Annotated in this window: 53 protein-coding genes (2 of these 53 cut by a window edge); 23 read left to right on the top strand and 30 right to left on the bottom strand. The window is 71.8% G+C overall.

Annotated features, from left to right (window positions below):
• The 3 genes from ACQ0O7_RS22435 to ACQ0O7_RS22425 all read left to right on the top strand — a co-directional run.
• Positions 1-1,124: the 3' portion of a sporulation protein gene (locus ACQ0O7_RS22435; RefSeq protein ID WP_430784122.1), read on the top strand. Its footprint begins 13 nt before the window's first position; only the last 1,124 of its 1,137 coding nucleotides appear in the window; its start codon lies off the left edge, out of view; it ends in the stop codon at positions 1,122-1,124.
• A gap of 146 nt (positions 1,125-1,270) precedes the next feature.
• Complete coding sequence (locus ACQ0O7_RS22430) at positions 1,271-2,533, top strand: KAP family P-loop NTPase fold protein (RefSeq protein ID WP_430784121.1); 1,263 nt, start codon at positions 1,271-1,273, stop codon at positions 2,531-2,533.
• Positions 2,530-4,284 (top strand): Hsp70 family protein, encoded by a 1,755-nt coding sequence (locus tag ACQ0O7_RS22425; RefSeq protein WP_430784120.1) that lies wholly within the window; start codon positions 2,530-2,532, stop codon positions 4,282-4,284. Before ACQ0O7_RS22430 ends, ACQ0O7_RS22425 begins: the two co-directional genes overlap by 4 nt.
• 9 nt (positions 4,285-4,293) lie before the next feature.
• On the opposite strand, the gene ACQ0O7_RS22420 is transcribed toward ACQ0O7_RS22425, so the two are convergent.
• Positions 4,294-4,863, bottom strand: a complete 570-nt coding sequence (locus ACQ0O7_RS22420) for a hypothetical protein (RefSeq protein ID WP_430784118.1) — start codon at positions 4,861-4,863, stop codon at positions 4,294-4,296.
• A gap of 105 nt (positions 4,864-4,968) precedes the next feature.
• Between ACQ0O7_RS22420 and ACQ0O7_RS22415 the strand changes: the two genes are divergently transcribed.
• Positions 4,969-5,379: a pyridoxamine 5'-phosphate oxidase family protein gene (locus tag ACQ0O7_RS22415; protein WP_430784117.1), complete on the top strand. Its 411-nt coding sequence runs from the start codon at positions 4,969-4,971 to the stop codon at positions 5,377-5,379.
• 64 nt (positions 5,380-5,443) lie between these two features.
• Here ACQ0O7_RS22415 and ACQ0O7_RS22410 read toward each other — a convergent pair whose 3' ends face one another.
• The 5 genes from ACQ0O7_RS22410 to ACQ0O7_RS22390 form a co-directional block, all read right to left on the bottom strand.
• Entirely contained in the window at positions 5,444-5,977 is a 534-nt protein-coding gene (locus ACQ0O7_RS22410; RefSeq protein WP_430784116.1) for a snapalysin family zinc-dependent metalloprotease, read from the bottom strand.
• 83 nt (positions 5,978-6,060) lie between these two features.
• Positions 6,061-6,969 (bottom strand): FecCD family ABC transporter permease, encoded by a 909-nt coding sequence (locus ACQ0O7_RS22405; RefSeq protein ID WP_430784248.1) that lies wholly within the window; start codon positions 6,967-6,969, stop codon positions 6,061-6,063.
• Positions 6,970-6,983: 14 nt separating this feature from the next.
• The gene (locus ACQ0O7_RS22400; RefSeq protein ID WP_430784115.1) at positions 6,984-7,976 is read right to left on the bottom strand and encodes a FecCD family ABC transporter permease; all 993 of its coding nucleotides are present in this window, start codon (positions 7,974-7,976) and stop codon (positions 6,984-6,986) included.
• Entirely contained in the window at positions 7,954-8,757 is an 804-nt protein-coding gene (locus ACQ0O7_RS22395) for a siderophore-interacting protein (RefSeq protein ID WP_430784114.1), read from the bottom strand. Before ACQ0O7_RS22395 ends, ACQ0O7_RS22400 begins: the two co-directional genes overlap by 23 nt.
• Positions 8,754-9,725, bottom strand: coding sequence for an ABC transporter substrate-binding protein (locus ACQ0O7_RS22390; RefSeq protein WP_430784113.1), 972 nt, complete (start codon positions 9,723-9,725; stop codon positions 8,754-8,756). The genes ACQ0O7_RS22395 and ACQ0O7_RS22390 overlap by 4 nt, the downstream gene beginning before the upstream one ends.
• A gap of 91 nt (positions 9,726-9,816) precedes the next feature.
• On the opposite strand from ACQ0O7_RS22390, the gene ACQ0O7_RS22385 reads away from it, so the two are divergent.
• Positions 9,817-10,614 (top strand): helix-turn-helix transcriptional regulator, encoded by a 798-nt coding sequence (locus ACQ0O7_RS22385; protein WP_430784112.1) that lies wholly within the window; start codon positions 9,817-9,819, stop codon positions 10,612-10,614.
• 5 nt (positions 10,615-10,619) lie between these two features.
• Entirely contained in the window at positions 10,620-11,090 is a 471-nt protein-coding gene (locus ACQ0O7_RS22380; RefSeq protein ID WP_430784111.1) for a DUF6985 domain-containing protein, read from the top strand.
• Here the strand turns inward: ACQ0O7_RS22380 and ACQ0O7_RS22375 are convergent, their stop codons facing one another.
• Positions 11,091-11,453: a nuclear transport factor 2 family protein gene (locus ACQ0O7_RS22375; RefSeq protein ID WP_430784110.1), complete on the bottom strand. Its 363-nt coding sequence runs from the start codon at positions 11,451-11,453 to the stop codon at positions 11,091-11,093.
• Here ACQ0O7_RS22375 and ACQ0O7_RS22370 point away from each other — a divergent pair.
• Together ACQ0O7_RS22370 and ACQ0O7_RS22365 are read left to right on the top strand one after the other, a co-directional pair.
• Complete coding sequence (locus ACQ0O7_RS22370; protein WP_430784247.1) at positions 11,452-11,928, top strand: TetR/AcrR family transcriptional regulator C-terminal ligand-binding domain-containing protein; 477 nt, start codon at positions 11,452-11,454, stop codon at positions 11,926-11,928. The two genes, ACQ0O7_RS22375 and ACQ0O7_RS22370, sit on opposite strands and share 2 nt — an antisense overlap.
• 67 nt (positions 11,929-11,995) lie before the next feature.
• Complete coding sequence (locus ACQ0O7_RS22365; protein WP_430784109.1) at positions 11,996-12,610, top strand: maleylpyruvate isomerase family mycothiol-dependent enzyme; 615 nt, start codon at positions 11,996-11,998, stop codon at positions 12,608-12,610.
• Between the two features lie 228 nt (positions 12,611-12,838).
• Here the strand turns inward: ACQ0O7_RS22365 and ACQ0O7_RS22360 are convergent, their stop codons facing one another.
• The 6 genes from ACQ0O7_RS22360 to ACQ0O7_RS22335 form a co-directional block, all read right to left on the bottom strand.
• Positions 12,839-14,866: a cellulose binding domain-containing protein gene (locus ACQ0O7_RS22360; protein ID WP_430784108.1), complete on the bottom strand. Its 2,028-nt coding sequence runs from the start codon at positions 14,864-14,866 to the stop codon at positions 12,839-12,841.
• 72 nt (positions 14,867-14,938) lie between these two features.
• Positions 14,939-17,260 (bottom strand): Hsp70 family protein, encoded by a 2,322-nt coding sequence (locus ACQ0O7_RS22355; RefSeq protein WP_430784246.1) that lies wholly within the window; start codon positions 17,258-17,260, stop codon positions 14,939-14,941.
• A 5-nt stretch (positions 17,261-17,265) separates the two neighbouring features.
• The gene (locus ACQ0O7_RS22350; RefSeq protein WP_430784107.1) at positions 17,266-18,756 is read right to left on the bottom strand and encodes a dynamin family protein; all 1,491 of its coding nucleotides are present in this window, start codon (positions 18,754-18,756) and stop codon (positions 17,266-17,268) included.
• Entirely contained in the window at positions 18,753-20,531 is a 1,779-nt protein-coding gene (locus tag ACQ0O7_RS22345; protein ID WP_430784106.1) for a dynamin family protein, read from the bottom strand. The genes ACQ0O7_RS22350 and ACQ0O7_RS22345 overlap by 4 nt, the downstream gene beginning before the upstream one ends.
• A 2-nt stretch (positions 20,532-20,533) precedes the next feature.
• On the bottom strand, positions 20,534-21,178 hold the full coding sequence (locus ACQ0O7_RS22340; protein WP_430784105.1) for a hypothetical protein: 645 nt from the start codon (positions 21,176-21,178) through the stop codon (positions 20,534-20,536).
• A gap of 98 nt (positions 21,179-21,276) precedes the next feature.
• Entirely contained in the window at positions 21,277-23,337 is a 2,061-nt protein-coding gene (locus ACQ0O7_RS22335; protein WP_430784104.1) for a LuxR C-terminal-related transcriptional regulator, read from the bottom strand.
• 77 nt (positions 23,338-23,414) lie between these two features.
• Here ACQ0O7_RS22335 and ACQ0O7_RS22330 point away from each other — a divergent pair, with 77 nt between their 5' ends.
• On the top strand, positions 23,415-24,005 hold the full coding sequence (locus tag ACQ0O7_RS22330; RefSeq protein WP_430784103.1) for a SigE family RNA polymerase sigma factor: 591 nt from the start codon (positions 23,415-23,417) through the stop codon (positions 24,003-24,005).
• A complete protein-coding gene (locus ACQ0O7_RS22325) occupies positions 24,002-24,676 on the top strand; it encodes a hypothetical protein (protein WP_430784102.1) in 675 nt (224 codons plus the stop codon). The genes ACQ0O7_RS22330 and ACQ0O7_RS22325 overlap by 4 nt, the downstream gene beginning before the upstream one ends.
• A gap of 2 nt (positions 24,677-24,678) precedes the next feature.
• On the opposite strand, the gene ACQ0O7_RS22320 is transcribed toward ACQ0O7_RS22325, so the two are convergent.
• Positions 24,679-24,972, bottom strand: a complete 294-nt coding sequence (locus ACQ0O7_RS22320; RefSeq protein WP_430784101.1) for a DUF2834 domain-containing protein — start codon at positions 24,970-24,972, stop codon at positions 24,679-24,681.
• A 23-nt stretch (positions 24,973-24,995) separates the two neighbouring features.
• Between ACQ0O7_RS22320 and ACQ0O7_RS22315 the strand changes: the two genes are divergently transcribed.
• Positions 24,996-26,036, top strand: coding sequence for an FAD-dependent monooxygenase (locus ACQ0O7_RS22315; RefSeq protein WP_430784100.1), 1,041 nt, complete (start codon positions 24,996-24,998; stop codon positions 26,034-26,036).
• Positions 26,037-26,078: 42 nt separating this feature from the next.
• Here the strand turns inward: ACQ0O7_RS22315 and ACQ0O7_RS22310 are convergent, their stop codons facing one another.
• From ACQ0O7_RS22310 to ACQ0O7_RS22285, 6 genes are all read right to left on the bottom strand, one after another.
• Positions 26,079-26,549: a hypothetical protein gene (locus ACQ0O7_RS22310; RefSeq protein WP_430784099.1), complete on the bottom strand. Its 471-nt coding sequence runs from the start codon at positions 26,547-26,549 to the stop codon at positions 26,079-26,081.
• A gap of 22 nt (positions 26,550-26,571) precedes the next feature.
• Positions 26,572-27,075 (bottom strand): hypothetical protein, encoded by a 504-nt coding sequence (locus tag ACQ0O7_RS22305; protein WP_430784098.1) that lies wholly within the window; start codon positions 27,073-27,075, stop codon positions 26,572-26,574.
• Positions 27,076-27,089: 14 nt separating this feature from the next.
• Positions 27,090-30,656 carry a helix-turn-helix domain-containing protein gene (locus ACQ0O7_RS22300; protein ID WP_430784097.1) on the bottom strand — a complete coding sequence of 1,189 codons (3,567 nt, stop codon included), beginning with the start codon at positions 30,654-30,656 and terminating at the stop codon, positions 27,090-27,092.
• Between the two features lie 5 nt (positions 30,657-30,661).
• On the bottom strand, positions 30,662-31,126 hold the full coding sequence (locus tag ACQ0O7_RS22295) for a hypothetical protein (protein ID WP_430784096.1): 465 nt from the start codon (positions 31,124-31,126) through the stop codon (positions 30,662-30,664).
• Positions 31,123-31,950 (bottom strand): hypothetical protein, encoded by an 828-nt coding sequence (locus ACQ0O7_RS22290; RefSeq protein ID WP_430784095.1) that lies wholly within the window; start codon positions 31,948-31,950, stop codon positions 31,123-31,125. Before ACQ0O7_RS22290 ends, ACQ0O7_RS22295 begins: the two co-directional genes overlap by 4 nt.
• Before the next feature lie 82 nt (positions 31,951-32,032).
• Positions 32,033-33,376: an aromatic acid exporter family protein gene (locus tag ACQ0O7_RS22285; RefSeq protein WP_430784094.1), complete on the bottom strand. Its 1,344-nt coding sequence runs from the start codon at positions 33,374-33,376 to the stop codon at positions 32,033-32,035.
• 242 nt (positions 33,377-33,618) lie between these two features.
• Here ACQ0O7_RS22285 and ACQ0O7_RS22280 point away from each other — a divergent pair, with 242 nt between their 5' ends.
• The 3 genes from ACQ0O7_RS22280 to ACQ0O7_RS22270 are packed head-to-tail and all read left to right on the top strand — an operon-like array spanning position 33,619 to position 38,858.
• Positions 33,619-35,037 carry an MFS transporter gene (locus tag ACQ0O7_RS22280; RefSeq protein WP_430784093.1) on the top strand — a complete coding sequence of 473 codons (1,419 nt, stop codon included), beginning with the start codon at positions 33,619-33,621 and terminating at the stop codon, positions 35,035-35,037.
• Positions 35,038-35,056: 19 nt separating this feature from the next.
• Positions 35,057-37,240 (top strand): putative bifunctional diguanylate cyclase/phosphodiesterase, encoded by a 2,184-nt coding sequence (locus tag ACQ0O7_RS22275; RefSeq protein ID WP_430784092.1) that lies wholly within the window; start codon positions 35,057-35,059, stop codon positions 37,238-37,240.
• Between the two features lie 43 nt (positions 37,241-37,283).
• The gene (locus ACQ0O7_RS22270) at positions 37,284-38,858 is read left to right on the top strand and encodes a histidine kinase N-terminal 7TM domain-containing diguanylate cyclase (RefSeq protein ID WP_430784091.1); all 1,575 of its coding nucleotides are present in this window, start codon (positions 37,284-37,286) and stop codon (positions 38,856-38,858) included.
• Positions 38,859-40,152: 1,294 nt separating this feature from the next.
• Here the strand turns inward: ACQ0O7_RS22270 and ACQ0O7_RS22265 are convergent.
• Genes ACQ0O7_RS22265 through ACQ0O7_RS22245 form a run of 5 tightly spaced genes read right to left on the bottom strand, consistent with a single transcriptional unit; the run spans position 40,153 to position 42,876 of the window.
• Positions 40,153-40,509 carry an STAS domain-containing protein gene (locus ACQ0O7_RS22265; RefSeq protein ID WP_430784090.1) on the bottom strand — a complete coding sequence of 119 codons (357 nt, stop codon included), beginning with the start codon at positions 40,507-40,509 and terminating at the stop codon, positions 40,153-40,155.
• A 29-nt stretch (positions 40,510-40,538) separates the two neighbouring features.
• The gene (locus ACQ0O7_RS22260; protein WP_430784089.1) at positions 40,539-40,970 is read right to left on the bottom strand and encodes an ATP-binding protein; all 432 of its coding nucleotides are present in this window, start codon (positions 40,968-40,970) and stop codon (positions 40,539-40,541) included.
• 33 nt (positions 40,971-41,003) lie between these two features.
• Positions 41,004-41,168, bottom strand: a complete 165-nt coding sequence (locus ACQ0O7_RS22255) for a hypothetical protein (protein ID WP_430784088.1) — start codon at positions 41,166-41,168, stop codon at positions 41,004-41,006.
• Between the two features lie 48 nt (positions 41,169-41,216).
• Entirely contained in the window at positions 41,217-41,897 is a 681-nt protein-coding gene (locus ACQ0O7_RS22250; RefSeq protein WP_430784087.1) for a response regulator transcription factor, read from the bottom strand.
• Between the two features lie 7 nt (positions 41,898-41,904).
• Positions 41,905-42,876, bottom strand: a complete 972-nt coding sequence (locus ACQ0O7_RS22245) for a DUF58 domain-containing protein (RefSeq protein WP_430784086.1) — start codon at positions 42,874-42,876, stop codon at positions 41,905-41,907.
• A 166-nt stretch (positions 42,877-43,042) separates the two neighbouring features.
• Between ACQ0O7_RS22245 and ACQ0O7_RS22240 the strand changes: the two genes are divergently transcribed.
• The gene (locus ACQ0O7_RS22240) at positions 43,043-44,407 is read left to right on the top strand and encodes a hypothetical protein (RefSeq protein WP_430784085.1); all 1,365 of its coding nucleotides are present in this window, start codon (positions 43,043-43,045) and stop codon (positions 44,405-44,407) included.
• A gap of 1,304 nt (positions 44,408-45,711) precedes the next feature.
• On the opposite strand, the gene ACQ0O7_RS22235 is transcribed toward ACQ0O7_RS22240, so the two are convergent.
• Positions 45,712-46,569, bottom strand: coding sequence for a Clp protease N-terminal domain-containing protein (locus tag ACQ0O7_RS22235; RefSeq protein WP_430784084.1), 858 nt, complete (start codon positions 46,567-46,569; stop codon positions 45,712-45,714).
• A gap of 91 nt (positions 46,570-46,660) precedes the next feature.
• Here ACQ0O7_RS22235 and ACQ0O7_RS22230 point away from each other — a divergent pair, with 91 nt between their 5' ends.
• Both ACQ0O7_RS22230 and ACQ0O7_RS22225 read left to right on the top strand, forming a co-directional pair.
• Positions 46,661-47,428 carry a DUF4253 domain-containing protein gene (locus tag ACQ0O7_RS22230; protein WP_430784083.1) on the top strand — a complete coding sequence of 256 codons (768 nt, stop codon included), beginning with the start codon at positions 46,661-46,663 and terminating at the stop codon, positions 47,426-47,428.
• Between the two features lie 57 nt (positions 47,429-47,485).
• Positions 47,486-48,049: a GNAT family N-acetyltransferase gene (locus ACQ0O7_RS22225; RefSeq protein WP_430784082.1), complete on the top strand. Its 564-nt coding sequence runs from the start codon at positions 47,486-47,488 to the stop codon at positions 48,047-48,049.
• On the opposite strand, the gene ACQ0O7_RS22220 is transcribed toward ACQ0O7_RS22225, so the two are convergent.
• Positions 48,021-48,593 (bottom strand): chloramphenicol phosphotransferase CPT family protein, encoded by a 573-nt coding sequence (locus ACQ0O7_RS22220; RefSeq protein ID WP_430784081.1) that lies wholly within the window; start codon positions 48,591-48,593, stop codon positions 48,021-48,023. The genes ACQ0O7_RS22225 and ACQ0O7_RS22220 overlap by 29 nt on opposite strands.
• Before the next feature lie 107 nt (positions 48,594-48,700).
• On the opposite strand from ACQ0O7_RS22220, the gene ACQ0O7_RS22215 reads away from it, so the two are divergent.
• The 3 genes from ACQ0O7_RS22215 (at position 48,701) to ACQ0O7_RS22205 (ending at position 51,853) form a co-directional block, all read left to right on the top strand.
• Positions 48,701-50,269, top strand: coding sequence for a methyl-accepting chemotaxis protein (locus ACQ0O7_RS22215; RefSeq protein ID WP_430784080.1), 1,569 nt, complete (start codon positions 48,701-48,703; stop codon positions 50,267-50,269).
• Between the two features lie 81 nt (positions 50,270-50,350).
• Positions 50,351-50,944 carry a DedA family protein gene (locus tag ACQ0O7_RS22210; protein ID WP_430784079.1) on the top strand — a complete coding sequence of 198 codons (594 nt, stop codon included), beginning with the start codon at positions 50,351-50,353 and terminating at the stop codon, positions 50,942-50,944.
• A gap of 9 nt (positions 50,945-50,953) precedes the next feature.
• Positions 50,954-51,853, top strand: a complete 900-nt coding sequence (locus tag ACQ0O7_RS22205) for a DUF1295 domain-containing protein (RefSeq protein ID WP_430784078.1) — start codon at positions 50,954-50,956, stop codon at positions 51,851-51,853.
• A gap of 12 nt (positions 51,854-51,865) precedes the next feature.
• Here ACQ0O7_RS22205 and ACQ0O7_RS22200 read toward each other — a convergent pair whose 3' ends face one another.
• A complete protein-coding gene (locus ACQ0O7_RS22200) occupies positions 51,866-52,471 on the bottom strand; it encodes a hypothetical protein (RefSeq protein ID WP_430784077.1) in 606 nt (201 codons plus the stop codon).
• A 69-nt stretch (positions 52,472-52,540) separates the two neighbouring features.
• Here ACQ0O7_RS22200 and ACQ0O7_RS22195 point away from each other — a divergent pair, with 69 nt between their 5' ends.
• The 3 genes from ACQ0O7_RS22195 to ACQ0O7_RS22185 are packed head-to-tail and all read left to right on the top strand — an operon-like array spanning position 52,541 to position 54,575.
• A complete protein-coding gene (locus tag ACQ0O7_RS22195; RefSeq protein WP_430784076.1) occupies positions 52,541-53,269 on the top strand; it encodes a VOC family protein in 729 nt (242 codons plus the stop codon).
• 5 nt (positions 53,270-53,274) lie between these two features.
• On the top strand, positions 53,275-54,039 hold the full coding sequence (locus ACQ0O7_RS22190; protein WP_430784075.1) for a hypothetical protein: 765 nt from the start codon (positions 53,275-53,277) through the stop codon (positions 54,037-54,039).
• A gap of 11 nt (positions 54,040-54,050) precedes the next feature.
• On the top strand, positions 54,051-54,575 hold the full coding sequence (locus tag ACQ0O7_RS22185) for a hypothetical protein (protein ID WP_430784074.1): 525 nt from the start codon (positions 54,051-54,053) through the stop codon (positions 54,573-54,575).
• A gap of 3 nt (positions 54,576-54,578) precedes the next feature.
• Here ACQ0O7_RS22185 and ACQ0O7_RS22180 read toward each other — a convergent pair whose 3' ends face one another.
• Both ACQ0O7_RS22180 and ACQ0O7_RS22175 read right to left on the bottom strand, forming a co-directional pair.
• Positions 54,579-55,391 carry an ABC transporter ATP-binding protein gene (locus ACQ0O7_RS22180; RefSeq protein ID WP_430784072.1) on the bottom strand — a complete coding sequence of 271 codons (813 nt, stop codon included), beginning with the start codon at positions 55,389-55,391 and terminating at the stop codon, positions 54,579-54,581.
• A protein-coding gene (locus tag ACQ0O7_RS22175) for a FecCD family ABC transporter permease (RefSeq protein WP_430784071.1) crosses the window boundary here: on the bottom strand, positions 55,388-56,126 show its 3' portion. It continues 296 nt past the right edge of the window; only the last 739 of its 1,035 coding nucleotides appear in the window; its start codon lies off the right edge, out of view — the gene reads right to left on this strand; its stop codon occupies positions 55,388-55,390. The genes ACQ0O7_RS22180 and ACQ0O7_RS22175 overlap by 4 nt, the downstream gene beginning before the upstream one ends.

Raw genomic sequence — 56,126 nt, 5'->3', positions numbered from 1 at the left:
AGATGCTGGGCGCCTTCGGGGTGGGTGGTCCGAGTGTCGACACGGTGCTGTCCCAACCCGGCGCGCTTCCGGGCGCGCCCATCACCGGACAGGTCAATCTCGTCGGCGGCAGCAGCGACTCCGCCATCGAGCACATCACCCTCGGCCTGGTCACCCGGATGGAGGTGGAGCACGGCGGCGGTGAGGGCCACGCCACCGGCGAGTTCCACCGCCTCACCGTCAGCGGCCCGATGCACCTGGCCGCCGGCCAGCACCTGTCGCTGCCGTTCCAGCTGGTCCTGCCGTGGGAGACGCCGATCACCGCGGTCTACGGCCAGCCGCTGCGCGGCATGGTGATGGGCGTGCGCACCGAGGTGTCCATCGCCCGCGCGCTGGACAAGGGCGACCTCGACCCGATCCAGGTCCACCCGCTGCCGGTGCAGCAGAAGATCCTGGACGCGTTCGCCCAGCTCGGCTTCGTCTTCAAGTCCGCTGACCTGGAGTACGGGCAGATCGCCGGCGTGCACCAGACGCTGCCGTTCTACCAGGAGATCGAGTATTTCCCGGCCCAGCAGTACGCGCACGTCGTCAACGAGGTCGAGCTGACCTTCGTGACCAGCCCGCAGCAGGTCGACGTGATCCTGGAGTTCGACAAGCGCGGCGGCATGTTCGGCATGGGCGGCGCGGACAGCTTCGGGCGTTACACGGTGTCCCACAACGACGCCGAGACCACCGACTGGGCGCAGGTCGTGGACGGCTGGGTGCGGCAGGCGGTCGAGCGCCGCCAGTCCATGCCCGGCCACGGCGGTCACCCCGGCATGCAGCCGGGCTACGGCCAGCCGCCGATGCGTCAGGGATACGGCCAGCCCGGTTACGGTCAGCCTTCGCCCTACGGCCAGCCGCCGATGCAGCCCGGTTACGGTCAGCCGGCCTACGGGGCGCCCGGCTATGGCCAGCCCGCCTACGGCCACCACGGCCACTACCAGGGCCACGGCCACGGTCACGGCGGCCACGGCGGCGGCTCCGGCATGGGCGGCGTCGCGATGGGCGTGGTCGGCGGTCTGGCCGCCGGTTACGTGGCCGGCGAGGTGATGGACGAGTTCTTCGGCGATGACGAAGAGGGCGGCGACGAGGGCGAGGACTGAGCCTTCCACGCCGTCACGTCCCGGTGACGGCGTGACCTGAAGGAGCGGGCGGTCGGGGGGCCGTCCGCTCCTTTTTATCCATTTCAGCAATATTTGTCCGGTCGGCAGTCGTACCCTCAGGCGTACGCACGTCCCCGGAGTGCCTCATGCCTGACATCGCCATCCCACCGCTGCTCCTGACCGACAACCCGGTCGCCTGCCGGGACGACGACCAATTCGGATTCGGTACGCACGGACGGGTGCTGTGCGACGCCGTCCAGGCGACCGTGCACCTGCCGCTGACCGTCGGCGTCTTCGGACCGTGGGGCACCGGCAAGTCCAGCTTCCTGAACATCTGCCGCGAGATCCTGGACCGGCGTGGCATCCCGACGATCGCCTTCAACCCGTGGAAGTACGACGAGAAGGAAGCGATCTGGCACGCGCTGATCCAGACCATCCTCACCGAGATCGCCGCCGAGCCGGAGGAGCGCCGCCACGACCTGGTCGCCAAGGCCCGCCGGCTGAGCAGCACCGCCACCTGGCTGCTGCTGCGGCACGCGGCCGCCCCGCTGACCGCCGGGATCCTGGACGGCGACGACGTGACCGCGGCCCGGGACGCGTGGCAGGCCCGCGGTGTGGAGAACTACCGGCACATCAACCACTTCGAAGCCGACTTCGCCGAGGTGGTGCAGGCGTTCGTCGGCGAGCGGGGCCGCCTCGTGGTGTTCGTCGACGATCTGGACCGCTGCCACGGCGAGACCGCCATCGCGGTGCTCGACGCCCTCAAACTCTTCCTCGGTGAGGCCTCCTGCGTCTTCGTGCTCGCCATGGATTTCGACGTGATCGCCGCGGCGGCCGCCAAACGCGTCGACGGCGATCAGGCCCGCGGCCGGCAGTACCTGGAGAAGCTCATCCACTTCCCGTACCACCTGCCGGAGGTCCGGTTCGAGGCGGTCTTCCGGCAGCTGCAGGACTCGGTGGTGCCGGAACTCAGCGGTGATCCGGCACTGTGGCGTCTGACCGAGGACGCGTTCGGTGACAACCCCCGGCGGGTCCGCCGGTTCATCTCGGCGCTCAACCTGACCGCCGCCACGTTCCGGCTGCACTCGCCACCGAGCCGGGACCGGCTGATGCAGGCGGCGATCATGCTGGCGTTGCGGATGCGCTTCCCGGACTTCTTCCGGCGGGTCCAGGCGAACCCGGCGGTCTGGGTCCGGCTGGACGAGGCGGCCCGCACCCAGAACCATGCCGGGCTCCGCCAGGACGAGGTCGCCCTGGTCGCCGCCGAACCCGCCCTGCCCGACCTGCTGCTGGCCGTCACCCCCGGGGAGCGTGGTGGGTGCTCGTTTCCGGCGATTCCCACCAAGGCACAGATCGAGGTGGTCACCCGGGTCCTGACGGTGACCGGCGGTCCGGGTGAACCGTCATGACCGCTGAAGCCCGCTATGTGATCGGCCTGGACATCGGCGACGGCGAGAGCTGCCTCGGCTGGGCGCCACTGGATCGTTCCGCTCCGGTCCGGATCTTCGCCCGGCCGCGATCCGGGGAACGCAGCATCGTGACCGCGATGGCCCGGAGTCCGGCCGGTTCAGCCGATCCGGCTGTCCGGCTCTTCGGCGACGAGGCGGTGACCAGCCACGGCGTGACCCACTTCAGCGTCAACTTCAAGGAGGCGCCGGCGGTGTTCGCCACCGAGCCGCCGGCCGCCGTCGTCTTCGCGCGGGCGCTGCTGACCGAGTTCCGGGAGCAGCATCCGGAGGTGGTCCGGGACGGCATGGCGTACGTCGGGCACCCGGCCGGCTGGTCCACCGAGACGGTCGCCGCGTACGGCCGGCACCTCGAACTGCTCGACCTGCCGGTCCGGCTGGTGCCGGAGTCGCAGTCGGCCCTGTTGCACGTGCGGGACCGGCGCCGCGACGAGCGGCGTCTCGACCGGGTGCTGGTCGTCGACATCGGTTCGTCGACCACCGACTTCACCATCGTCGAGGACCTCGTCCCACGGAACCTGCCGGTCGGCGCCACGCTGGGCTGCCGGCAGATCGACGAGCGGCTGGCCGGGCTGGTCCGGACCGCGCTGTGTGACGACGCGGCGCTGACCGCGGCACTGGCCGGTGACGGCGGCCCGGACTTCCTGCTGCTCGCCTGCCGCTGGGCCAAGGAGGCGCAGTTCACCGGCATGGTGCGGCGGATCATGGACCTGCGGGAGTCCTGTCACGAACGGTTCCGGCCGATCGTCGCCACCGCGTGGACCTGGCTCCTCGACCTGGAGATCGCGCAGCTGGTGACCGCGCCCGGGGGCTGGGGTGAGGACTTCCGCGCGGTGCTCACCGAGGCGGCGGACATGCTCGGCGACCGGCTCCCGGATCTGGTGGTGCTGACCGGCGGCGGTTCGCGGATGCCGTTCATCGACCGGTGGTGCCGTGCCGTCTTCCCGGCCGCCGAGATCGAACACGACGACGATCCGGCGTTCACGGTGGCCCGCGGCCTGGTCAGCAACGGGCAGCACCGGGCCGCCGTCACCCGGTTCCGGCGGGACGTGGACGACCTGGTGCGGGGGCCGGAGGTGGCCGAGGTGGTGCGGACCGAGGCGGTGGCCGCCCTCGAGACCATGAAGAGGAAGATCACCGACCAGGTGGCGGAGTCCCGCGGTTCGGCCGCCACGCTGGCGAACCACATCAAGTTCGGCATGTTCGAGACGAAGTGTGCGCTGGCCGACGCGATCGCCTACCACCTGTCGATGCGCGTCGAACGGATCTGCCGCCGGCACGGTGTCCCGGCCGGCCGGGTGCGGCTGGACCTGACCCTGCCGGACCTGTTCACCGACCGGCTGGACCACATCCTGGCGTGTGTCGGCGGCGCCCAGCGGTTCACTGAGCACAGCCTTCCGGTCACGATCGGCATCGACGTGGTCCGGGAAGCCGCTGAGTCCCGGCTGCGCGCGGAGATGGAAGAGCGATGGGGGAGGTACGTCCCGGGGCTGGCGGCGTCGGTGGCCGGCGCGGTGTCCTCGGCCGGTTCCGGGCTGGTCACCGAACGCGCCGCCGAGCTGTGGATCCGGCGCCTGCTCAAGGTCGGCCGGTACTCCCCGGACGAACTGGAACGGATCACCGCCGACGTCCTGACCGCGATCGCCGACCAGACCGGGGCCGCCGCCCGTGAACTGGAACGCTGGCTGGCCTGAACCCGGCGGTCAGCGCCGGGTTCCGCCGTCCAGCCAGAACCAGCCGTCACCGAGGTACCAGCGGACCAGGCAACGGTCGCCCAGGCAGTCGGTGAACGCGCCGGTCCGGGTGACCGTCATGTGCATGTAGCCGGTCGCGCCGTCGACCAGGCCGGTCAGCGCGGGCAGCATGATCGACGACGAGCCGTAGTGCACGATCGGGTCGCCCTGCAGGGCCAGGGACCGCAGGTTCTCCGGAAGAGGGCGGCCCGCCTCGGCGTGTTCCACCAAGGCCCGGAAGTCGTCGCGGTGCCAGTGGTAGTAGCCGTGCACGAACGCCGACGTCCAGTCGACGGCGGCGATCCCCACCATGGCGAGCACGCTCAGGGACACCGACAGGGCGGCATGGCGGTACCGGCGGTGCAGCCCGAACGCCATCACCATCAGTGCGGTCACCGCCAGTGCGACCAGCCACGCCAGCCCGGTCACCAGCCAGTTCAGCGGGCCGATCCGGCTGTACAGCCACACCCCGGACAGGTGGGTCACGGCCACCGCCGACCAGGTCAGCAGGAGCGCCGGGTACACCAGGAGTGATCGCATGCGGTCATTCTGGAAAGCGGTCCGATGCGGACGGTAGACGCTGCACCGGATCTTCACCGGACGATCACATGTTCCCCGGCGGCCGGGCCGGGTAGACAGGATGACGTGCTGACTGACGACGATCTGGAGTTTCTGGGGCGCCCGCTGCACGGCTTCCTGACGGTGGCCGGCGGGCCGGAGCCGGCCCAGCCCCGGCCGATCTGGTTCGAGGCGGGCGCGGGCGGGCTGGTCCGGTTCATCACCGAGCCGGGTTCGCTGAAGGTGCGCCGGCTGCGCGCCGATCCACGGGTGGCGCTGGTGGTGGCGGCGCCGGTGGGGGAGCGGGAGCGCTGGGTGTCGGTGACCGGCCGGGCCGTGGTCGACGACGAGGGCGCGACCGAGCTGTGTGAGCGGCTGGCCGCACGCTACTGGGACATGGACGATCCGGCCCGGGGCAAGGACTTGGCCGCGATGGTGGCCGGTGGGCTGCTGCGGGTGACCGTACAACCGGAGAAGGTTTTCCGTTTCTCGTTCTGACCGCCGGGCGGGACCGTGTGCCGGTCCGCGGCTCGATGAGAGACCCGGACCGGCACACGAACGGTTATCCGGCCCAGACGAAGGAGCGGGCCTCCGTGGTGGTCGCGGAGGAGGCGAAGTTGCGGTTGACGGTGGCCAGCTCGCGACTGCTGGGGTACGCGTTGGTGCAGCTCACCGGCGCGCTGCTGCCGGACATCAGATCGCTGCACAGGCCGGTGCGGTTGTCCGGCAGGCCGAGCAGGTGGCCGAACTCGTGGGCGGCGATCCGCGGCCGGTGGTAGCCCTGGTTGACGGCCTGCCGGCCCATGTACCAGTACCCGTTGCCGAGCGACTGGGTGTACGCGCGCGGCCAGCCGTTGTCGGCGTACACCCGGATGTTGGGGGTGCGCCCGGCGGTGACCGGTTCCAGGCGTACGTTGGTCGCCCGGGAGTTCCAGATGGCGGCGCCCTGGTCGACGACCGAGCGGAACTCCTGGGCGGTGCTCGCGTCGTAGTAGAGGACGCGCGGTGCGGCGGCGGCCGGTGCGGCGGTGGCCACCTGGACGCCGGCCAGGGTGAACGCGGCGAGGACGGCCGCCGCGATTCTGCGGAGAAGCATGCTTACCTCCGGGGGAACGAGGTTCGGGATAACCCCCTTTCTATCGATGTACATCGATCAATGCGGCATATCGGTTCGGCCCTCTACCGCGCATGATGGACACGCGCGGCCAGCAGCCAGATCAGATATCCACCACCCACCGCGGTGGTGATCACCCCGACCGGCAGCGCCACCGGCGCCAGCAGCCACTGCGCGATCAGATCCGCCCCGAGCAGCAGCACCGCCCCGGTCAGCGCGGCCGGCAGCATCGGGATCCCGGGCCGCCCGGCCAGCCGCCGCCCGATCTGCGGCGCGGCCAGCGCCACGAACACGATCGGCCCGGCCACCGCGGTCACCGTCGCCGTGCAGCACACCCCCGCCACCACCATCAGCAGCCGCAGACGCCGCAACGGCACCCCGGACGTCACCGCGATCTCGTCACCGAGCGCCGCCTGCCGTACCGCCGGATCGATCACCGCGACCAGCACACCCAGCCCGGCCAGCACCGACAGCGGCAGCCACAACTCGTCCCAGTCGACGCCGTTGAGCGACCCGGCGCTCCAGCCGGTCGCGGCGATCGCCACGTCCAGGTCGGCCCGCAGCACGATCCACGAGTTGACCGCCACCAGCATCGCGTTGACCGCGATCCCGATCACCACCAGCCGGATGCCGTCCAGCCCGGACTTCGACGCCAGCAGGTACACCGCTGTCGCCGCCAGCAGGCCCCCGGCCACCGAGCTGATCTGCAGCACCGCCGCGCCACCACCGAGCAGGGTGATCGCGGCCAGCGCGCCGGTGTACGCCCCGGAGTCCAGCCCGATCACATCCGGACTGCCCAGCGAGTTGCGGGTCAGGTTCTGGAACAGCGCGCCGGCCACCCCGAGCGCGGCCCCGAACGCCAGCGCCGCCACCACCCGCGGCAGCCGCCATTCCAGCACCACGAACGCCGGCGGCGGCCAGGAGCCGCCGAGACTCAGCGCCGTCACCGACAGTGCCACCGCGACCAGCACCATCACGATCCGGAACCTCACAGCGACCGCGCCCCGTACCGGCGCACGGCCCAGATCAGCACCGGCGCGCCCAGGAACGCGGTCACGATCGCCACCGGCACCTCACCGGTCGGCAGCAGCAGCCGGGCCAGCACGTCCGCGGCCACCAGCAGCACCGGCCCGAACAGCAGCGAGAACCCGGCCAGCCACGGCACCGAACCCCCGGCGAAGCGGCGGGCCAGATGCGGCACCATCAACCCGGCGAAGGCGATCGGCCCGGCCACCGCGGTCGCCGCCCCGGCCAGCAGGGTGACGATCACCAGGACCGCCACCCGGGTACGGATGACGTGCGCCCCCAGAGCCCGCGCCGCCTCGTCACCAAGCATCATCACGCCCAGTGGCCGGGCCACCAGCAGTGCCCCGGCCAGCGCGACGGCCAGCACGATCACCGGCAGTGCCCGCGAGGTCTGCTCCACCCCGGCCAGCGCGCCGACCGACCAGAACCGGTACCCGTCCAGCACGTCCGGCCAGACCAGCCGCATGCCCAGCGACAGCCCGGACAGCACCGCACTGAGCGCCACCCCGGCCAGCACCAGCCGCAGCGGCGCGGTCCGCCCGATCGCGAAGACCAGCACCGCGGCCGCCGCGCATCCGGCCAGTGCCAGGCCGAGCCGGGCGGCCGCGGTGCCGGCCACCCCGGCGACCATCCCCAGATTGATCGCGAACCCGGCCCCCGCGGTCACCCCGAGCAGCCCCGGCTCGGCGAGCGGGTTCCGGGTCAGGGTCTGCACCAGCGCGCCGGCCATCCCGAGCGCGGCGCCGATGGCGAGGCCGGTGAGCGTACGCGGCAGTCTGATGTCCCGGACGATCAGGTGATCGTCGGTCCCGGCGTAGTCGGTGAACGCCCGCCACACCTCGCCGGGCGGCACCGTCCGCGCGCCGACGCTGATCCCGGCGACCACCGCGACGATCAACAACCCGATCGCCGGTACGAGTACCAGAAGCCGCTCAGTGGTCGTCGTGATCCGCAACGCCGTGTTTCCAGTAGCCGGTGATCATGTGGTCCAGCCGTCCGCGGCTCCACGCCCGCAGGGGTTTGAGCGCCCCCGCCTCGCCGGCCGCGAACAGGAACGTGCCGGTCTGCGCGGTGATCGACGCCAGCTCGTCGTGGACCACGGTGACATGTTCACGATCGGTCAGCGGATAGCCGGGCACCTCGTCGGCGATCACCACGTGCGCGCGCACCTCCACCGGGGACTCGTCCAGCCACCGGGCCACCGCGGGCAGGGCCGTGCCGTCGACGGCGAACAGGTACCGCGCGTACGTCAAGGGGAAGGTCTTCGCCCCGGGCGGCCCGGCGATGGTGACCGGCTCGCCGACCGTGACCCCGCGCACCCAGGTCGAGGCGAGACCGCCGTCGTGCAGCACGAAGTCGAGATCGATCTCGTGCCGCACCGGGTCGTGCCGGCGGACCGTGTAACTGCGTGACGGTGGCAGCGGGCGGGGCCAGTCGAGCATCTGCCGCCGGTTCGGGACCGGGTCACGGCGTACCCCGTCGGGTCCGGGAAAGATGATTTTGACGTGGTCGTCGAAGTGGTGCGTGGGGAAGCCGGCCAGCCCCGGCCCGCACAGCGTGATCCGGCGCATCCTCGGGCCCAGGTCGGTGATCGCGCTGACCGGGGCGGTGCGGACACCTATCGGGTACGGGATCCGCGCCAGCCCCGTGCCGCCGCGGTGATGCGCGGCGACCTTCGGGCCGGGATCGCCGCGGTCGGGATCGCCGCGGTCGGGATCGCTGCGTTCGGTGATCACCGCGAGAACGCCTTGTCGATGGCGTCCAGGGCCTTCATCGCCGACGGGTAGGTGGCCGCCTCGGTGTACGACAGCGGGTAGACCCGGCCGGCCTTGACCGCGGGCAGGTTCTGCCACAGCGGCGAGTCGAGCACCGCCTGCACCGACGGGCCCGGCGTGCCGTCCGGCTGCACGGTGTAGGTGATCGCCTGGGCCTCGGCGAAGCTGTCCGGGATCTCCTCCATGGCCGGGTACTCCGAGACGTCCTTGCCGCCGCCGCCCTTCACCTTGACCTGCCCGTAGTACTCGACTCCGACGTCCTGGGCGATGTTGGTGCCCCAGGATCCGGCGAACTCGCGCTGGAAGGTGCCCTTGGCCGCCTCCCCGTAGCCGCCCAGGTGACCGAATCTCACGGTCGTCAGAAGACCGGCGTGCTTGGTCTTCAGCTCGGCGGCCCGCGCCTCGTAGGCGGCCTTGCCCGCCTCGAACGTGCTGGTCCGCCCGGCCGCGTCGGCCTGCCGCCGGGACAGCGTGCGCCACGCGTCCGGGACGGTCGGGCCGATCGCCACCACCGGCGCGATCGACTCCAGCCGGTCCAGGTCGACGTCGGCCAGCACCGGCTTCGGCACGCCGATCACGATCAGGTCCGGCTTCGCGGCGGCGATCGCCTCGTAGTTGGTCTCGGCGGCGCTCTCCCCGGCCACCTTCGCCAGTTTCTGGTACGTCGCCAGGTCCTCCGGCGTCATCATCGCGGTGCCGCGCTGCCAGGAGGAGATGCCGACCAGGGCGGCGTCCGCCTCGATCAGTGCGGGAACCGCGTACCCGGTGGCCACGACCCGCTTCGGGTCGGCCGGAATGGTCACGTCGCCGTTGTCGGCGGTGAAGGTCCGCGTGGCGGCGGCGTCGCCGGTCGCACCGTCCGCCCCGCCGCCGCAGCCGGTGAGCAGGGAGAGGGCGACGGCCGTCGCGCCGAGCAGTCGCAAACGCATGTCAGGTGTCCTAACCAGGGTGGTACCGATCTGAATCGAAGGTAAGGCTAGCCTTACCTATCAGGATGGAATGTCGACGGGAGGACACACGATGTCGCTGAGAGGACACGTCCACACCGTCGCCGGCGACCCCGCCACCTGCGACGAGTACGGCTACGGGCTCGGCGCCCCCGACGGCATCCTGGTGCTGCACTACCGCTTCGACACCACCGTCGACTTCACCGAACGCCGCCAGGACCTGCTGCACCAGCTGTACTGGGCGCCCGCCGGAATGATCGCCGCACGGCACGCTGGGCAGACCGCGTTCCTCGGCCCCGGCGAGGTGTTCTGGGCACATCGGGCGGTCACCCACGAGATCCGCGCCGACGGCGGAGTGCTCTACCGGGTGTGCCTGCGCGAGGTGCCCGCCGGGCTGGTCGGCCTCGCCGCCGGGGCCGTCGGATTGAGCCCGCTCGCGGCATCGCTGATCCGGCGCCTGGGCGGTCCCGGCTGCCCCCTCTCGGTGGGGTTGACGGCTCGCGCGCAGATCATGGAAGCGCTGGTGGTGACCGATCCCGACCGGACTTTCGGTGCGGACGGCGGGTATGCGGCGACGGTTGCCCGCGCACTCACCCGCAACCCGGCCGACCCGACCAGCCTCGCCGAATGGGCCGTCCAACTGCACGTCAGCTCCAAGACCCTGCAAAGAGACTTCCTGCGGTCGTACGGGGTGGCGTACACCCGCTGGCGAACCGTCCTGCGCCTGCAAGCCGCCCGCGTCCTCCTCGAACAGCACGCCGTGACCGAAGTCGCCCACCTGGTCGGCTACGCCAGCCCATCGGCGTTCGTGGCCGCCTTCGCCCGCGAATACGGCCACACCCCCGGCCGCCACACCACCCGGCTACGGTGAGCGCCATGGAGATCCCCGGCCTCGGCCGATTCACCGCCGAACCCGACCTCGGCTGGTACCGCGGCGAACCGGTCCCGGTGCCGCTGCTGGACGGGGCGAGCTGCGAGTTCGTCCTGTCCGGATATGACGACGACCCGGCACCGGCGGACTTCCACGCCGCGATCAAGACGTTTCGCACCCTGGACCGAGGCGTGCTGGAGGCGGTCGCCCCGGACCTGCACGCCTACTACCGGGACGTGGCCGAGACCGTCGAATACGGCCCGGATTCCATCCTGGACCACGTGCGGCTCGGCCGCGAGATGTTCGTCGAACGCGAGAAGGACCACGTCTACGTCTCGGTGGAGAGCGGCTGCGACTGGGAGATCGAACACGGCCTGGTGGTGGTCTTCCGCGACGGCGCCACGGTGACCAGGGTCGGCCCGTACGACGGCCACCTGATCAACGTGGACGGCGCGGTCTACTCCACCGGATTCTGATCAGCTGACCGTTACGGTCAGCACTGAGGGGTCGCCGTCGCTCCAGATGCCGCGGATCCGGCGGTTGACGATCTGCCAGCCGGTGGGCGTACGGCGAAGGGTGTCGTCGTAGTTTCCGCCCATCAGGAACCTGGCGCCGTCCCGGACGTGCTGGGCGATGAACGTGGCGTGGGTGGTCGCGGTGTCGCCGTCGAGGTCGACCTCGACGTTGCCGAGCAGGTGCTGGGTGGCGTCCAGTGGGGTGAGGAAACCGCGGGCCGACTCGACGATGGCGTCCCGTCCGTCGGCGGAGGCGCTGGTGTAGTCGCCGTGGGCGTCGGGGTCGTATCCGGCGACCAACAGCTCCCAGTCGCGGGTGTCCATGGTGGTGCGGGCCGGTGCCGGACGGGGCACCATCTACCGGCGGTGGGCCGGCAAGGACGAACTGATCCTGGCCGCGGTCGCCTGCGCCGGACAGGACGACGCCGCCGCCGGACTGCCCGACACCGGCACCCTGCGCACCGACCTGCTCGCCATGCTCGACCCCGGCTGGCTCGGCGGCGGCGAACGGCGCCTGCGCATCCTGGCCGGCGTCACCGCCATGATGAGCCGCTCACCGGAGGCGTTCGCCGCCGTCAGCAGGGGCATCGTCGAACCGTCGGTGGACGCCTACCGGCAGCTGATCCAGCGGGCGGTGGACCGCGGCGAGTTCCCGCCCACCGCCGACGTGGACACCCTGGCCGAGGTGATCCCGGCGATGGCCGCACACCGGTCCCTGTTCCTGGGCCAGCCGGTGAGTCTGCCGTTCTTCACCGCCGTCATCGACGGCGTGCTGCTGCCCGCCCTCCGCCAGGAGTGAGGCCGGCCCGGCTGCCGATGCTCTTCGGCATCAGTCACCGTAGAGTTCCGGTGTGGACACTCCGGGGATGATCGCTGCGGAACGGCGGCGGATGGCTGATCTCGTCGAGACGTTGGATCCCGGGCAGCTGGCCGCGCCCAGCCTCTGTGACGCCTGGACCGTCAAAGAGGTCGTCGGGCACCTGGTCGCGGCGGTCGCCGCCTCCAACATGGCGGCGCTGGGGCTTCTGGTGCGCAGCGGGTTCAACATCCACAAGGCCAACGCCCGCCTCGCCGTGCGGACCGCCGCCCGGCCCGCCGGGGAGCTCGCCGCGCTGCTGCGCGAACACGCCGAGAACCCGTTCCGGCCACCGGTCGTCGGCTATCCGGGGCAGCTCACCGACCTGCTGGTGCACGGCCAGGACATCCGCCGGCCGCTCGGGATCCCGGACGACCTCGACCCGGACCGGGTGCGGGTGTCGCTGGACTTCCTGGTGGGCGGTCGCGCGGTCGGTTTCACCCCCAAGGACCGCCCGGCCGGCCTGCGGTTCGAGGCCACCGACATGGACTGGTCGTGGGGCGCCGGCCCGCTGGTCAGCGGCACCGGCGAGGCGCTCATGCTCGCCCTGTGCGGCCGTCCGGTAACCCTGCCGGAGTTGTCCGGCGACGGGATCGGTGAGCTCCAGAACCGGGTCGGCCGGTGAGCGTTCGCCTCCGCCGGCGGTCCGCGCGGGACTGGTGTGATTTGAGATCGTCGGGCGAATGCGGTGGCCGCGGCTGACCGCGCCACAGTCGTGTGCGCGGGGTCGGGCGGCTGCGGCTGACCGCGTGCCGACTTCAGGTTCGATTCGAGCCGGAAGTCGGCACGCGGTCTTCGCGCGCGCTTGGTGTGGTGACTTCGGGTGCGATCCGCGCCGGAAGTCACCACGGGGTCAGGCGCTGGTGCAGGTGGTGCCGTTGAGGTCGAAGACGGTGGGCAGGACGTTGGGGCCGCTGTAGTTGCCGACGAAACCGGTGCCCACCGTCGCGCCCGCGGGCAAGGGGCCCTCGCCGACCACGCGGACGGTCTGGCCGGTCTGGGTCCAGGTGGCGTTCCAGCCGCTGTTCAGCGTCTGCCAGGTGGTCGGCCAGCGGAACGTGAGCGTCCAGCCGGTCACCGTTGACGCGGTGTTGTTGGTGATGTCGACCTGGCCCACATAACCGTTGCCCCAGTCGTTCACGTCACGGAACTTCACCGTGCACCCGGCCGACGGCGGAGTGGACGTGGTGAAGGTCAGCGGTGGGGACGCGGCGGACAGCCGGCCGGCGCCGTCGCGGGCCAGCACGTTGACCGTGTACCGCTGGCCGGGCCGCAGATTACCGACGGTCAGGCTGGTGGCGGTGGTCTCGCCGAGCAGTTCGGCGGCGCCGCCGTTCTGGCGGTACACCTCGTACTTCACCCCGGCCGCGGTGGCCGGCCAGGAGATCGTCGCGCCGCTGCCGGTGACGGTCGCGGTGGGCTTGGCGGGCGCCTTCGGGGCGGTCGCCGTCTGGTTCGGGCGCAAGGTCAACAGACTGATGGAGTATGGGGCCAGCGTCTGCGTCGTCGCACTGCCGGCCGTGCCGGTCACGACGGCTTCCGCGCCGTTGGTGTACGTGGACACCGTCGGCGCCCCGGACGCGGGCGTGAAGCCGTGATAGTTCACCGACACCGACTGTGCCGCGGACGGGTCCTTGTTGATCAGCAGGAGGGCCACTTCACCGTTGGTACGCCGTACGGCATGGGCAGTGATCTTGTCGTTGTCGCTTCCCGCCGCGACGAACCGGTCACCGGGGCGGGCCATGTCGCCGACCAGTTTCAGTGCGTGGTAGGGCGCGAACGGCGTGTTCAGCGGCGGCTGGCAGACCGAATTGTCGGCGGTGCAGTTGCCGCTGGACAGCAGCCCGTAGTCGCCGTAGTCGGTCTGCCCGGCCACCTCGGACACCGTTCCGAGCCCGTTGTGCGTGTTCCACCAGTGCACGGTGAACACCCCCTGGGCGAGCAGGCCGCTGTAGACGTCGGCGAGGAACAGCGCGCCCGGCTGGGTGTTGCGGCCGATGTCGACGTTGGTCTCGGTCATGCTGATGCCGATCCGGCCGGTGGTGTCGCCGCCCCACGACGACAGCTGCTCCCGCAGGATGTGCACGGCGTCGGTGATCTGCGCCGGTTTGGTGAGCGTCTCGGCGGCGGTACTCCCGCCGGGGTACCAGTGCACGTCCACGAAGTCGATCACCGAGCCGACCCGGGTGAGCACCTCCTGGTTCCAGCTGCCCTGGTCACCGGGGCCGACGACGGCGTCCGGCCAGTTGCCGGGCATGGTCAGCACGGCACCGACCTTGATGTCAGGATCAACGGCCTTCATGGCCTTCGTGTACGCCAGGACGGTGGCCGCGTACTCCTTGGGGCTCTTGTCGGGGTGTTCGTCGGCCTCCCAGGCGGAACCGTAGTGCCCGTTGCCGTAGTTCTCGTTGCCGATCGTCCAGTACCTGACGCCGTAGTCCTTGGTGACGTTGGCGTACCGGACCCAGCCGGCCGCCTCCTGCGCGGTGCCGGTGCCGTAGTTCGCGATGATCATCGGCTCGGCCCCGGTGCGCTGGGCCCCGGCCATGAAGGTGTCGAAGTCGGTGTCCGGGGCGACGTAGCCACCCGGGGCGGTGTGGTCCTCCCAGTGGTAGATGTCGGCGTAGGAGCCGCCCGGATAGCGCAGCATCGTGACACCGGCGTCCCCGAGCAGGTCGGCGACGGCGGGGGTGCCGAGCTGGGAGTCCCAGATGGCGTGGTTGACGCCGACGGCCACGTCACCGACGGTGGCGAGACCGGCCCGCACGTCGACGTCGACGCGGGCGTCCGGGGCGAGGGCGGTGGCCGGGGATGGGGGTACGACGGCGGTGGCGGCCGCGAGCAGGACGGTGCTCGCGATCGCTTTCCATGAGGTGTGCACGGGCACTCTCCGGTGAACGGGGGATGGGAGCGCTCCCAATGCTCGACCTCGGCAAAGAAGTCTGTCAATGGTTCAATCGCGGTCGATCGGGATGCAGTTCCCGGTGTGGTAGCTGCCGTCCGCCGCCTTCTCCAGCCCGTGCCCGGTCCGCGAGATCCGCGCGCACACCTTCGCCGTACCGCTGACCATCTCGAAGTCCCCGTCACCCGACCAGCGCACCGACGGCTCCTCGTCGTCGTAGAAGTACCGCCCCCGCGCCTCGGTGTGCGTCCCCATCGACTCCTCGTCCGGATGCTGTCCGTCCCCGCCGTAGATGTGCAGGTGGAACCCCTTCTCGGTGTCCGCCGGGGTGCCGGCCCACTCCGCCTCGTACCAGAGGGTGAACTTGCCGTCCCGAATCGTCGCCCGTGTCAGGCAGACCCAGCGGGTGCTGCGCTTCATCTCCGCGGTGCACTGCTCATCCACCGGAACCGTCGCCGTCAGCGGAACCGTCGCCGTCTCGGGGAACGTGCCCTTGGCGGGATCAGCCGGCTTCGCAGTATTCGTGGCATTCGCATGATTCGCGCCGTGCCGGGCGGCGGTCGTTCGCGAGTCGTCCTGCCACCCGTTCTCGGCAAGGGTCACGGCCACCGCGGCACCGGCGCCCACCAGGACCGCGGCCATGGTCCCGACGGCGATGGGGAGGAGGGCTCGGCGGTCACCGCGACGTCCGGCGGGTGCGGGCGCGGGGGAGAAGGCGGTCTGGGCGGCGCCGTCCCTCGCGGTGCGGTGGCCCGCGTGGCTAATGCCGGCGACGCCGAGAGCAGGCGCGGATTCGGGTGGATCGCCGGGTGTGTAGCCGGAGGTGGGGTTGACGAGGGAATCGGGCGCATGACCTGATGGCCGATGGGTGGGAGAGGAAGAGTGTGCCGAAGAAATCGGAGATGCCGGTCCCGATGATCCGGTGGCCCACCGGAACGGGGTCGCCGGGGACTCCGGCAGCGGTATGGCGTCCGCCGCCCATGGATCCACCGCCGCCGGGAGCGCGGGCGTCGAGGTGGCCGGCGGGGACGTCATGTCCGCCCGCCCGTTCGCCATCGGGAGTGGCCTCGCCTCCGGCAGGACCTTCCTCTCCGGCAGAGCTCCGGTCTCCGGCAGGACTCTCGTCTCCGACAGAGCTCGCTTCTCCGACAGAGCTCGCTTCTCCGGCGCGGCGAGGGCGTCCGGCGCAGCGAAGGCTTCCAGCGGCGTGGACCTTTCCGATGGCGTGGACCTTTCCGGCGGCGTGGGCCTTTCCGGCGGCGTGGGCCTTTCCGGCGGCGTGGACCTTTCCGGTGGGTTCGGGGACTCGGTGATCGCGAGGCTCGCCTGCCAGGCCGCGCCGAGGGCCACCGCGTGTTTGGGGTGGGCGTCCACCGCCACCGGACGGCCCAGCTCCGAGCCCACCAGCTGCGCCACCAGCGGGATCCGGGACGAACCGCCGACCAGCAGCACCGAGTGCAGGCCGGCCGGTTCCACCCCGGCCGACCGGACCGCGCGCCGCAGCGCCTCGATCGACCCGTGCAGCACCGGGCGGGTCATCGACTCCAACTCGGAGCGGGTCAGGCGTACCTCGGTGCTCAGGTTGGGCAGTAACACCGGGATCGCGGCGTCGGTGTCGGCGGACAGCGCCTCCTTCGCCCGGACGCATTCCTCCCGCAACCGGGCGACCGCCGCGATCACCGCCGGGTCGTCCTCGTCGAGCCGGTCCAGGGCGCCGTCCAGGGCCGCCGCCACGTGCGCGAAGATCGCCGCGTCGAAGTCGATGCCGCCGAGGCGTTCGATGCCCTCCGGCTGGCCGATCAGCTGGAAGCCGTCGGCGGTCTTGCGCAGCACCGCCGCGTCGAAGGTGCCGCCGCCCAGGTCGTAGACGGCCACGTCGGCGCCCGGTTCCAGGCGCTGCTGCTGGGCGTAGAACACCGCCGCCGCCTGCGGTTCGGTGATCATCCGGACCGGCTGTTCGACACCGGCGATCCGGATCACCTGGCGCATCAGGTCGGTCTTGTACGGCCCCCAGTTCGCCGGATGTGACACGCAGATCGCCGCCGGTTCGCTGCCCTCGCGCGCGGCCACCGCGTCGATCACGGCCCGCAGCAGCCGGGCGGTCAGCGATTCGGCGGAGTGCGGCACCCCACCGAGCAGGATCGGGGTGGGATCGCCGAGACGCCGTTTGAACTCGCGGGCCACCCGGTGCGGTTCGCTCAGCCCACGGCGGCTGGCGCTCTCCCCGGTCAGGAACGTCTCGTCGGCCCGCAGCAGAACCACCGACGGGATGGCGGCGGAGTGACTGCCCAGCGAGGCGATCTCCGCGCGCCCGGCCCGCCAGACGGCCGCGGCGGTGTAGGTGGTGCCCAGGTCGATGCCGAGCGCGTACATCCTGATCACTTCCAGACTTGGTGGGTACGGAGCCCGGCCAGCACGCCCTCACAGGAGCGGACCGCGATCCGGGACGCGACGGACAGCTCGTACCGGGTCAGTGGGTTCTCGGCCCGCCGCTGCCAGCGGGCCAGTGACGCGGCCGCGGCCACCGCCAGATCCGCCTCTCCGGTCCCGGCCGGCAGTGACAGGCGCAGGTGTGCGGCGGTGCCCTCCCCGCCGATCACCCGCTCCAACTCGGCGAGCACCTCGGGTCTGCCGGTCACCCAGCCGGCCCGGATCGCGGCCAGCACCCGCAGCTCACGGAACGGGTGGGCGGAGGCCAGGATCTCCTCCAGCAGCCCGGCCACCCGCGGCGCCGCCGGGCCGGGCTCGGCGCGGACCACCGCGTCGAGTGCCAGCAGTGCCGACCGGCTCTTCAGGATGTCCCGGCGTTCGAAGAACAGCGAGTCCAGGGTCCGCCGCAGGGTGTGCAGCCCGCAGCGTTCGGTGAGTCGCGCGGACAGTTCGGTGGCGGTTCCGGCGACGTCCCGGCGCAGCAGAGTGGTGGCCAGCCGCACCCCGAACACGCCGAACCGGTCCAGCAGCTCGTCGCGTTCGGCCGTGGTCAGCCCCAGTTCCGGCATCAGTTCCCGGAACCGGTCGGCGGACAACAACAACTCCTCGGCCGTACGGGCGGGCAGCTCGGCGATCCGCCGCAACCGGGCCACCTCGGTCTCGGTCAGGGTGACGGCGGTCTCGGCGAGCAGTCCGGCGATCGGCACGACGGTCTGCACCAGCCGCCGCAGGTTCACGTCGCCGGCCATCCGGGCGGCCACCCGGGCGGCCGAGGCGAGGGTGTCCAGCCGCCCGCCGCCGATCTCGTCGGCCCTCGACAGCACCGCGATCGTGTTGACCGGGTTCGGCGCGGCCACCTGCCGGTCGTGGAAGGCCCGCAGGAACCCCAGGTCGTCGCGGTGGGTGTGCCGCATCAGATAGATCACCGCGTCGGCCGGGGTGTCCTCGTCGTCCGGGGTGAGCAGGTCCCAGGTCCGACGGGAGATCTCGGCCCGCAGCGAACCCACTCCCGGGGTGTCCACCAGCGTCGCGGTCCGCAGCGCCCGGGACGGCCACTCGACCTCCAGTTCGGCGACGTCCTCCGGGGACAGGCCGTCGAGGTCGATCTCCAGGGCGCCGTCCTCGCGGGCGAACCGGGTCTGCCGGGGTGCGCCGTCCCGGGGCCGGATCGTCACCCGGTAGGTGTGCCCGTCCCGGTACCACGTGACGATCCGGGTGCACTCGCCCGCGTCGGTGGGTGCCAGCCGTTCCCCGACCAGGGCGTTGAGCAGGGTGGACTTGCCCGCCTTGACCCGGCCGGCGATGGCCACCCGCAACGGGGCGTCCAGCCGTTCGCGCACGGTCCGCAGCCGGTCCTCGTACCGGCCGCCCCGGTAGGCGGACAGCGCCTCGGCCAGCACCGCCCGGGTCCGGTCCAGCAGCCCGTCGCCGGCCCTCACGGCTCGGCCCGGCGCCGCAGCGCGGTCAGGCGTTCCAGCTCGGCGTCCAGGTCACGGAGCCGGGACTCCCGTCCGGTGCGCCCGCCGCGGGCCGCCTCCTCCGCCCCGGCGAGCGCCGCCGCGCTGGACCGGGCCAGTTCCTCGGCCAGCACGGTGTAGTGGTCGCGCAGCCGCCGGTGGATCCGGCGCAAGGTGTCCCGGGAGTCCTTGCCGACCACGAAGGTGACCTCGTCGCAGTACCGGCGGATCTCGTTACGGGCCTGCTGCTGACGGGCCTTCACCTGCCGTTTCTTCTCCTCCCGCAGGCCCTTGCGGCCCATCACCAGGCCGATGCCCAGCCCGATCGGGCCCAGCATGATCCCGGCCATCGAGGCCAGCATGGTGAACATCAGGGTGCCGCCGTACGCGCTCTTCAACGCCACCATCGCCTGCCCGCGCAGCCGCATCTTCTCCAGGTCGATCCGGTGCTCCAGCGGGGTGCGGTCCAGCACCGGCTCCGGGCTGTGCACCGACACCGGGCCCAGCACCGCCTCGGACGAGAGCTGGAAGTGCTCACCCACCGACGCGCTCAGCTCGCCCGCCCGTACCCGCAGGAAGGTGTAGTTGGCGACCAGCTCGTGCGCGATCCGCGACCGCAACAGCGTCTGCATCTCCGGCCACGTGTCGGCCGGATCGCTGGCGTCCACACTCTCGTCGGCCTCCCGGGCCACCTTGCGCATCCGGGTCCGCAGATCGTGGTCCACGTCCGAGGTGAGGTCGGCGATCCCATCGTTGAGTGTCTGCTGCCAGCGGGCCATCGAGGTCCTCAGCGCCTCGGCGTCCTGACGGGCGCGGGCCAGCGCGGCCACGATCCGCCGGGCGCCCGCCGGGTCGAGCAGCGCCGCCCGCTCGGCCGCGAACGTACCGATCAACTGGTCGCACACCGCCGCCACCTCGGCGCGGACCGTGCTGCCGGCCCGCCGCCCGGCGTCCCCGCCGACCCGCCCGGAGACGAACTCCACCACCTCGGCGAACCCGGACTCGGTGTTCAGCCGTTTGTCGCCGGACTTCACCGCCCGCATCCGGACCACCGACGAGCCGGCCAGCACCGGCAGCGACAGCCCGGCCCGGCGCAGATGCGCCACGTCCAGCTCCCGGATCCGCCGCCACGCCGGATACAGGTCGGTCTTGCTGAGCAGGCAGATCACCGTGTCGCAGGCGGCGCACGCCCGGCTCAGGAACCGCACCTCGTTCTCGGTCAGCTCCTGCGCCGCGCTGGTCACGAAGATCACCGCGTCGGCCATCGCGATCGCGGCCAGACTCGCCGCCGCGTGGGTGGACGCCAGCCCACCGACACCCGGGGTGTCCACCAGCACCAGACCCCGCTCCAGGATCCGGCGCGGAATCCGCACCTCCACCCCGACCGCCGTGTCGGCCGACTCCAGCACCCGGCGGCGCACCTGACCGACCGGCAGATCCGCGCGGCCCGGCGGGTCACCGTCCAGGATCAGCGCGGCCTGGTGTCTTTCACCATGCCGGACGTACGTCGGGACAGCCGTCGCGACATCGTCGTCCACCGGGCAGACGGCCGTCCCGACCAGTGCGTTGACCAGCGAACTCTTGCCCTGCTTGAACTCGCCGGCGACCACCACGTGCACACACGGGTCGTCCAGCGCCCGCCGGGCCGTGACGAGCCGGCGGGCCAGATCGTCGCGGCCGTAGGCGGAACACGCCCGCAGCGCCAGGTCCAGCAGGACACCCGCGGCGGGCCGGGTGCCGGCCGGTGCGGTGGCCATCGTCAGGAGACGCCGGCCCAGCCCGCCGCGGCGTGGTCGTCCGGCTCCGGCTCGTCCGCGCAGTCGCCGTACGCCTGCGGCTCCGGCTCGTGTTCCGGCTGGTACGGGGCCTGCTCCTCGGGCTGGTACGGGTCGCCGGCGACGGGTGGATGCTCGACCGGGGGCTCGTACCCGGTGGGCTGCTCGGGGATCGCGGGTTTCGCCCCGCCGCCGAAGTCACCGTCGTACTCCTCGTGCACTGGCGGCGGAGTCTCCTGGTGGTAGTGGGAGTTGTCGACGTCGATGTCCACCGAACTGTCCACCCGCGAGTTGTCCACCTCGATGTTCTGGATGACGTCCCGGTCGTCCTCGTAGTTGACGTAGGTGATGTAGTTCAGGTGCTGGATCACCTCGCCGACACCCTGCTCACCGTCGTAGGAGGGCGGCGAGACGGCGGTCTGGTCCGCGGCGTACGGGTCGGTCTGCCCGTGCTCGGCCGCCACCCGCCCGGCCACCTCCGGAATGTCCACCTCGGAGAGGTCGGCATCGGTCAGTCCGCGGGCCGCCAGGACACCCGAGGGATCCGCCGCGTAGTCCTGCGCGACGTCCCGGTCGTTGAGGATCTCCGAGATGAGATTGCTGATCGTCGTGGTTACATCGATGGTCATGGCGTTCGCCTTCCCGCTGCGTCCGATGCCTGTGACCAGCTTGCAGAGAGTGACCGTTCGCGGACATCGGGGCATTCCCCGTCCCCACCCGGCGAGGATTAGGGGATCGGCCGGTCCCCGAGCGCCCGGTGCAGGGCGGTGATCAGCTCGGAGCGGGTGTTGGCGCCCAGCTTCACCCGGATCCGGGCGACGTGGTGCTCGACCGTCTTCGCCGAGATGTAGAGCTGCGCGCCGATCTCCCGGTGCGTGCGCCCGGCCAGCACCAGCCGGGCCACCGCCTGCTCGCGGCTGGAGAGCGGACCGGTGGGCTCGGTGTCCTCCCCGGCGATCACCACCCGTGCCCGGATCCGCTGGATCCGGGCCAGCCACACCGGTGGGGCGCCCAGAGCCGCGACGATCCGGTCCAGACGGGCGAGCACCGGTTCGATCCGCCGGGGTTCGCGCAGCCGGGCGGCGGTGATCAGCACTTCCTCCAGCGCGTCGATCTGCCACAGGTCGATCGCGTCCCGGGCCAGCATCGGCTCCGCCTCGGCCCAGTACCGCCGCATCCCGGCCAGGTCGCCGTCCCGCCGGGCCAGGCCGGCCCCCAGCGCGGCCCGGAGCAGCGCCTCCCGGCCCAGCAGAGTGACGCCGGACAACGCGGCCAGCTCTCCGCCGGCGGTCCCCTCACGGCCGGCCCGCAACCGGGCCCAGGACAACAGCAGACGATGCCGGTGTACGGCCACCGGCCCGCCCACCGTCGTGGCCAGCGCCCGCCGGAGCAGGGCAGCCGCGGTCACCGGGTCGCCCACGGCCATCGCGACCAGGGCGCCGAGCGCGTGCGGGGTGTCCGGCAGCACCACCGCCGGCGGGGTCCGCTCGACAGCCTCGGCCGCCTCGATGAACAGCGGCAACGCCCGATCCGGCGCACCGATGGCCAGAGCCGCCTCGGCGAGGCGCGCCAGCGGATCCGGCGCCGGTTCCCGGACCGCCTCGCGGGCCTGGTCCGGACACCCCACCGCGATCAGCATCGGCACCGCCAGCACCGGCCCCGGCGCACCGGCCGCCAGCAGCGTCTCCGCCGCCCGCCCGGCACGGCCCTCGTGGGCGGCCACCGCCCCGGCGGCCAGCGACGAGCGCCCGTCCGATGCGGCGGCGGGGGAGTGCGGGAGCCCCAGCATGGCTGCCGCCTCGGCCCGTCCAGCGGCCAGACCGCCCGGCTCGGCGCCACTGGCCGCCGCCTCGTCGAACCAGTTCAGGGCCTCGGAAGGCCGGGCGAAGCGCAGACTCTCGCCGGCCCGCCGGTACACCGCGGCGGCGGCGGATCCCCGGGCCTGACCCGCGCGCAGCTGCCCGGCGGCGAGGACCAGCGACTCCGGAGCCCAGGCCAGCAGCGCGGCGGCGACCGCCTCGTGCACCCGGCGGCATCCGGACGGGGAGGCCTCCCGCCGGATCGCGGTGGCGACCGCGGGCAGCATCGACTCGCCGGTCTCGGTCAGCCATCCGCTGTCGGACAGCTCCCGGATCAGCGCGGGCAGCTCGGCCAGCGGAAGCCCGGCCGCGGTGGCCAGTACCCGGTCGGTCAGGTCCAGGCACAACGCCAGCACCCGGGCCAGCGCGGTGATCTCCGCCGGGCACCTGGCGAGATGCCGTTGCACCCGGGCGGTCAGCGCCGGGGCCGGCCGGAGCCGCTCGCCGTCCTCACGGGCACCGGCCATCGCCGCGACAAGCGCCGGACGGCCGCCGCCGGCGGTGTGGACCCGCAACGCCTCGGCCGGCGGGACACTCCGCCCGGTGATCCGGCCCAGCAGCCCGGCCACCCCGGCGACGTCCAGCGGTTCCAGCAGGACGGTGCCGCCGCCGACCGCCTCGTCCAGTTCGGCCAGCTCCGGCCGGTCGATGGTGGGCCGGCGGGCCACCAGTGCCGGCACACCCCGGCGGGCGGTCGCGGCCAGCACGAGCAGGATCGGCCCGGGGCACCGGTGCGCGTCGTCGACCACCAGCAGCGTGTCCCGGGTCGCGGCGGCCAGCCGGTCGGTCCACGCGGCGGCCGGCTCGTCCCGGCCGGGCAGGTCCAGGACCGGGCCCGGGAACGTCGCGGCCAGCTGGGCCAGCCGGTGGGAGCGTCCGGAGCCGTCGACACCCACCACAGTGGTCGCCGCGGGGGCAAACGGTGGCATACGCCTCATCATTGACAACCCTGCGAAAGATGGGGAGGCATGCAACCCCATCGGGTCGTACCGCGGTCTGGAATGACGTGACATCAGACAGGAGCTCGGAGAGAGCCGAGCGCGACCGGCAGTTCGCCGCCTTCGTGGCCGAGCGGCGCGGCCTCATGCTGCACACCGCGCGGCTGCTCACCGCGGGCGACAACCACCTGGCCGAGGACCTGGTCCAGACGGCGCTGACCAAGTTGTACGTCTCCTGGCCGGCGTTCCGGCAGGCCGCCAGCCCGAACGCGTACGTCAGAAGGGCCCTGTTCAACGCCCTGATGGACGAGCGACGGCGGATCTGGCGCCGGTTCGAACGCCCGGTCGCCGACGTGCCGGAGAGCCCCGGCGCGACCGACGGCGACGGCGATCCGGAACTCGCCCGCGCCCTCGGCGAACTGCCACCACGGATGCGGGCGGCGGTGGTGTTCCGCTTCGTCCACGACATGGACGTCGCCGACACCGCCCTGGCCCTCGGCTGCTCGCCGGGCACGGTCAAGAGCCAGACCGCCCGCGCCCTGGAGAAGCTGCGCGCCGCCCTCGGACAGCCCGCCACCCCGCTCGGCGATCTCAACCGCGCCGATCTCAACCGTGCCGATCTCAACCACGTCGATCTCAACCCTGGAGTGACCCGATGAACGACCTGCACACCCGCCTGTCCCGCTTCGGCGGCCCGATCACCGCCGCCTCCGACGAAACGATCACCGCCGACGTGGCCCGCGGACACCGCGCGGTGCGCCGCCGCCGGACCGTCCAGGTCGCGGCCGGTTCGGCCTTCACCGTGGCCGCGCTGGCCGCCGCGGCGACGTTCGGCGGCGGTGGCGTCCCGTCGCCGTCCACGCCGTCGGCCGCGACCAGCGCCGCGGTCCTGCGCCTGGTGGACTACCACGGAGAACAGCCCCGGTACTTCACCATCGACAAGGTGCCGGAGGGATACTTCGTCCAGAACGACGACCGGGGCGGCCTCACCATCGCCCCCGACTCGGTCAAGGTCCGGCCGTCCGGCATCGACCCGTCGAAGCACCCGATGTACGACCCGGAGATGCTCAGCGGAAAGATCGGCATCTACCTGGAGCAGAAGGAGTACCGCGGCGAACTGGCCGGCGACACCGTGACCGTCGACGGCAAACCGGCCGTCCTGCACCGGATCGGCGCGACCACCCAGCTGATCATCGCGGTGTCCCCGCTGGTCTACGCCACCATCCAGGTCGACGTGCCACTGACCCGCGACCAGATCCTCGAACTCGGCGCCGGCCTGCACGTCCACCAGGACGCCATCGACCGGATGGGCCGGGTGCGCGGCAAGTAGGGTTACCGCCGCAGCGCCAGCCACAGTGGCAGGCCGCAACTCGGCCCGACGAGCAGGGTTGCGGCCACCACCGCCCAGCGCGCTCGCACAGGCCGTGTGTCGATCGCCATGCCGGCCAGCACCACCACCCCGCCGGCCAGCACGTCCAGGGCGAAGAAGACAGCGCCCGGCGACCCGAACGCCTGCCGCACCAACTCGGCCGGGTCCAGGCCGTGCCGGCTGACGAACACCGCCAGCGCCGCGTACGGCACGACCGCCCCGAGCACCGCCAGTCCATAGAAGATCCGCCGCGCCATCCACCCACTGTAGATTGCTGGGCATGGCCGTACCGGAAGTGATCATCGCCGGGGGCGGCGTCGCCGGCACCGCCACCGCCCTCGCCCTTCTCGACGCCGGAATCACCGCCGAGGTGTACGAGGCACACCCGGCCGGGGGTGCCGACGGCGGCGCGTTCCTGACCGTGATGCGCAACGGCATGCTCGCGCTGGCCGGATTCGGCGCGGCCGGGGCGGTGGAGGCGGTGTCGTTCCCGGCCCGGTCGGTGTCGCTGCTCGACCACCGGGGTGAACGGTTAGGGCACCGCCCGATCGAGGGCCCGGCGCGTTCGCTCACCCGGGCCGCGCTCTACCGCGCCCTGCAGGATCTGGCCGCGGCCCGGGGCATCCGGGTGCATCACGGCCGGCGGCTGACCGGCGTCACCCGGGGCCCGGGCGGGGTGACCGCCGAGTTCGCCGACGGCGGCCGGGCGAGCGGGCGGCTGCTGGTCGGCGCGGACGGCATCCACTCCCGGACCCGGCGGCTGATCGACCCGGGCGCACCGGAGCCGCGCTACAGCGGACAGCATGTGGTGTACGGCTACACCCCCGGCAACCCGGCCGGTCTCACCCCCGACGAGTACCACATGATCCGCGGCAGCCGGGCCTTCTTCGGCCTGACCGCCCCCGGCGACGACGGCCGCACCTGGTGGTTCGCCCGCCTGCGGGGTGACCGCCCGGCCGCCGGCCTCACCCCGCGACAATGGCGTGACCTGGCGTCCGAGGCGTGCGGCGACGACGGCACCCCGGTCCGGGCCTTGATCGCCGGATCCACGACCGTGGTGGGCGGCGACTCCTACGACATCCCGACCACCCCGCACTGGCACGACACCCACCTGGTGCTGGCCGGCGACGCCGCACACGCCGCGGTCCCGGCGGCGGCCCAGGGCGCCTCGATGGCGTTGGAGGACGCGGTGGCGCTGGCCGCCGCACTGCGCGACCACGACACCCCGGAGACCGCCTTCACCGCCTACGAATCCCGCCGCCGCACCGAGACGGAGGAGACGGTGGCGGCCAGCGCCCGCCTCAGCGACCCGCGCGGATAGCCGGGGTCACCCATGAGACCCCGGGCGATGGCCGACGCCGTCTCAGTCCTCGAGTTTCGGGAGGTCCCGCGGATCGCCGTCCCACACCGGCCAGCCGTTGCGCACATTGACCTGGTTTCCGATCCGGCGAACACGCCGGATGTGATTCAGCATCCGGACGAGCTGGATCAGCCCCACGAGCGCGGCGACGATCGCGGCCACGGTGAACGCCATGTCCGCGACGTCGGCCAGCCAGATGAACACCAGCGTCGCGGTGAACAGGGCGGTGGCCGTGAACGCGTACTGAAGCGCATCCATGATCGACATCATCCCGCGCAGCGTCATGGCCTGCGGATCCTGGGAGACCAGCTCGGCCAGCGCCCGGTCACGCTCCACCCTGACCGCCATCCGCCGGCGCAGGACGGCGCTGTGCCGGCCGACGGCGTTCTGCAGGTACGGCGTCATCAGGTTCACGCCGATGCCGATCGGGATCGCCAGGCCGAGACCGAGCCAGAAGCTGGTGCTGTTGTCCATGTGCCCTCCGAATCCGTGGCGGTCAGCGGGGGTACGTGACGATGATGTCGCGCCGGTCGTCCTCGCGGCAGCCGGCGGGGACCCGGGTGAAGCTGGTCTCGCCGTCGCCCTGGCGGATCATGTCGAGCAGGGTCCGGTTGCAGGTGGCGTCGGCCGCGAAGACCACCAGGGCGTAGCGTTTCCGGTTGTCGCCGCGGTTGCCGATCGGGCCGTTGACCAGGGCCCACTCCCGGCTCTCGATGGGTTCCGCGCTGACCGAGTAGTAGGTGCCGTCCTCCGGGTCGAAGTCGAAGATCCAGCCGTGGTGCTCGCCGGGTTCGAAACCGCAGGTGCGCCCGGTCATCACGACACCGGTGCGGCCTTCGATGGACTGGCCGGTGACCGGGACCCGCAGCTCGAACGTGCGGTCGCAGAAGTGGGGTTCGATGAACTTCTGCTGGAAGTAGGGCTGGCTGAGGACCGCGCTGGTGACGGCGGCCACAGCCGCGACCACGGCGGCGGCCAGGGTGGCTCGGGTGGCGTCCATGACGTTCTCCTACGTCAGCAGGGTGGCTGGTACGGGAGGGAGGGGACATACCGGGTCCATTCGGCGCGGGTGAGGGGATCGCCGGTGGTGGCGCAGATGTCGGTGGCGACCGTGGTGGGGTCGGTGTTCCACAGCCAGACCGTGGCCTCCCGGCCGGCCGCCGCCACCGTGCGGCCGTCGGCGGCGAACGCCACCGTGTAGAGCGCCTTCGACGGCACCACCTGGGTGGAGATCAGGGCCGGGCGGGCCGGGGCCCGGGTGTTCCAGAACCACAGGGTGCCGTCGGTGACCGCGGCCGCCAGGGTGCCGCCGTCGGGGGTGAACGCCAGGGCGTACACATAGTTGGCGGGTCCCTCCAGGACGGGCCCGACGCGGCGCGGGGCGGCCGGGTCGGTGAGGTCGTACAGGCGGGCGGTGTGGTCGCCGTTGCCCATCGCCAGGATGCGGCTGTTGGGGTGGAAGGCCAGCGACATCACGTAGTGGTCGGGGCCGCGCAGTTCGCCGCCGAGGGTCACCGGGTTGCCGGGGTCGCGGACGTCGACGATCCGGGCGGTCTTGTCGACGCTGCCGGCGGCGAGCAGGGTGCCGTCGGGGCTGAACCGGACCACGTAGGCGTACGCCCGGAAGGTCACCGCCGTGGACCGTTGCACCGGGTTGGACGGGTCGCTGACGTCCCACAGCCGGACGGTGTTGTCGTCGCCGGCGGTGGCCAGGACCCGGCCGTCGGGGCTGAACGCCAGCGATTCGACGAGCAGGCCGTGCCCGGGGACCGGTGGGCCGTACGGCTTGCGGGTCGACGGGTCGTACAGCTCGATGGTCCCGTCGCCGTGGCCGACGGCGAGCACCCGCCCGTCGGGGCTGAATCCGACCGCCCCGGCGGCGGCACCCCGTGCGGGGAGGGGTGCTCCGGTGCGGGACCGGGCCCGTACGTCGAAAATGGTCACGTCTCCGCCGGCGACCGCGAGCAGACCGTCGTCCGGGCTGAACGCCACCCCGTTGATCACCGCCGGGAGTCCGGTGAGGATCGGCCCGGGGATCCGCCAGGCCCGCACCACCCCGTCGGCGGCGCTGGTCAGCAGGCGGTCGCCGGCGAAGGTGACGCCGGTGACCGGGCCGGGGTGCGGCAGCCGGGCGATGACCACGTCGCGGGTGAGGTCCCAGACCTGGGCGGTGCCGTCGGAGCTGGCGAAGGCGAGCAGGTCCCCGCCGAAGGCGACCGAGTTGACCCAGCTGTCGACGCCGCTGAGCGGGGTACCGGCCGGGCTGCCGTCGGTTTTCCACCGGTAGACGTGGTGGTCTCCGCTGCCGGCCGCGATCACCTGCCCGTCGGGGCTGTACGCCACCGCGAACACCTTGCGGTCCGGGCCGGTCAGGGCCCGCTTCTCCACGGTGAGATCGGCAGACCTGAAGAGCCGGACCGTGCCGTCGGCGAGCCCGGCCGCGATCTCGGCGCCGTCCGGCCGGAACGTGACCGCCTGCACCAGATCGGGCAGCCCGGTGGCGGACGGGCCGGGCCGCCAGGTCGCGGTGTCGTAGAGGCGCACGCTGCGGTCCCCGCTTCCGGCGGCGAGGGTGCGGCCGTCGGGGCTGAACGCCACCGTGTAGACGAGCGCCTCCGGCCCGGTCAGGGTGGCCACCTCACGGGGCGCGACCGGGTCGGCGATGTCCCACACCCGTACCGTGCCGTCGCCGTTGCCGGCCGCGAGCAGCGTGCCGGACGGGCTGAGCGCGGTGCTGTAGACGACGTCTCCGCCGCCGGGCAGGGTGGCCACCGCCCGCGGCGACGACGGGTCGGCCAGGTCCCAGAGCCGGACCGTGGTGTCCGCGTTGCCGGCCGCGACCAGGTTCCGGCCGGCGTGGTGGCTGACCGACTGCATCACTCCGGCGCCGCCGAGCATCCGGGTGACCGGCACGGACGCGGACGCGTCGATCAGGCTGGCCCGCGCCTCGGCGGTGTCGCCGATGCGCTGCGCGGCCAGGCTGAGCTGGGCCGCGAGGGCCGGGTCGGTCTCCCGGACCCGGTCGGCGCGGGTGGCGACCAGCCGGGAGATGGCCAGGTTGCGTTCGGTCTCGGCGGTCTGCCGCTGCTGCACCGCGACCACTCCGGCGACCACCGCCACGATCAGCAGCACCAGCAGCAGGGCGAGGGACTGGTAGAGCCGTACGGTGCGGCCGCGTTCGCGTTTGAGCCCGGCCCGGACGAACTCGGCGGCCAGCGGCCCGGTGCCGGGATGCCCGCCGGCGGCCAGCAGATCGCGGGCGGCGGCCAGGCGGGCGCCCTGGTAGAGCGCGGCCGGGTCGCGTTCCTCCCGGTCCCAGATCTCGGCGGCCTCGGCCAGCCGGCGGGCGGTGGCCAGCCCGGCCCGGTCCGCCTCGATCCACTCGTGCAGGCGGGGCCAGGCGTGCAGCAGCGCCTCGTGACTGAGCCCGACGGTGTCCTGCTCCACGGTGATCAGCCGGCGTTCGACGAACTTGTCCAGCACGGCGGCCCGTTCCACCTCGGCGACCGGGGCCTGCCGGCGGGTGTCCGGGCCGGTGTCGGAGACCCGCACCAGGCTCAGGAACAGCTGCCGGGCGGCGGTCTGCTCGTCCGGGTCGAGCGAGTCGTAGAGGGTGTCGGCGGTGCGGGCGACCGCGCCGCGCAGCCCGCCGCTGGCCCGGTAGTCGGCGACGGTGAGGCGGCGGCCCCGGCCGAGTTCCCAGGTGGCCAGCAGCACGTGCGACAGCAGGGGCAGCGAGCCGGCCTCGCCCGGGGCCAGGTCGCGCAGCAGCAGTTCGGCGAAGCCCTCCTCGACGTCCACCCGGTGGTGGCGGGCCGGTTCGACGATGGCCCGGCGCAGGCCGTCGGGGGACATCGGCGCGACGATCACCTGGCCGCCGGAGGCGAGGGCGGCGGCCAGCTCCGGCACCCGCAGCGCCTCCTGGTAGAAGTCGGCGCGCAGCCCGATCAGCACCCGGCCGGTGAGCCGCCGGACCACCGGCGCCGGATCGTCGTGCAGGGTGAACAGCTCCTCGAACTGGTCGACGATCAAGATCTCGTCGGCGGTACGCCCACCCAGACGGTCCAGTGGATCCGGGCCGGGGGTGATCAGGCGCACCGGCACGCCGTCGGCCCGCAGCGCCGCCACCACCCCGGCCCGCAGCAGCGAACTCTTGCCCGACCCGGACGCCCCGACCACGATCAGCGGCCACGGCCCGTCGTCCTTGGCGATCCGGTCCAGCAGGGTGGCGGTGAGATCCTCCCGGCCGTGGAACCGGTCGGCGTCCTCCGGCTGAAAACTGGCCAGCCCCTGGTACGGCACCGGGTCGCCGGCCGGCCGCGGTCCGGGGATTCGGCGCACCCGGTGCAGCGCCTCGGTCCAGGCGGCCACCTCGGCCGGGTCGTCGACGCCGCACGCGGCCAGCAGCCGGGCCATCGTGCCGGCCGGTTTCAGCGGTGGCAGATGGCGTCCGCTGAAGTAGCCGCCGAGGGTGCTGGCCGCGATCCCGGACAGCCGGGCCACATCACGAACGGTACGGCCGGAGCGTTCCCGCAGGCTGGTCAGGGCCGCGGCGAACTCCTCCCGGGATTCGATCCGCATCAGAGTCACCTCCGCTCCAGGACTGGCGGACAGCCGAACCCCCGGTGCCGCAGGACCAGCACGTCCAGCAGGAAACCCCAGCGCGCCTCGCGCCGCAGCCGCCGTTGCAGCGCGGGCAGGGCGACCAGGACGCGCGGCAGCCGGCGCAGCGGCCACAACCGGCGGCAGCGGGACCAGAGCAGGATCCGGCCGTACGGGCGGGTCGCCGCCGCCACCTCGACCAGCAGCGCGAACACCTGCCGCCGCGGGATCCGGTCCACCGCGTCGGCAAGCATCAGGCAGTCGAACCCGGGGCCGTCCGCGCGCAGCGTCGGGAACAGCAGCGCCGGCCGGACCACCACGAGTTCCGACGGCCGATGCCGTCGCAGGCCGGCCGCCAGGTGGGCGGGCTGGGCCAGGCAGAGGATCCGGTCGCCGGGCTGCGGGCGCAGCGCGGCGTGCACGATGCGGTGGTCGTCGATGGCGGTCACGGCGAGGTTCCGGTGCGATCGAGCAGCGTACGGGTGAGGCGCCGGACGATCCCGCCGCTGCCGTAGCCGAGCCGGAACGCGGCCCGCTCGGTGACCCCGCCGACCGGGGTGGCCCAGCGGACGAAGTCCACGATCGCCAGTCCGGGCCCGTGCGGGGCGGTGCGCACGGTGGGGAACACCAGGCAGTGGCCGCGGCCGTCGTACCGGAATCGCAGGTTGAGACCCACCGCGTGCACCTCGGCCAGCCGACGCGCCGTCGCCAGCAGCAGCAGGAAGGTGAAGTCCTGGTCGGTGTGGCAGCGGGTGCCGAGCGGCAGCCGGTAGGCCCAGCCGGTGATCGCGCTCTGGCACAGCGCGGGCACCCCGGACGGCCCCAGCTCCGGAAGGTCCACGGTGATCACCCGGGACACGTCCGGGGCGAGCTGGAGCAGTCCGGGGATCTTGAGATGGGTGTCGATCAGCTCGTCGCGGCGGGTGGTGGGCAGCTCCGGTACGGCCCGGGCGAGCAGGGCCCGGCAGCGCACCGGATCCAGGTCGCGAAGCCACGGGCGGGTCTGGTCGTGGAAGGCGGCGATGCGCTGGTGGCGGCTGCGGGTCGGGGCGAACGGGCGGTCGGCCAGCGGCAGCCGGCGCAGCAGGGCCAGCCGGGCCGGCTCCCGGATCCGGCCGTGCAGGGCGGCCCGCAGATCGGCGACCTTCAGGATCTTCAGCACCCGTTCGCCGCCGTCGGCGAAATACCGGCCGGTCAGCGTGACGGCGCTGGGCTGGTGGGCCGGGAAGTCGACCTGATGGGGTTCACCGGACACCCGGACGGTGAGTCGCATGGGCCCATTGCAGTGGCTCCCGGAATCGTGCCGGAAGACCCGCGCGAGACATCCGTACAGGTCCGTACAGCCCCGGTGGCGGTCAGAGCCGTCCGGCGACCGCCTTCTCCCAGGCCAGCCGGACGGCCGGCAGCACCTCGGACACCGCGGGGATGCCCGGCCCCGGCTCGCGCACCCCGACGGTCAGGGCCGGCGCGGACCGCTCCAGCGACCCGGCCATCCGGTCGATGTCGGTGATGATCGAGCCGGTCAGCACCAGCACGCCGGTGTCCTCGACCTCGCGGCGCATGGTCCGCACGGTCCGCTGCCGGGCCTCCCGCAGCGAGCTGAGCTGGTCGTACAGGTTGCCGGTGTCCGGGCCGGCGGCGGCCCCGCGTTCGGCGACCAGGGTGCCGTGCGCGGCGAACGCGTCCGAGGCGGCGGTGAGCACCTGACCGATCGCGGCCGGCACCGCCGGGGTGCCCGGGTTGGCGACCGCGTCGAACATCGACCGGGCCACCGAGTTGACCTGCTGGACCCCGTGCTCCAGTGCGCGCAGGGTCTGTTCGAGCGGGTTGACCCGGGTCATCGAGGTGGTCAGCGACCAGCGGGCGTGCCCGGCCAGCTCGTCCACCGCGGTGACCGCGCCGGCCAGGTCCTCGTCCAGCTCCCGGGACCGGGCCAGCCACTGCTCGGCCTGCTCGCGGGTGTACCCGCCCTGCACCCCGGCGCCCAGCGCGCCGAGCAGGCGGCTGATCTCGCCGGACAGGTGGGCCAGCTTGATCTGGGCGCGCTCCATCGGGGTCATCCCGCCGACCAGCGGGGACAGGATCACGCCGACCACGATGCCGAGGACGGTGGCCTCGACCCGCTCCCACACGAACGACTCGGTGATCATCGAGCCGCCGACCAGGATGCCCATCGACGTCAGTGGCACGGTGGCCGAGCTGTCACCGAGGCGCAGCAGGCGGCCCGCGGCCAGACCGGCGGCCGCGATCACCGCGATCGACCAGGGGCTGATGCCGAACGCGCTCCACACCGCCAGGGTGACGGCGATCCCGGCGACCGTGCCGATCAGCCGCTTGGAGCCCTCCCGCAGCGAGGCGTGTGAACTCATCTGCACCGACAGCGTCGCCGAGATCGCGGCCAGCACCGGGCCGGGCAGGTGCAGCGTCTGCGCAGCGGCCACGGCGATCCCGGCGGCCACCCCGGTCACCAGCACCGAGCGTGCGGTGGTGGCCTCCACCTTGTCCCGGCACCGGCGGGCCAGGCGGCGCACCGGCGCCGGCAGGTGCGGGCGCAGCCGGGACACCAGGGCCCGGCAGGTCAGCTCCACGGCGGGCTTGACCTTGCGGCGCAGCAGGGTGGCGGCGACGGCGCAGAGCGCCAGACCGATGGCGACGACGGCGAACGGATCAGTGGCGGTGACGAGTTGCTGCGGTGACACGAAGTAGCTTTCTCTCTCAATTCTCGAGCGATCTTCCGACAGAAAAACTATCGCCGGGAACTGCGCGATCTTTGGATTTAGGGCGAATGTGACGGGCATCGCGCCACTCCGGGGTGTCGACGGTCGGTTACGATGGCCGTCTGCTCAGCCGTCCGGCTCGGGGTGGCCTGCGTGAGATCTCACGCGGTCCGGGGCTGGAAACCTCCAGGACTCGTCTTCATCTTCAGGTCCGGAGGTCTCCGTTGCGTGATTCCCGATGGTGGGCGCTCGCCGTCATCTCGATGACCCAGCTGGTGGTCGTGCTGGACGGCACGATCGTCAGCATCGCGCTGCCCCGCGCACAGGCCGAGCTGGGTCTGTCCGACGGTGCCCGGCAGTGGGTGGTCACGGCGTACGCGCTGGTCTTCGGCGCCCTGTTGCTGATCGGTGGGCGCGTCGCCGACTTCTGGGGCCGCAAGCGCGCGTTCCTGACCGGCATGATCGGTTTCGGGCTTGCCTCGACGTACGGCGGCCTGGCGCAGACTGGTTTCGATCTGATCCTGGCCCGCGGGCTGCAGGGCCTGTTCGCCGCGCTGCTGGCCCCGGCCGCGCTGGCGCTGCTGACCGTGACGTTCCCCTCCGGCCGGGACCGGAACCTGGCCTTCGCGGTGTTCGGCACCCTGGCCGGCAGTGGCGCGGCGGTCGGCCTGGTGCTCGGCGGGGCTCTGACCGAGTTCGTCAGCTGGCGCTGGTGCCTGCTGGTCAACATCGTGTTCTGCGCGCTGGGTGTGCTCGGGGGCCTGCTGTTCCTGCGCGAGTCGAGGGCCGAGGGCGACAACCGTTACGACATCCGCGGCACGGTCACCGTCAGCGCCGGTCTGGGTCTTCTGGTGTACGGGTTCAGCCTGGCCGAACACGGCTGGGCCGAGTGGGACACGGTGCTGTTCATCGCGGCCGGCCTGGTGCTGCTGGCGCTCTTCGCCCGGCTCCAGTCCCGTTCCTCGCACCCGCTGCTGCCGTTGCGGGTGCTGGCGCACCGGGTGCGCGGCGCGGCGTTCGTGATCCAGGCGCTAATCGGCACCCTGATGATCGGCGGCACCCTCTACCTGACCTTCCACCTGCAGCTGGTGATGGGCATGTCGCCGCTGGTGGCCGGCCTGGCGAACGTGGTGATGACGGTGGTGATCCTGGTGCTCACCCCGGTCTTCGCGAAGTACCTCCCGGTGATCGGCCCGCGCCGCCTGATGATCGCCGGTCCGGCGGTGGCGGCGGTGGCCCTGCTGCTGCTGACCCGGATCACGCCGGACGGCGGGTTCGCCACCGAGATCCTGCCGTCGCTGATCCTGCTCGGTGTGGGCCTGTCGATGCTGTTCTCGGTGGCGCAGAATCTGGCCCTGGCCGGCGTGGCCGCCCATGACGCCGGGGTGGCGTCGGCGGCGGTGAACTCGGCGATGCAGATCGGCGGCTCGATCGGCCTGTCGGTGCTCACCGCGGTCTACACGGGTGCCTCGGCGGGCGGGAGCACCCCCGCCGCCCTCACCGACGGGTACGCCGCGGTGTTCCTCACCACCGCGATCGCGATGCTGGCGGCCGCGGTGGTCGCCGCCCTGCTCATCCGGGGCCGGACCGGGGATCTGCTGCCCGGCTTCGACGAGGAGCGGGTTCTCTCAGCTTCGCTGTGATCGGACCGACAGTGCGGACATGAGACGCGGTGGCGGTACGGGATCCGGAGCGGTCCCTCGTGCCGTCCCGGCCCTGCTCGCCGCGATCGTGCTGGCCCAGACCGTCGGCTGGATCCGGCCCGGCTGGTACCCGGTGGTGCTCGGCGTCTCGCTGATCGTGGTGGACACCCTCGGTGTGGTCTACCTGCTGCGGGTGGCCCGGCTGGGCCTGAACCGGCTGTCCTGCCGGGTCGCCGTGGTGGCCCGCGGGCTCGGGGCGGTCAACGCGGCGATCTTCCTGGTCTGGTCGGCCGGCATGCCGCACTGGGTGTGGTGGGCCGCCGCGACCGCGCACGTCACCGGGATGGGCCTGCTCGGCCTGTCCACCGTCCTCGGGCCGCTGGCCCGGCTGAGCGGCCCGCACCGGCAGGCGTTCGTCGCCGAGATGGTGGCCGTCGGCGCCGCCGCCGTCATGATCATCTGGTGTGTGGGCCTCGATCCGGCGCTGTGGAGCAGCGGCCCGGACCGGGCCTGGATCATCCTGGCCGGGCTGCCGCTCGCCGACCTGATGCTGGCCATGGCGATCGCCGCGATGCTGCTGCGCGGAATGATCAGCCACTGGCGGGACCCGATCTCGGTGCTGGTGGCCGGCATGGTCCTGGCGATCCTCACCGACACCGCCTGGGTGGCCGGGCTGCCGGAGAGCGCCGCCCACGCCGCCGGGCCGGGCGGCGGCACCCTGCTGATCCTCGGCCACGTGCTGCTCACCCTGTCCCCGCTGATGTCCAGCTCGGGCATCGGCAGCGTCACCGACCGGGCCCGCCGCGCCGGGCCGCCGCGCTGGGTGGCGTACCTCCCGCTCGGTGCCCTGGTCACCGGGGTGACCCTGCTGCTCGGGGTGATCGCGGCCACCGCCGGCTTCGTCCGCTGGAGCGGCCTGATCGTGGCCACCGGCATCATGATCGCGGCGGTGGCCGCCCGGCAGTGGCTGGAACTGTCGTCCACCCAGGCCCGCGCCAGCCGCGACCTGGAGACCGGCCTGGCCAGCCGGCTCGCCCTCAAGGACACCCTGGCCGGGCTGGTCCGCGGCCGGGAGACGTTCGCGGTGCTGGCCATCGCGGTCCCGCCCGGCGGTCCGGTGGCCGACGTCCTGCGTTCCTGCGTACGGGCCGACGACCTCGTCGCCCGCCTCGGCACCGGCACCTTCGGCATCGTGCTCACCGAAGCCGCCGTCGAAGCCGAGGCCACCACCGTCGCCCAGCGGCTGCTCGCGTCCTTGCCCGGCCGGGCCTCGATCGGGGTGGCGGTCGCCCGGACCGACGAACCGGCCCGGACCGTGCTGCGCAACGCCGAGATCGCCCTCAACCACGCCCGCCGGGCCGGCGCCGCCACCTTCGTGGTGCACGAGCCGGCCATGAACGACCGGCGCGCCGCCGACGCGGCCCTGGCCGAAGCCCTCGAAGGTGCCCTGGCCCGCGACGAGTTCACCGTCCTCTACCAGCCGATCGTCGACCTGGCGTCACGCCGCACGGTGGCCGTGGAGGCACTGCTGCGCTGGCACCACCCGCTGCACGGCGACGTGTCACCCGGCCGGTTCATCCCGGTCGCCGAACGCTCCGGCGAGATCGTCGCCATCGGCCGCTGGGTGCTGGAGCAGGCCTGCCGGCAGGCGGCCGCCTGGCGCGCCGACGGCCTCGACCTGTCGGTGACGGTCAACGTGTCACCCCGCCAGCTGCAGGAGCCGCACCTGGCCCGGGAGGTCCTCGACGCACTGGACCGGACCGGCCTGCCCGCCGCCAACCTGGTCGTCGAGGTCACCGAATCGGCGATGGTCAACGAGGCCGTCGAGATCGCCGCCCTGCGCACCATCCGCGCCGCCGGAGTCCGGATCGCCATCGACGACTTCGGCACCGGCTATTCGTCGCTGCGATATCTCACCCGCCTTCCGGTCGACATCCTCAAGATCGACCGAGGGTTCGTGGCCCAGCTGGACGGCACGGCCGAAGGCTCCGCGATCGCCGAAGCGGTGATCCGGCTCGCCCAGATCCTGCGCCTCACCACCGTCGCCGAAGGCATCGAGGACGAACAGCAGGCCCGCGAACTGGTCAACCTCGGCTCCGAACGCGGCCAGGGCTTCCTGTTCGCCCGCCCGCTCCCGGCCGCCGACATCCCCGCCCTGGCCGCGGATGTGACCTACACCGGTTTCCAGCGACTGTCCGCATGACCGTCGCCGTACCGCCGATGAGTGGTTTTTCGGGAGGTGCGTGATGACAGCGACGCTGGTGATCGCGGCGGTCTTCACGGTCGCCGTGGCGACCTCTGCGGCCGTCACGGTGTCCGCCTGGCGGCGCCGCGACCAGGCCGCCGGATACCCGCCCATCGCGGTGCTCGCCGCCGGGTCCACCTGGTGGTCGTCGATGTCGATGGTCACCCTGTTCTGGCCCGACCCGACCGCCGCCACCTGGACCATCTCCCTGACGTACGCCGGAGTCTTCACCCTGGTCGGCGGCTGGTGGGTGACCTCCCGGGCACTCGCCGACCGGTTCTGGCGACTGCGCCCCCGGACCGCGGTGCTACTGGCCATCGAACCCGTGCTGTGCACCGTCGCACTGGCCACCAACCCGTGGCATCAGCTGTTCATCGACCACATCAAACCGACGAGCGTCGGTGGGGCGTACGCGGCGGTGTTCGGTCCGCTCTTCTGGGTCCACGCCCTCTACTGCTACGCCATGCTCGGTATCGCCGGCGTCCGCGTGTTCCGGATCTTCATCCGGTCCACCAACCGCAAACGCGGCTACCTGCTGGCCGTCCTCACCACCTTCCCGTCCGTGCTGGTCAACCTGGTCGGCGTGCTGTCCGGCGGCACCATGGTCGACCTGACCGCGATCGGGCTCGCCGCCGGCGCCCCCGTCATGTACTGGATGGTCCGCCACGACCAGTCCCCGACCACCGCCCCGGTCTCCCACCACGACCTGTTCCGGATCATGTCCGACCTGGTCATCGTGGTCGACGCGGAACGCCGCATCCTCGACCACAACCCGGCCGCCCAGCCCCTGATCGCCCACGTCGGCGCATCCGGCCGCCTCCCCGGCGCGTTCGGCGAACTGCCCACCGACGGCAACAGCGAATTCACCATCAACGACCTCGCCGGTACGGGCACCGACCTCAGCATCCGGATCAGCGCCGTCACCGGCGGCCGCCGCCGGGCACCCGCCTGGGTCCTGGTGGCCCGGGACGTGACCGAGGACAACCGGCGGGCCCGGGCGTTGGAGGCCGCCAACGCCCGGCTGCGCGCCCAGCTCACCACCATCGAACGACTCCGCAGCGACCTCGCCGAACAGGCCGCCCGTGATCATCTGACCGGTTTGCACAACCGCCGCCATCTGATGACCGCCCTGTCCACGATGCTCGCCGAACGCCGCAGCCTGTGCTTCGCCCTCCTGGACATCGACCACTTCAAGCGCATCAACGACGGGTACGGCCATACGGTGGGCGATGAGGTCCTCACCCGGGTGGCCCAGCATCTGTCCACGGTGGCCCGTCCCGGGGATCTGGTGGCCCGCTACGGTGGGGAGGAGTTCGCGGTGGTCCTGACCGATTGTGCCCTGCCGGAGGCGGTGTCCCGTATCGACGCCATCCGCCGGGCGATCGCGTCGTCCCCGCACCCGGCGCCCGGCGGCTCCCCGCTGTCGGTGACGGTGAGCGCGGGGGTGACCGAGTCACCCGGCACTCCCGATATGACCGCCTTGATCCAGGCAGCGGACGTGGCCCTGTACGCGGCCAAAGCCGCCGGCCGCAATCAGGTCCACACCACCCCGACCCCGACAGTCGTCCCCCGCTGATCCCCGCCGCACTCGCGTCGTGCCATCTCCCGGCCGGTTTCGCGCCGTCAACAATCAAGCAGCCGCCGTCACGCGGTGGTCGTGGCGTTGGTGTGTGCCGTTTTGTGGTTTGTTTCGTGCCGGAGGTTGTCACGCGGTGGTCGTGGCGTTGGTGTGTGCCGTCTTGTGGTTTGTTTCGTGCCGGAAGTTGTCACGCGGTCGCCTCAACACACCCGGCGCGGGGCCGGGGGAGCGGTCCGGGTTTCGGTTGTGGACGGTTGCGGTGGGATTCCATGGCGGCCGCGGTGGTGACGGTGTTGTCGGCGCCGGTAGCGGTCGGCGGGCGCTGGCGTTTTCTGCGAATTCCCGGTGGGTGTGCGTGTCCGGGTTGCCTGTGCACCCAGCCTGGTTAATTTGCCGCTTAAATGCGCCTTTTTCTCAGCGGCTTGGCTTTTCGCCGTCGATTCCCCGCGCGGATGTCCACTTCCTGCCTCCGTCCTGGCCGATCTTGGAGGATTTACCACCTTTTCCGGTGGTAAATCCTCCAAGATCGCAGCTGGGCGGGTCGCTCGTGCGGGGGATTGGCCGCAAGTGATCAGGTAGCCGCGAACAAGGTTCGAAACGGTGGCAAATTCCCCAAGATCTCGGCTGGGCGGGTCGCCCGCTTGAGTCTTCGGCTTGGTGGGGTGGGCCTGTCGGGCAATCCCGCATTCGAGTGACGGACTGTGGTCGTGGCCGGGCCGGCGACTCGATCATCAGCCCTCAGCCATCAGCCATCAGCCCTCAGCCATCAGCCATCAGCCATCAGCCCTCAGCCCTCAGCCATCAGGCATCAGCCGTTCGCCATCACCGTCAGCCGTCCGCCATCACCGTTCACCGTTCGCCGTCAGCACCCGGCCGGCGCGTACTTTCGCGGTTCGTATGTGTTGGTCCGACCGCGGATGCCGGCGCGGGAACACGGCCGGAGGACTGTGATGCCCCACCTGCCTAGGGCGTCTGCGCATGCGCACGACCGGCCACAGAGTGCCCGAACCGGGGCGGGGTCCAGCCGTCTGGCAGAGTGCCCGCACCGGGGCGGGGTCCAGTGGCCTGGCCGAGGGCTTGCGCAATGGCCGGTCCTTCACCGAGAAGAAGACTCACTTGCGGGTTTGGCTGCGAACGATCAGGCGGTCGAGAGCAAGACTCGGTTCGGTGGTGAATTCCCCATCGCGGATTTGGGCGTCTTTGTGCGGTGTGCCGAATGATAGCTTTGCTGGCGCACCTAAATATAACTTTATGTCGGAAATATGGGGAAATTGGCTGCGGCTGGTGAGGGTCAGGTGGGGGTGGGGTCCAGGAGGTGGTCCAGGCCGATGATTTCGAAGAGGCGTTTCACTATGCCTGCCGGGTTGGTGATGCGGAAATCGATGCCGGTCTGTTCGGCGGCCTGGTAGCCGTCGATGATGCCGCCCAGGGCCTCCGAGTCGATGAAGCGGACCTCTGCCAGGTCGACGACGATGCGGTCCACGGGTGCCGTGCCGTCGGTGGGGGAGACCAGCGACAGCAGCCGGGTGGTGAGTTCGTCGCGGGTGTCGATGTCGAACTCGCCGGTGAGCAGGACACGGCAGGTTCGTACGCCCGCGAGGTCCGCCTCGACCGGCGTGGGGCTGATGGTGAAGTAGTCGTCCGACACGTTATTTGTCTACCAGCAAATTGTTGCGCTCACCTCCGGAGGGGGAAGCTCGCCCAGATGTGCTTGGTGTCGGGGGTCGCGTACCAGCCCACATCCAGCGAGAACGACCGCGCCAGCAGCAGCCCCCGACCGCCCGCGTCCAACGGCCGGGTGTCGGCCAGCTCGGGGATCGTGGTCAGGTCGTGATCGGCGACGTCGAGGATGAGCCTTTCCCCGGCGTACAGCAATCGGATCTCGGTGGGTGGCAGACCGTGACGGATCGCATTGGTCGCCAGCTCGGTGGCGACCAGGATGATCCGGTCCACGATGTCCTCCGGATCGTCGGTGGTGAGTTCCGGATCCTCGGTCAAGGAGCGCTGTAGTGACGCGCGGAGCTGCCGCAGCTCGGTCGTGTTGGTCAGCGTCCACTGGCGCAGCTCACGGGCGTCAGGCGGGGGTGAGGAGATTCGGATCCGATCCACCCGGCTCCTGTGCCCAGAACGGCCACAGGCTACTCACAGATCGGTGGGTGACCCGAACGGGCAGTTGAGCACGGCGATCCGCCCGGTGACGTCGCCGCTCGCCGGATCGGGCAGGGGCAGCTGGATGAGGACGAGGGCCGCGGCCACGGCGAGGGCGGCCACCACCATGAGGATCATGTCGCGGCGCCGCAGGCTCATCTCTCCAGTGAACCGCGAAATCCACGCCGGAAACAGGCCCGCCGGCTCTCACACCGCCTCGCGCAGCCGGTATCCGCGGCCGACGACCGTCTCCACCAGGCCATCGCCGAGTTTGCGGCGCAGCGTGCCGACCGTCACACGGACCGTCTGGGTGAACGGGTCGGCGTTGGCGTCCCACACGTGCTCCAGCAGCTCCTCGCTGGACACCACGTGGCCGGGGCGGCGCATCAGGTACTCCAGGACGCCGAACTCCTTCGGGGTCAGCGCCAGCGGGGCGCCGCCGACCGCAGCGGTGAACCTCGCCGTGTCGGCGACCACCTCACCGACGGTCAGGACCGCGGTGCCGCCGCCGGTGTCCCGGCGCAGCAGCGCCCGGATGCGGGCCAGCAGCTCGGCCAAGTGGAACGGTTTCACCAGGTAGTCGTCGGCGCCGCCGTCCAGGCCGCGGACCCGGTCGGCGAGATTGCCGCGGGCGGTCAGCATCAGCACCCGGACGCCGACGTCGCCGGGCGTCTCCAGGCTGCCGTCGCGCAGCGCCCGGCACAGGCCGAACCCGTCGCCGTCCGGCAGGTTGATGTCCAGCAACACCAGGTCGTACGTGTTGACCGTCAACAGTTCCCGCGCACCGGCGGTGTCGCCGGTCACGTCCACGGCGTATCCGCTGCGGGTCAGCCCGACCCGCAGACCCTCGGCCAGGTCCTCTTCGTCCTCCACCACGAGCAGGCGCATCTGTCGACTATCCGCGCCCGCCGGGCCGTCCGCCACCCGCGGTCCGGGCCAGCCGCCGCTGGGCGAACACGTGCCGCACGATGTCGGCCACCCAGTCCCGGTCGGTGCGTAACCGCAGGTGAGAGGCCCCGGAACGGCGGATCGCGGCGCTCACCGTGGACTGCTGGCGTCGAGCTGCTTCGGCGTACCGCAAGCGAAGTTTTGTGGTTGTCGCCACCTCGCGACGGCGGCCGGACTCCGGATCGATCAGTGCGAGCAGCCCGACGTCCGGCAGATCCTCCTCGCGCGGATCGCCGACCTGCACCGCCAGCACCTGATGCCGGGCGGCGAGCCGGCGCAGCGGATGCTCCCAGGCCGGGGCGGCCGGTCCGAGCCCGTCCTGGTCGAGGCCGTCCAGGAAGTCCGAGACGACCACCGCCAGACCCCTTCGCGGTACGGCGCCGGCCAGCCCGTTGATCGCGTCGGCGAGCGCGACCGGTGCGGTGGCCGGGGTGGCGCGCGGCGCGGCGAGCAAGGCCCGCAACAAACCCATCAAGTGGGTACGCCCACCGCGCGCGGGAAACCGGCGGACTCCGTCGGGGGCGGCCAGATGTGCGCCGAGCCGGTTGCCGGCGCCTGCGGTGAGGAACCCGACGGCGGCCACCGCGGCGATCGCCAGCTCCCGCTTCTCGAACTCGGCGGTACCGAAGTCCATGCTGGGACTGGCGTCCACCAGCACCCAGGTGGCGAGTTCCCGGTCCGCGTCGACGGTCCGCACGTGCGGCACCGTGGTCCGGGCGGTGACCGCCCAGTCCATCCGGCGCACCTCGTCCTCACCGGGCCGGTACTCGCGGTTGCCGGCCGGTTCGCTGCCCAGCCCCGGCAGCAGCCCCAGGTGCGAGCCGTGCAACAGGCCGTCCAGGCGGCGGGTGACGGTGAGTTCGAGCCGGCGCAGCCGCCGCTCCGGGGTCAGTTCGTTGATCGAGGCGCCTTCGTTCACGCGGGCGGGCTCCCTTCCGGTCCGAGGCGGGCGGGCGCCCCGGCGTCGAGGGGACATCTCGCCGGAACGCCCGCCCGGTCCGTTCCAGGACATCAGCCGGCACCGAAAGCGAGCCGAAGGACGACGGACCTTCTATCAGGGACACCGCCCGGCGTACCGTGTCAGCATGCCCCGGCTGACGGTTGGTGGTTGGTTCTCGGAAAGCCGGCGCCGTGCCGCCCGGCCCTTTCTCGACCGGACCGAGAGCCGCGACCGCCTGCGCCGGGCACTATGGAGCCAGAAACCGCGGGTGATCGTGGTGACCGGCCCGGCCGGCGTCGGCAAGACCGAGCTGGTGACCCGGGTGCTGCACACCTTCCAGCTGCTGCGGATCCGGGACGTACGCCACGACACCACCCCGGCTGCCGGCCTGCGCAACCCGGTCATCGTCCTGGACTCGGGGCGGCATCTGCTGGACGCCGACGGGCGCCTCCGGGACCCGGCGCTGGAGGACAAGCTGGCCGCCGGACGCGCCACCGCCATCCTGATCACCGAGACACCGCCGCGCCCGCGCCCCGGCCGGCGCTGGCTCGACCCCGCCGACATCATCGAGGTGGACGGCCTGCCATTGCGCTACTTCAAGGCGTACGCCCGCCGGTTGCCAGGTCGCCACCTCGCCTCCCTGGACCATCGCACCCAGGAACGGCTGTGCGGCTACTTCCAGGGGGTGCCCCGGCTGGCGCAGCTCTTCGACGGGGTGGTGGCCACCACCGGCGGCACCGCGGCCGATCTGGCCGACCGGGTCCACGACTGGATGCGGCAACCGCTGGACTGGACCGTCGTCCGGGACCTGCTGCTGGCCGAGTTGCACCCGTGGCACCGGGACGTCCACCGGGCGGTCACCGCCGTCGGTGTCCCGGTCCGCGCCGACGAGGTCGCCGAACTGACCGGCCTCGACCTCGCGGCCACCGGGACGGCGCTCGCCGAACTGGCCGGCACCGTGATCCATGAACGGGACACCGGCCTCTACCGGGTCCCGGAGTCGCCGTCCGACCAGGATCCGGAGATGGCGGCCCGCGCCGCGGAACTGCTCGCCACCGCCCGTGGCGGCCAGGTGACCGCGGTTGCGGCACTGGCCGAGGTGGGCGCCTGGCTGCGGGCGGACCTGCCGGACCGGGCCTTCGCGGCGATTCGGGAGATGGACACCGGGGTACGCCCCGACGAGCTGTTCCGCACCGTCCGGCAGGAACTGGCCGACGTCATCGACCCCCGTTTCCAGGCGGAGAACCTGCACGCCTTGGGCCGTCTGCACTATGAGCGAGGCGACTACGAGGCCGCCTGGGACGACCTGCAGCAGGCCCTGCACCGCACGGCGTCCGACGACCGGACCCGAGCCGCCATCCGCCTGGACCTGGCCCGGCTGGCCCTGGCGCGGGGTGACGTCGGCGAGGCCCTCCTGGGCTTCGAACACGTCCGCGACCATCCCCGGTCCCCGGGCCCCGCGGTAGCGGCAGCGGTGGAGGAGATGCGCCGAATCACCGCACAGACCTGACCCCGGCACACCACCGGCCGTCCCGCCTCCCGGCACCCAATCGTGTGCCCCCTTACGGTCCGATCCGGGCCGCACCGCGGCACGCAGTCGTGGTGCCGGATTGTGTGCCCCCTTACGGTCCGATCCGGACCGAACCGCGGCACGCAGTCGCGGTGCCGCATTGTGTGGCTCCTTACGGTTCGATCCGGGCCGGACCGCGGCACGCGGTCGTGGTGCCGGATTGTGTGGCTCCTTACGGTTCGATCCGGGCCGGACCGCGGCACGTAGTCGTGGTGCCGGATTGTGTGGCCCTTTACGGTTCGATTCGGGCCGGAGTGCGGCACGTAGTCGTGGTGCCGCATTGTGTGGCCCTTTACGGTTCGATTCGGGCCGGAGTGCGGCACGTAGTGGTGCCGGATTGTGTGGCCCTTTACGGTTCGATTGGGGCCGGAGTGCGGCACGTGGACAGAAAGCCGACCGTACAGCTGGAGCGTGGTCCTTTGTCGCTGGCGCGGGCCTCCTGCTCGGTTGCGGGCCCGCTCGTGTCAATGGCCTGCGTCAGTGTTTACTTCCTGGCCGACTCTGGTGGAATTGCCATCGTTTCGAGCCTTCTGTTCCGGCTCCGTGCCGTGTTCCGGTCAATCCCTCGCCGGGGCGATCCGACTGGCTGAGCTCTTGGCGGATTTACCACCCAGGAAGTGTTTTGCTCTTTGCTCCCTGATCACTTGCGGTCAATTACCAGCGGGGGGGACTCGCCCAGCTGTGATCTTGGGAAATTTGCCATTGGAAAGGGCCTTTTTCTCGGCCGCCTGATCACTTGCGGTCAATGCCTCGTGTAGGCGACCCGCTCAGCGCCGATCTTGGTGGATTTACCACCGGAAACGGTGGTAAATCCACCAAGATCGGCCAGGGTGGAGCCGGAAGGTGGACACTCGGGCGAGGGATTGACCGGGACGCGGCACGGAACTCGCAGAGGTCTCGAAACGGTGGTAAATCATCCAATATCAGCGCGGAGCAGGGCAAGAAGCGGACACTCATGCCGGGGAATTGGCCGCGATCCGGTTGTCGATCGAGGAAGTCTCGAAACGATCGTAAATCGGCCGAGATCAGCCGGGGAGGGGTGCGGAGGCGGACGCTCGCGCGGGGAATCGACGGCGAGCGGCTCAGCTGTCAAGGAGGAGGCTCGGGACGGTGGTAAATCCGCCAAGAGCTCGGGCTGGGTGGGGCTGAAAGCTCAGAAGGTCGGTGCGCTGGATACAACGCGCCTATTCGAAGGGTGTGCCGCGCCGCCCAGTCCGTTTTGTGGAGGATGGAGGGGAGTGCGGTCACCAGCCGGCGGGGAGCGCCAGGGACAGCAGGCGGGCTGAGCGGGTGTCGGCGTTGCGGTGCAACATGTCGAGCAGGTGGGTGGTGTGGCGGGGCTCGCGGTTCGGGTTGGACAGCAGGCGGGACGGGCGGATCGCGTCGGTGCCCAGGTCGGCGGCGGTGGACAGGGCGGACGCCTGATCGTGGTCCAGGCCGGCGGACAGCAGGCGGCGGGTGCCGGCGTAGACCTCCGGGTCGGGGCCGATCAGGTGCGGATACGCCGCGGCCACCTCGAACGTGCCGAGCATGGTGACCAGCACGTCGTCGGTGCGGGTGCGGCGCCACTGGCCCTTGGCGATCAGGTCGGCCTCCCATCGGGCCCACATCAGCGGCGCCGGTGCGTAGTTGAACTTGATCGGGATGATGCCGAACGCCCGGAACCGGAAGCCCGGGAACGCCCGTCGCCCGAGCAGCCGGTCACGGCACTCACGTAGCGCCGGTTTGATCGGGTCTGGGCGGCGCGGCAGGTGACCGGAGGCGATCGCCGCCCGCACCTCGGCCGCGTCGACACCACACTCGGCGAGCAGCGACGCGGCGTGCGAGCGGTCGTCGTGGATCAGTGCGGCGAGCAGGGCCAGGTCGGTGGCGGAGGAGTCGAACGGCACGTCCGGCGCGGTGTGCCGGGTGGGCACCCCCTGCCGGAACACGTGGGCGGCCACGGTGGGGGTGACGTCGAACGCGTCGAGCAGCTCCTTGACCGGCTCCGAATGCAGGACCAGCGCGGTCAGCAGATGGTCGCTGCCGGTCGCCGCGCTGCTCTCCGCGGCGAGGTGACGGGCGGATCGCAGGATGGTGTCGGTGCTGGACTCGTCGGCCATGGATTCCACCGTAGGGATCGCGGCCCGTCTCCGCGTCAGTCGTCGGTCGGATCCCGCCTCTAACTAAAGACATAGGCCCTATGCTCGCCGGATGTCTGATCCGACCGTCCCGCTGCCGCCCGGCAAGGTGGTTTTCGCGGATGAGGGCGAGTCCGACGTGCCGGCGATCTGGGTCAGCGACGGCCCGGCCACCGCGGAGCTGTGGGACGCGCTGCGTACCGGGGATCGGTGGCCCCTGCTCCTGGAGAGCATGCGGGGCGAGCCCAGCCGCCCCTGGGACGACGGCGAGTTGTGGCCTGCCGGCACGTCACCGGATTCCCACGACGCCGCCGCGCTGATGGCCGGATGGTGGGGCTGGTACACCGCCGGTGACGACGAGGAGGACATGCTGACGCCGGCGGAACGGCTGGCGGTGACCGCCCCGTACGGCCGCGATTGGCCCGGTCTGGCACCCACCCGGAAGCCGGTCACCGACCCGGACCGGCGGGCCGTCGCCTGCGTCGCCGAGCTGCTGCGCCACCAGCCCGCCCTGCGTCTGGGCCTGGTCGCGGCGGATCGTGGCGCCGACGCCCTGGCGATCGCCGGCTGGGACGGGGCCACCAACTACACCGAGACGGTCAGACTGTCGGCGGTGCTGCGCACCTGGGAGGACCGTTTCGGGGTACGGGTGATCGGCGCCGGGTCCGCCGACCTCTACCTGAGTGTGGCCGCCCCGCCCACCACCGTGGCCGAGGCCCTGCCGGTGGCCGCCGAACATTTCGCCTTCTGCCCGGACAACGTGTGGCAGGGCACCGGCCCGCTCACCCGGTACGCCGAGGGCCTGGTCAACACGCCGTTGTGGCGGTTCTGGTGGGACTGACCGAGCCGAAACCGAAAATCGATGGCCGATTTCGTACGGGTGGATCATCATGCGCTGATGAGTACCTACCTGGACACCGACCGCCTGACCCTGCGCCGTTTCACCGACGGCGACGCTGATCTGCTGATCGAGCTGGACAGTGACCCGGAGGTCATGCGCTTCCTGTCCGGTGGTGAGCCGACCTCGGCGGAGGACGTGCATCAGCGTGTCCTGCCGGCCGTGCTGCGCGGCTACGAGAAGTGGCACGGCGACTTCGGTGTGTTCGCCGCCGAGGAGAAGGACACCGGTGCGTTCGTCGGCTGGTTCATCCTGCGCCCGGAGCGGGACGGCCCGCTGGAGGAGGCCGAGCTCGGCTACCGGCTGCGCCGGGCGGCGTGGGGCAAGGGGTATGCCACCGAGGGTTCGCGGGCGCTGCTGGCCAAGGCGTTCACGCAGCTCGGCGTGCACACGGTGTGGGCCGAGACGATGACCGTGAACGAGGGTTCCCGCAAGGTGATGGAGAAGCTCGGGATGACGCTGTCCGGCACCCTGGAGACCCCGCCGGACATGGCGTCGATCGAGGGCGCCGAGCAGGGCGGCGTCCGCTACGAGATCACCCGGGAGCGGTGGTCGGCGCGCTGAACCGGGCGAACGCCTTCGGCGTGGGCAGCGTGTCCAGGGCCCGGACGATGTCCCGAGCGCACTCCGCGGGGCTGCGGTGGGTGGTGTCGACGGCGATGTCGTGGGTGTCGTGGGCGTACACCCTGGTCTGGGAGTTGGCCAGGCCGATCGGCCGGTCGCCGCGAGCCTTCTCCCGGCGGGCCAGCTCGGTGGGGGAGCAGCGGACTTCGACGACCGTCACGTCGTACCCGGAAAGGGTCTTGACCAGGTCTTCCAGACGCCAGTCCTCACTCAGCGGGTAGTCCATGATCACGTGGTTGCCGGCCGACGCCAGGCCGGCCACCATCCGGTGGTAGCCGATCCTCGTGCGGGTCAGCGTCGCGCCGATCTCCGCGTCGTCGAGCACGCGGGTATGCACGGTGGAGCGCATCTCGCCGAGCGCGTCCACCGGGATGAGGAACCACGGATCGGCCAGCAGCGGCAGCAGTTCCCGGCCGATGCTGGTCTTGCCGGAGCTGGACGCGCCGTTGAGCAGGATGATCCGGCCCCTGGTCGTGGAGATCACCCGGTGACTTTAACGACCGGCCGTGATGTGACCGGAATACACCCGTTCCTCAACTGGGCCGTCGTGGTGCCGATTTCCACGGCACAGGCGGCGCAAAGGGAGACGGAATGGGCATCGGCAGGTTCTTCGACGACAGGTCACTGCGTACCAAGATCGGATCGGCGGCGGTGGCCGCGACCGCCAGCGGCCTGATCGTCGGCGGCGTGGCGATCTCCACCATCGTTGACCTCAACGACCAGGCGGAGGCGGAGCTGCGCCGGACCACGCTGATCGACAAGTCGGTGGGCACGTTCGGGCGCAGCATCGAGTCGTACATCGGCGGGGGCAGCAGCATCCAGCTCTATCCGAACATCGCCGAGTCCGTCGGCAAGACGATGGCGCAGAACAAGAAGGACATCGAGGCCGCCCTCGACTCGCTGGACGCCGCCCTGCCCGGGGATCCGGCGGTCACCGACGCGCGTAGGGACTGGGAGAAGTTCCTGGAGTTCATGTCGGAGGACCGCAGCGGGCTGAGCGCGGCCGAGCTGGCCACCGCGTTCGAGGAGTACGGCGCCCTGCACAGCGCCCTGGCCGAGGACCAGACGGTCCTGCAGCAGCGGGTGGACGCCCTGGTCGAGCAGCGGGTGGCGGGGGCGGAGGAGGCGGCGCGGGACGCCACCTACCTGATCGGCGGTCTGCTCGCCGGTGGTCTCGGGATCAGCCTGTTCATCGGGTTCCAGACCGCCGCCCGGGTACGCCGTAGCGTGGGCGCCGTCTCCCATCTGGCCGAGGGGCTGGCCGACGGCGATCTCACCCGTACGTCCGGGGTGTCCAGTGGCGACGAGATCGGCCGGATGGCCGCCGCCCTCGATCAGGCGGTGAGCCGGCTGCGTGCCGACATCGTGCAGCTGGCCGGCAACGCGGGCACTCTGCAGTCGGCGTCCGGGCAGCTGACCGCGGTCTCCGGGCAGGTCGACGCGGCCGCCAACGACGCCTCCGCCCAGGCCGGGAACGTGGCCGCCGCGGCCGATGTGGTCTCCAACAACCTGCAGATCGTGTCGGCGGGTTCGCAGGAGATGGGTTCGGCGATCCGCGACATCAGTGTCTCCACCTCGGAGGCGACCGAGGTGGCGGCGCAGGCGGTGCAGGTGGCCTCGCAGACCAACGCGATCGTGGCCCGGCTGGGCGACTCGTCGGCGGAGATCGCCACCGTGGTCAAGGTGATCACCGCGATCGCCGAGCAGACGAACCTGCTGGCCCTGAACGCGACCATCGAGGCGGCCCGTGCCGGTGAGCTGGGCAAGGGTTTCGCGGTGGTGGCCGGCGAGGTGAAGGATCTGGCGCAGGAGACGGCGAAGGCCACCGAGGACATCTCCCGCCGGGTGCAGACGATTCAGACCGACACCAGTGGCGCGGTGCTGGCCATCGGCGAGATCTCGGAGATCATCGAGCGGATCAACGGCCTGCAGCTGACCATCGCCTCGGCGGTGGAGGAGCAGACCGCGACCACCCAGGAGATGAACCGGACGCTGACCGAGGCGGCCGGTGGGGCCGGGAACATCGCGGACACCATCACCGGGGTGTCGGACGCGACCCGGCGCACCACCGACACGGTCGGTGAGACCCGGCGGGCGGCCGAGGAACTGTCCACGACGGCCGGTCAGTTGCAGACGCTGGTGTCACGCTTCCGTTACTGAGCGTGTGGTAGTGCTAGCTCTACCAAGAAGGGCGAGCTGGCACCATCGCGCTCGGTGGCACTGGTCAAATACGGTCGGGGCATGATTGACCACCTGACGCCGCTGCTCTCCTCGCCGTGGCTCTACGTGATCGTCTTCTTGATCGTGGCCGTCGACGGGTTCCTGGTGGTCGTGCCGTCCGAGACGGTGGTGATCAGCCTGGGCGCCCTGTCGGCGGCCGGCCACCCCAACCTGGCGGCGCTGCTGGTGGCGGTCGCCGCCGGCGGGGTGGCCGGGGACCGGGTGACCTATCTGCTCGGCCGCCGGGCCGGCGGTCTCCTCCGGAGCGGCCGGCTGGCGGCCGCCAAGGAGAAGGCGGAGGCCGCGCTCTCCCGGCACGGCGCGGTGGCGATCCTGGTCGGGCGTTTTCTGCCGTACGGGCGGACCGCCACCGCCCTGGTGGCCGGCTCGGCGTCGATGCCGATGGCCCGCTTCCAGTTGTTCAGCGTCCTGGCCGGCATCGGCTGGGCGGTCTACGTGCTCGGCCTGGGGCGGCTCGGAGGCGCCCTGTTCACCCGTCAGCCGCTGCTGGGCGCGGCCTGCGGCATCCTGTTCGGCATGTGCCTGGCGGGCGTGTGCGCGATCCGCGAGAAGCGGCGCGCATCGATCGACGACGGTGAGCTCGTCCGGACCTAGGCTCGGGAGATGTCCAACGGGTCTCGGCCACTCGGGTTCGCCGTCGTGACGCTGGCCTACGTGGCCGCCGCCCTGATCGCGCTGGTCTCGGTGGTCACCATGGCCGGCCGGCATCCGCTGCTGCTCACCCTCCTCGCCGACGTGGCCGCCACCCTGCTGATCTTCGCGGCCAGCATGGCGGCGGCCAACGCGAGCCTCTACGACCCGTTCTGGAGCGTCGCCCCGGCCGTGATCGTCCTGGTGTGGGCGCTCGCCCTCGGCGCCGGCGGGGCCCGCCCGGTCCTGGTGCTGCTGCTGGTCCTGGCCTGGTCGATCCGGCTGACCGCCAACTGGGCCCGCTCCTGGCAGGGGCTGCACCACGAGGACTGGCGGTACGAGCAGTTGCGTGCGGAACGCCCCGGCGGCGCTCCGTGGTGGCTGGTCAACCTGGTCGGCATCCAGCTGGTGCCGACCCTGGTGGTGTTCGGCGGCCTGCTGGCGGTCTGGCCGGCGGTGACCGTCCCCGGCCGTGGTCTCGGCGTGCTGGACGTGCTCGCGGTGTTGGTGACGGTCGCCGCGATCGTGCTGGAGACGACCGCGGACCGGCAGTTGCACCGGTTCGCCGCCGACCCCGGCAACCGGGGCCGAATCATCGACGAGGGCCTGTGGCGCTACTCCCGGCATCCCAACTATCTGGGCGAGATCACGTTCTGGTGGGGGATGTGGCTGTTCGGGCTGGCCGCCGCCCCGTCCTGGTGGTGGACGGTGATCGGCCCGATCGGCATGGTCCTGCTGTTCGTCTTCGTCAGCGTGCCGATGATGGACCGCCGCTCGCTGTCCCGCCGCCCGGACTACGCCGTCCACATGCGCCGCGTCCCGGCCCTGCTGCCCCGCCCCCGTCCGACGACGGGCGGCGCCCACCGGACCTGAGGGCCGCCGGGTTCAGGACTCCTTGGTCTCGATCTCGGCGCGGAGTTCGGGGAGTTCGGCGATGGCCTGCTCGACCGTCAGGTGGTACCACACCAGGATGCCGATGCTGCCCTCGTCGGCCCAGCCGCAGACCGGGTACCGGGCGAGTCCGTCGTCGGCGATGCCGCACTGTGCCGTGCCGCCGAGCGGGCCCGGCTCCACCACGGTCATACCGGCCAGCTCCAGCGTGTCTCCGGCGAACCCGCGGAACGCCCCGTGGAGCATGAACTCCGGCGTGACGATCGGGCGTTCGAGGGCCAGGGCCAAGACGGTGTTCTCGCCGTCCACCGCGCGGTAGAAGGCGGCGAACGAGTTCGTGACACCCGGCTGGCGGGCGAACTGGAGTTCCATCTCCGCGGTCATCGGGGTGAGCTGTGAGTCGGTCCATGGGACGCGGCCACCGAGGGTCGCCGGCTCCACGACGGAGACCTCCTCCGCCGCCGCCATCGGATCGGGAACGTTCCTCTCCCGGGTGAGGACGAGGCCCAGCAGCCCGGCGGTACCGAGGGCCAGCGCGGCGGCTGCCGCCGTCAGAACGATCCTCAGGACCGGGGTCCTCCTCGTCGGCGGCTGGGACACGCGGGCTCCGTTCGTTCCACTGGAATCAATGCGATTTCTCGCTGTGGAGGATCATGGCAGGATCGGGATATGGCGCTGCGACCGGTCATGGTCAACATCAAGGCTGTCGACCATGAGGGGCTCGGCCGGTTCTGGGCGGCCGCGCTCGGCTGGACCGCGCACAGCCGGGCCACCACGTACGTCGCACCCGGTGTCGACCTCGTCTGGCCCGACCCGGTGATGCTCGGCCTCGACTTCGTCGCGGTGCCCGAGGCCAAGGGCCCGGCGAAGAACCGGGTGCATCTCGACCTCGCCACCACGTCCGGCAAGCATCAGACCCAATTGGTGGTACGTCTCCGCGACCTCGGTGCCACACCCGTCGACATCGGGCAGCGCGACGTGCCGTGGACGGTTCTGGCCGATCCGGAGGGCAACGAGTTCTGTGTGCTGGAGCCGCGCGAGATCTATCGGGACACCGGGCCGATCGCCGCGGTCGTGGTGGACTGCACCGACCCGCGGGAGATGGCCCGGTTCTGGGGCGCGGCGATCGACTGGCCGGTGCGCGCGGTGACCGCCGACTTCGCCTCGATGCGCGCCGACGGTGGCCCCTACCTGGAGTTTCTGCGATCCGGCGACGGGCCGGGCGGGCCGGGGCGGGTGCACCTCGATCTGCTGCCACGGCCCGGCGGCGACCCGGCGGTGGAGGCGGGCCGGCTGCGCGAGCTCGGCGCCACCGATCGGGATCTCGGGCAGGGCGACGTGCCGTGGACGGTGCTGGCCGATCCGGACGGCCACGACTTCTGCGTGCTGGCGGGCTGATCCTCGTGTCACGGTTGCCGCACCGCTGGGATCTGGTCGCACCGGACCAGCTGGGGACCCTGCTGGACGGGCTGCCGGAGCCGGATCTGTGGTTCGCCGACGAGCTGGTGGACTGCACGGCCCGGGTGCTGGCCCGCTGCGACGGCGGCACGCTGTACTTCGTCGGCCGTTCCCTGGACTCGATGTACGACCTGCTCACCGCCATGCTTCCGGGCGACGGCCGGTTGCGGCGGCTGCCGTACAGCCGGCTGTTCAGCGTCTGGACGTCCCCTGCCGAATGGCGGGACGGGGCGCGCGCCATCCTCGCCGAGTGCGGACTGACCCCGTACCGGCTGGCCCGTGCCGGGGAACCGGTCGCCCTCGTCGACGTGGTGTCCACCGCTGGGACATATCGGGCATTGTTTCACCTGCTGCGCGAGTGGGTGGACGAGGAGCGCGAGCCGTGGGACGTGGTACGCCGCAAGCTGCGCTTCATCGGGATCGTCTCGCGGGGGTACACCAGCCCGAAGACGGTCCGCTGGCAGCAACAGGCGAACTGGACCGCGCGGTTGCCCGCCGGCTCGATCCGTAACGTGTCGATGGACCGGGTGCTGTACGGCTACCTGGCCGACCGGCAGGTGAAGCTGACCGATTCGTTCGGGCCCGGGTACACCCCGCCGCCAGTCCTCCGGCACGACGATCGCACCCGGCGGGCGCTGGCGGAGGCGGTGGCCGTGGTCGGATTATCAAGAGGCTGGCGGCGGAGCGACCGTACCCGCGGCAGTGGATGAAGGTGTTCTAGGTGGACGACATCGTGGTCCTGATCAGCACCAACTGGGGTGACTTCGAGCAGCCGCTGACCCGCTGGATCGCCGAGGGCCCCGGCGCGCGGCACGGGCGGCGCCCGATCGCGGCCCGCTCGGAGTCCACCGGCGAGCCGCTGCCGCTGACGGTGGTCCCCCTGCCGTACCGCAACGACGACGAGTCCCGCACCCTGATCGCCGCCGGCCGGCTGGCGCCACCGTGGCCACTGTCCGCCTGGGACACCGAGAACTGGGGCGAGCCACCCCCGGAGCTGTTCGGCCCGTCGGTGGCCGTCGACCCCACCCCGGCCCGGACCTGGGAGTTGAGACTGTACGAGGCGGTGCACGTCGACCCCGACCCGGCCGCCGCCCGGCGTTGCGCCCGTGCCCTGGCCGAGGCCGACGAGCCCCGGGCCCGGATCGTGCTGATGACTCTCTGGTTCAAGCACCGTCCCGGCCCGATGCCGGAGTGGCTCACCACCGAGATGGCCACGCTCGACGTTCAGGTGCCGTCGCTGCCGTGACGGTCAGCTTGCCGGGGTCTGGACGTGGTGGCGGCCGATCGGGAGCATCAGGGGCTTGCCGGAGACCGGGTCGGTGATGACGGTGCTGTCCAGGCCGAACACCGCCCGTACACAATCCTCGGTCAGCACCTCGGCCGGTGACCCGGCGGCGTGCAGACCGCCGTCGGCCAGGGCGATCAGGTGGTCCGCGTAGCGGGCCGCCAGGTTCAGGTCGTGCAGGACCATCACGATGGTGGTGCCGCGGTCCCGGTTCAGGTCGGTGAGCAGGTCGAGGACCTCCACCTGGTGGCTGACGTCGAGGAAGGTGGTGGGTTCGTCGAGCAGCAGCACGTCGGTCTGCTGGGCGAGGGCCATCGCGATCCACACCCGCTGGCGCTGGCCGCCGGACAGTTCGTCGACCGAGCGGTCGGCCAACGAGGCGGTGTGGGTGGCGTCCAGGGCGGCGGCGACCGCGATGTCGTCGTCCTTGCTCCACCGGGACAGGATCCGCTGGTGCGGGTTGCGGCCCCGGCCGACCAGGTCGGCGACGGTGATGCCTTCGGGGGCGATCGGGGACTGGGGGAGCAGGCCGAGGGTGCGGGCCAGTTCCTTGGCGGGCGTCTTGTGGACTTCGCGGCCGTCCAGCAGGACGTGGCCGGCGCGGGGTGCGAGCAGCCGGGACATCGAGCGCAGCAGGGTGGACTTGCCGCAGGCGTTGGCACCGACGATCGCGGTGATCTTTCCGGGCGGCAGGAGCAGGTCGAGGGTGTCGATGACCATGCGGTCGTGGTAGCCGACGGTGAGTCTCTCGACCGTCAGGGTGTGGTCGGTGGTCACAGGGAGCCTCCCGCGCGGTTGGTGCGGACCAACAGGAAGATGAGGTACGGGGCACCGAGCACGCCGGTGATCACGCCGACCGGGAACCGGGTGTCGAAGGCGAACTGGCCGAGGAAGTCGGCGAGCAGCACGAGCAGCGAGCCGACCAGGGCGGACGGGATCAGCGGGGAGCCGCCGGGGCCGACCATCCGGGCGGCGATCGGCCCGGCCAGGAAGGCGACGAAGGCGATCGGGCCGGTGGCCGAGGTGGCGAAGGCGATCAGGCCGACGGCGGCGACGATCGAGATCATCCGGGTACGTTCCAGGCGGGTCCCGAGGGCGGCGGCGGTGTCGTCGCCGAGCCGGAGCATGGTCAGGTTGCGGGCCTGGGCGAGCAGGATCGGCCCGAACACCACCAGTGCGAGCAGGACCGGTACGACCTCGTCCCAGGTGGAGCCGTTGAGACTGCCGTTGAGCCAGCGGGTGGCGGCCTGCAGGTCCCACTGTCCGGCCTGGTTGAGGATGTACGAGGTGGCGCTGTTGAGCATGGCGGCGATGCCGATGCCGATCAGTACCAGGCGGGTGCCGGCCACCCCGTCCTTGAACGACAGCACGTAGATGATCACGGCGACGCCGAGGGCGGCGGTGATGGCGAACGTGGAGACGCCGGTCTCGCTGAGGTTGAGCACGATGATGGCGAACGCGGCGGCGGCTCCGGCGGCCGAGCTGATGCCGATGATGTCCGGGCTGGCCAGG

Source organism: Actinoplanes sp. G11-F43, assembly GCF_050589265.1.
GTDB lineage: Bacteria > Actinomycetota > Actinomycetes > Mycobacteriales > Micromonosporaceae > Actinoplanes.
This window is presented reverse-complemented; position numbering and strand designations above follow the sequence as displayed.

Excerpts from the sequence above, each read along its gene's own strand:
- ACQ0O7_RS22430 (WP_430784121.1), top strand. The coding sequence starts at position 1,271 with ATGCCTGACATCGCCATCCCACCGCTGCTCCTGACCGACAACCCGGTC.
- ACQ0O7_RS22425 (WP_430784120.1), top strand. The coding sequence starts at position 2,530 with ATGACCGCTGAAGCCCGCTATGTGATCGGCCTGGACATCGGCGACGGC.
- ACQ0O7_RS22420 (WP_430784118.1), bottom strand. The coding sequence starts at position 4,863 with ATGCGATCACTCCTGGTGTACCCGGCGCTCCTGCTGACCTGGTCGGCG.
- ACQ0O7_RS22410 (WP_430784116.1), bottom strand. The coding sequence starts at position 5,977 with ATGCTTCTCCGCAGAATCGCGGCGGCCGTCCTCGCCGCGTTCACCCTG.
- ACQ0O7_RS22405 (WP_430784248.1), bottom strand. The coding sequence starts at position 6,969 with ATGGTGCTGGTCGCGGTGGCACTGTCGGTGACGGCGCTGAGTCTCGGC.
- ACQ0O7_RS22390 (WP_430784113.1), bottom strand. The coding sequence starts at position 9,725 with ATGCGTTTGCGACTGCTCGGCGCGACGGCCGTCGCCCTCTCCCTGCTC.
- ACQ0O7_RS22385 (WP_430784112.1), top strand. The coding sequence starts at position 9,817 with ATGTCGCTGAGAGGACACGTCCACACCGTCGCCGGCGACCCCGCCACC.
- ACQ0O7_RS22380 (WP_430784111.1), top strand. The coding sequence starts at position 10,620 with ATGGAGATCCCCGGCCTCGGCCGATTCACCGCCGAACCCGACCTCGGC.
- ACQ0O7_RS22370 (WP_430784247.1), top strand. The coding sequence starts at position 11,452 with ATGGTGGTGCGGGCCGGTGCCGGACGGGGCACCATCTACCGGCGGTGG.
- ACQ0O7_RS22375 (WP_430784110.1), bottom strand. The coding sequence starts at position 11,453 with ATGGACACCCGCGACTGGGAGCTGTTGGTCGCCGGATACGACCCCGAC.
- ACQ0O7_RS22365 (WP_430784109.1), top strand. The coding sequence starts at position 11,996 with ATGATCGCTGCGGAACGGCGGCGGATGGCTGATCTCGTCGAGACGTTG.
- ACQ0O7_RS22355 (WP_430784246.1), bottom strand. The coding sequence starts at position 17,260 with ATGTACGCGCTCGGCATCGACCTGGGCACCACCTACACCGCCGCGGCC.
- ACQ0O7_RS22345 (WP_430784106.1), bottom strand. The coding sequence starts at position 20,531 with ATGGCCACCGCACCGGCCGGCACCCGGCCCGCCGCGGGTGTCCTGCTG.
- ACQ0O7_RS22340 (WP_430784105.1), bottom strand. The coding sequence starts at position 21,178 with ATGACCATCGATGTAACCACGACGATCAGCAATCTCATCTCGGAGATC.
- ACQ0O7_RS22335 (WP_430784104.1), bottom strand. The coding sequence starts at position 23,337 with ATGCCACCGTTTGCCCCCGCGGCGACCACTGTGGTGGGTGTCGACGGC.
- ACQ0O7_RS22325 (WP_430784102.1), top strand. The coding sequence starts at position 24,002 with ATGAACGACCTGCACACCCGCCTGTCCCGCTTCGGCGGCCCGATCACC.
- ACQ0O7_RS22320 (WP_430784101.1), bottom strand. The coding sequence starts at position 24,972 with ATGGCGCGGCGGATCTTCTATGGACTGGCGGTGCTCGGGGCGGTCGTG.
- ACQ0O7_RS22315 (WP_430784100.1), top strand. The coding sequence starts at position 24,996 with ATGGCCGTACCGGAAGTGATCATCGCCGGGGGCGGCGTCGCCGGCACC.
- ACQ0O7_RS22310 (WP_430784099.1), bottom strand. The coding sequence starts at position 26,549 with ATGGACAACAGCACCAGCTTCTGGCTCGGTCTCGGCCTGGCGATCCCG.
- ACQ0O7_RS22305 (WP_430784098.1), bottom strand. The coding sequence starts at position 27,075 with ATGGACGCCACCCGAGCCACCCTGGCCGCCGCCGTGGTCGCGGCTGTG.
- ACQ0O7_RS22300 (WP_430784097.1), bottom strand. The coding sequence starts at position 30,656 with ATGCGGATCGAATCCCGGGAGGAGTTCGCCGCGGCCCTGACCAGCCTG.
- ACQ0O7_RS22290 (WP_430784095.1), bottom strand. The coding sequence starts at position 31,950 with ATGCGACTCACCGTCCGGGTGTCCGGTGAACCCCATCAGGTCGACTTC.
- ACQ0O7_RS22275 (WP_430784092.1), top strand. The coding sequence starts at position 35,057 with ATGAGACGCGGTGGCGGTACGGGATCCGGAGCGGTCCCTCGTGCCGTC.
- ACQ0O7_RS22270 (WP_430784091.1), top strand. The coding sequence starts at position 37,284 with ATGACAGCGACGCTGGTGATCGCGGCGGTCTTCACGGTCGCCGTGGCG.
- ACQ0O7_RS22255 (WP_430784088.1), bottom strand. The coding sequence starts at position 41,168 with ATGAGCCTGCGGCGCCGCGACATGATCCTCATGGTGGTGGCCGCCCTC.
- ACQ0O7_RS22250 (WP_430784087.1), bottom strand. The coding sequence starts at position 41,897 with ATGCGCCTGCTCGTGGTGGAGGACGAAGAGGACCTGGCCGAGGGTCTG.
- ACQ0O7_RS22240 (WP_430784085.1), top strand. The coding sequence starts at position 43,043 with ATGCCCCGGCTGACGGTTGGTGGTTGGTTCTCGGAAAGCCGGCGCCGT.
- ACQ0O7_RS22235 (WP_430784084.1), bottom strand. The coding sequence starts at position 46,569 with ATGGCCGACGAGTCCAGCACCGACACCATCCTGCGATCCGCCCGTCAC.
- ACQ0O7_RS22230 (WP_430784083.1), top strand. The coding sequence starts at position 46,661 with ATGTCTGATCCGACCGTCCCGCTGCCGCCCGGCAAGGTGGTTTTCGCG.
- ACQ0O7_RS22225 (WP_430784082.1), top strand. The coding sequence starts at position 47,486 with ATGAGTACCTACCTGGACACCGACCGCCTGACCCTGCGCCGTTTCACC.
- ACQ0O7_RS22215 (WP_430784080.1), top strand. The coding sequence starts at position 48,701 with ATGGGCATCGGCAGGTTCTTCGACGACAGGTCACTGCGTACCAAGATC.
- ACQ0O7_RS22210 (WP_430784079.1), top strand. The coding sequence starts at position 50,351 with ATGATTGACCACCTGACGCCGCTGCTCTCCTCGCCGTGGCTCTACGTG.
- ACQ0O7_RS22205 (WP_430784078.1), top strand. The coding sequence starts at position 50,954 with ATGTCCAACGGGTCTCGGCCACTCGGGTTCGCCGTCGTGACGCTGGCC.
- ACQ0O7_RS22195 (WP_430784076.1), top strand. The coding sequence starts at position 52,541 with ATGGCGCTGCGACCGGTCATGGTCAACATCAAGGCTGTCGACCATGAG.